The 57,671-nt window shown below is 71.5% G+C and carries 44 protein-coding genes and 2 pseudogenes (2 of these 46 only partly in view); 25 read left to right on the top strand and 21 right to left on the bottom strand.

Annotation, left to right across the window (positions count from 1 at the left end):
- From OG519_RS08670 to OG519_RS08650, 5 genes are all read right to left on the bottom strand, one after another.
- Positions 1-636: the beginning of a glycoside hydrolase family 13 protein gene (locus OG519_RS08670; RefSeq protein WP_405580828.1), read on the bottom strand. The gene continues 1,068 nt to the left of window position 1, outside the view; the window shows 636 of its 1,704 coding nt (coding positions 1-636); it begins with the start codon at positions 634-636; its stop codon lies beyond the left edge, outside the window.
- Positions 637-716: 80 nt separating this feature from the next.
- Positions 717-1,610 carry a carbohydrate ABC transporter permease gene (locus OG519_RS08665; protein WP_405580825.1) on the bottom strand — a complete coding sequence of 298 codons (894 nt, stop codon included), beginning with the start codon at positions 1,608-1,610 and terminating at the stop codon, positions 717-719.
- Between the two features lie 24 nt (positions 1,611-1,634).
- A complete protein-coding gene (locus OG519_RS08660; protein ID WP_405580822.1) occupies positions 1,635-2,594 on the bottom strand; it encodes a carbohydrate ABC transporter permease in 960 nt (319 codons plus the stop codon).
- 87 nt (positions 2,595-2,681) lie between these two features.
- On the bottom strand, positions 2,682-4,094 hold the full coding sequence (locus tag OG519_RS08655) for an ABC transporter substrate-binding protein (protein WP_405580819.1): 1,413 nt from the start codon (positions 4,092-4,094) through the stop codon (positions 2,682-2,684).
- A gap of 587 nt (positions 4,095-4,681) precedes the next feature.
- A complete protein-coding gene (locus tag OG519_RS08650) occupies positions 4,682-5,710 on the bottom strand; it encodes a LacI family DNA-binding transcriptional regulator (protein ID WP_405580816.1) in 1,029 nt (342 codons plus the stop codon).
- Positions 5,711-5,881: 171 nt separating this feature from the next.
- On the opposite strand from OG519_RS08650, the pseudogene OG519_RS08645 reads away from it, so the two are divergent.
- Positions 5,882-8,149, top strand: a pseudogene (locus tag OG519_RS08645) (discoidin domain-containing protein); the annotation flags it as partial.
- Between the two features lie 120 nt (positions 8,150-8,269).
- Positions 8,270-8,635, top strand: a pseudogene (locus OG519_RS08640) (discoidin domain-containing protein); the annotation flags it as partial.
- Positions 8,636-8,661: 26 nt separating this feature from the next.
- On the opposite strand, the gene OG519_RS08635 reads toward OG519_RS08640, so the two are convergent.
- Entirely contained in the window at positions 8,662-10,053 is a 1,392-nt protein-coding gene (locus tag OG519_RS08635) for a helix-turn-helix domain-containing protein (RefSeq protein WP_405580813.1), read from the bottom strand.
- Between the two features lie 559 nt (positions 10,054-10,612).
- On the opposite strand from OG519_RS08635, the gene OG519_RS08630 reads away from it, so the two are divergent.
- The 16 genes from OG519_RS08630 to glnA all read left to right on the top strand — a co-directional run bounded on the left by OG519_RS08630 (position 10,613) and on the right by glnA (position 27,634).
- The gene (locus tag OG519_RS08630; RefSeq protein WP_405580811.1) at positions 10,613-11,239 is read left to right on the top strand and encodes a hypothetical protein; all 627 of its coding nucleotides are present in this window, start codon (positions 10,613-10,615) and stop codon (positions 11,237-11,239) included.
- 297 nt (positions 11,240-11,536) lie between these two features.
- Positions 11,537-13,303 (top strand): DUF6801 domain-containing protein, encoded by a 1,767-nt coding sequence (locus OG519_RS08625; protein WP_405580808.1) that lies wholly within the window; start codon positions 11,537-11,539, stop codon positions 13,301-13,303.
- 17 nt (positions 13,304-13,320) lie between these two features.
- A complete protein-coding gene (locus OG519_RS08620) occupies positions 13,321-14,319 on the top strand; it encodes an ABC transporter ATP-binding protein (protein ID WP_405580805.1) in 999 nt (332 codons plus the stop codon).
- Complete coding sequence (locus OG519_RS08615; RefSeq protein ID WP_405580802.1) at positions 14,316-15,122, top strand: MlaE family ABC transporter permease; 807 nt, start codon at positions 14,316-14,318, stop codon at positions 15,120-15,122. Before OG519_RS08620 ends, OG519_RS08615 begins: the two co-directional genes overlap by 4 nt.
- Before the next feature lie 3 nt (positions 15,123-15,125).
- A complete protein-coding gene (locus tag OG519_RS08610) occupies positions 15,126-16,013 on the top strand; it encodes an MlaE family ABC transporter permease (RefSeq protein WP_405580799.1) in 888 nt (295 codons plus the stop codon).
- Complete coding sequence (locus OG519_RS08605) at positions 16,010-17,275, top strand: MCE family protein (RefSeq protein WP_405580796.1); 1,266 nt, start codon at positions 16,010-16,012, stop codon at positions 17,273-17,275. The genes OG519_RS08610 and OG519_RS08605 overlap by 4 nt, the downstream gene beginning before the upstream one ends.
- Positions 17,272-18,303, top strand: a complete 1,032-nt coding sequence (locus tag OG519_RS08600; protein WP_405580793.1) for an MCE family protein — start codon at positions 17,272-17,274, stop codon at positions 18,301-18,303. The genes OG519_RS08605 and OG519_RS08600 overlap by 4 nt, the downstream gene beginning before the upstream one ends.
- Positions 18,300-19,400, top strand: coding sequence for an MCE family protein (locus OG519_RS08595; RefSeq protein WP_405580791.1), 1,101 nt, complete (start codon positions 18,300-18,302; stop codon positions 19,398-19,400). The genes OG519_RS08600 and OG519_RS08595 overlap by 4 nt, the downstream gene beginning before the upstream one ends.
- The gene (locus OG519_RS08590) at positions 19,397-20,554 is read left to right on the top strand and encodes an MCE family protein (RefSeq protein WP_405580789.1); all 1,158 of its coding nucleotides are present in this window, start codon (positions 19,397-19,399) and stop codon (positions 20,552-20,554) included. The genes OG519_RS08595 and OG519_RS08590 overlap by 4 nt, the downstream gene beginning before the upstream one ends.
- The gene (locus OG519_RS08585) at positions 20,551-21,756 is read left to right on the top strand and encodes an MCE family protein (protein WP_405580787.1); all 1,206 of its coding nucleotides are present in this window, start codon (positions 20,551-20,553) and stop codon (positions 21,754-21,756) included. The genes OG519_RS08590 and OG519_RS08585 overlap by 4 nt, the downstream gene beginning before the upstream one ends.
- Positions 21,756-23,141 (top strand): MCE family protein, encoded by a 1,386-nt coding sequence (locus OG519_RS08580; protein WP_405580784.1) that lies wholly within the window; start codon positions 21,756-21,758, stop codon positions 23,139-23,141. Before OG519_RS08585 ends, OG519_RS08580 begins: the two co-directional genes overlap by 1 nt.
- Positions 23,142-23,167: 26 nt before the next feature.
- The gene (locus tag OG519_RS08575; RefSeq protein WP_405592577.1) at positions 23,168-23,722 is read left to right on the top strand and encodes a hypothetical protein; all 555 of its coding nucleotides are present in this window, start codon (positions 23,168-23,170) and stop codon (positions 23,720-23,722) included.
- A gap of 14 nt (positions 23,723-23,736) precedes the next feature.
- Positions 23,737-24,522 carry a hypothetical protein gene (locus OG519_RS08570; protein WP_405580782.1) on the top strand — a complete coding sequence of 262 codons (786 nt, stop codon included), beginning with the start codon at positions 23,737-23,739 and terminating at the stop codon, positions 24,520-24,522.
- Between the two features lie 257 nt (positions 24,523-24,779).
- On the top strand, positions 24,780-25,346 hold the full coding sequence (locus OG519_RS08565) for a nuclear transport factor 2 family protein (protein WP_405592575.1): 567 nt from the start codon (positions 24,780-24,782) through the stop codon (positions 25,344-25,346).
- Positions 25,347-25,374: 28 nt separating this feature from the next.
- Positions 25,375-26,142 (top strand): hypothetical protein, encoded by a 768-nt coding sequence (locus OG519_RS08560; protein ID WP_405580779.1) that lies wholly within the window; start codon positions 25,375-25,377, stop codon positions 26,140-26,142.
- A gap of 130 nt (positions 26,143-26,272) precedes the next feature.
- Positions 26,273-27,634: a type I glutamate--ammonia ligase gene (glnA, locus tag OG519_RS08555; protein WP_405580777.1), complete on the top strand. Its 1,362-nt coding sequence runs from the start codon at positions 26,273-26,275 to the stop codon at positions 27,632-27,634.
- A 32-nt stretch (positions 27,635-27,666) separates the two neighbouring features.
- On the opposite strand, the gene OG519_RS08550 is transcribed toward glnA, so the two are convergent.
- From OG519_RS08550 to OG519_RS08535, 4 genes are all read right to left on the bottom strand, one after another.
- Positions 27,667-29,145 carry a PIN-like domain-containing protein gene (locus OG519_RS08550; RefSeq protein ID WP_405580774.1) on the bottom strand — a complete coding sequence of 493 codons (1,479 nt, stop codon included), beginning with the start codon at positions 29,143-29,145 and terminating at the stop codon, positions 27,667-27,669.
- Positions 29,146-29,308: 163 nt separating this feature from the next.
- Positions 29,309-30,394, bottom strand: a complete 1,086-nt coding sequence (locus tag OG519_RS08545) for a TolB family protein (protein ID WP_405592573.1) — start codon at positions 30,392-30,394, stop codon at positions 29,309-29,311.
- A gap of 23 nt (positions 30,395-30,417) precedes the next feature.
- Positions 30,418-31,698 carry an MFS transporter gene (locus OG519_RS08540; protein WP_405580772.1) on the bottom strand — a complete coding sequence of 427 codons (1,281 nt, stop codon included), beginning with the start codon at positions 31,696-31,698 and terminating at the stop codon, positions 30,418-30,420.
- A 3-nt stretch (positions 31,699-31,701) separates the two neighbouring features.
- The gene (locus OG519_RS08535; protein ID WP_405580770.1) at positions 31,702-32,583 is read right to left on the bottom strand and encodes an alkaline phosphatase family protein; all 882 of its coding nucleotides are present in this window, start codon (positions 32,581-32,583) and stop codon (positions 31,702-31,704) included.
- A gap of 368 nt (positions 32,584-32,951) precedes the next feature.
- Here OG519_RS08535 and OG519_RS08530 point away from each other — a divergent pair, with 368 nt between their 5' ends.
- Positions 32,952-36,083, top strand: coding sequence for a bifunctional [glutamine synthetase] adenylyltransferase/[glutamine synthetase]-adenylyl-L-tyrosine phosphorylase (locus tag OG519_RS08530; RefSeq protein WP_405580767.1), 3,132 nt, complete (start codon positions 32,952-32,954; stop codon positions 36,081-36,083).
- A gap of 53 nt (positions 36,084-36,136) precedes the next feature.
- Here the strand turns inward: OG519_RS08530 and OG519_RS08525 are convergent, their stop codons facing one another.
- The 6 genes from OG519_RS08525 to OG519_RS08500 all read right to left on the bottom strand — a co-directional run bounded on the left by OG519_RS08525 (position 36,137) and on the right by OG519_RS08500 (position 43,496).
- Positions 36,137-37,018, bottom strand: coding sequence for a phosphatase PAP2 family protein (locus tag OG519_RS08525; RefSeq protein WP_405580764.1), 882 nt, complete (start codon positions 37,016-37,018; stop codon positions 36,137-36,139).
- Between the two features lie 83 nt (positions 37,019-37,101).
- Positions 37,102-38,145, bottom strand: a complete 1,044-nt coding sequence (locus tag OG519_RS08520) for a LacI family DNA-binding transcriptional regulator (protein WP_405580762.1) — start codon at positions 38,143-38,145, stop codon at positions 37,102-37,104.
- A gap of 34 nt (positions 38,146-38,179) precedes the next feature.
- Entirely contained in the window at positions 38,180-40,048 is a 1,869-nt protein-coding gene (locus tag OG519_RS08515) for a glycoside hydrolase family 13 protein (protein ID WP_405580761.1), read from the bottom strand.
- 107 nt (positions 40,049-40,155) lie between these two features.
- Positions 40,156-41,067 (bottom strand): sugar ABC transporter permease, encoded by a 912-nt coding sequence (locus OG519_RS08510; RefSeq protein WP_405580759.1) that lies wholly within the window; start codon positions 41,065-41,067, stop codon positions 40,156-40,158.
- An 8-nt stretch (positions 41,068-41,075) separates the two neighbouring features.
- Positions 41,076-42,068 carry a carbohydrate ABC transporter permease gene (locus OG519_RS08505; RefSeq protein WP_405580756.1) on the bottom strand — a complete coding sequence of 331 codons (993 nt, stop codon included), beginning with the start codon at positions 42,066-42,068 and terminating at the stop codon, positions 41,076-41,078.
- Between the two features lie 126 nt (positions 42,069-42,194).
- Positions 42,195-43,496: an extracellular solute-binding protein gene (locus OG519_RS08500; RefSeq protein ID WP_405580754.1), complete on the bottom strand. Its 1,302-nt coding sequence runs from the start codon at positions 43,494-43,496 to the stop codon at positions 42,195-42,197.
- Positions 43,497-44,017: 521 nt separating this feature from the next.
- Between OG519_RS08500 and pulA the strand changes: the two genes are divergently transcribed.
- On the top strand, positions 44,018-49,510 hold the full coding sequence (gene pulA / locus OG519_RS08495) for a pullulanase-type alpha-1,6-glucosidase (protein ID WP_405580752.1): 5,493 nt from the start codon (positions 44,018-44,020) through the stop codon (positions 49,508-49,510).
- A 178-nt stretch (positions 49,511-49,688) separates the two neighbouring features.
- Positions 49,689-50,177 carry a GNAT family N-acetyltransferase gene (locus OG519_RS08490; RefSeq protein ID WP_405580750.1) on the top strand — a complete coding sequence of 163 codons (489 nt, stop codon included), beginning with the start codon at positions 49,689-49,691 and terminating at the stop codon, positions 50,175-50,177.
- A gap of 121 nt (positions 50,178-50,298) precedes the next feature.
- Here the strand turns inward: OG519_RS08490 and OG519_RS08485 are convergent, their stop codons facing one another.
- Positions 50,299-52,377 (bottom strand): hypothetical protein, encoded by a 2,079-nt coding sequence (locus OG519_RS08485; RefSeq protein WP_405580747.1) that lies wholly within the window; start codon positions 52,375-52,377, stop codon positions 50,299-50,301.
- A gap of 150 nt (positions 52,378-52,527) precedes the next feature.
- Positions 52,528-53,547 carry a glutamine synthetase gene (gene glnII / locus OG519_RS08480; protein ID WP_405580744.1) on the bottom strand — a complete coding sequence of 340 codons (1,020 nt, stop codon included), beginning with the start codon at positions 53,545-53,547 and terminating at the stop codon, positions 52,528-52,530.
- A gap of 294 nt (positions 53,548-53,841) precedes the next feature.
- Between glnII and OG519_RS08475 the strand changes: the two genes are divergently transcribed.
- The 4 genes from OG519_RS08475 to OG519_RS08460 all read left to right on the top strand — a co-directional run bounded on the left by OG519_RS08475 (position 53,842) and on the right by OG519_RS08460 (position 56,768).
- Positions 53,842-54,216: a 5-carboxymethyl-2-hydroxymuconate Delta-isomerase gene (locus OG519_RS08475; RefSeq protein ID WP_405580741.1), complete on the top strand. Its 375-nt coding sequence runs from the start codon at positions 53,842-53,844 to the stop codon at positions 54,214-54,216.
- 2 nt (positions 54,217-54,218) lie between these two features.
- On the top strand, positions 54,219-55,112 hold the full coding sequence (locus OG519_RS08470) for a Gfo/Idh/MocA family protein (RefSeq protein ID WP_405592571.1): 894 nt from the start codon (positions 54,219-54,221) through the stop codon (positions 55,110-55,112).
- A 199-nt stretch (positions 55,113-55,311) separates the two neighbouring features.
- Positions 55,312-55,722, top strand: a complete 411-nt coding sequence (locus OG519_RS08465) for a hypothetical protein (RefSeq protein WP_405580739.1) — start codon at positions 55,312-55,314, stop codon at positions 55,720-55,722.
- 38 nt (positions 55,723-55,760) lie between these two features.
- Positions 55,761-56,768: an NADPH:quinone reductase gene (locus OG519_RS08460; RefSeq protein WP_405580736.1), complete on the top strand. Its 1,008-nt coding sequence runs from the start codon at positions 55,761-55,763 to the stop codon at positions 56,766-56,768.
- Between the two features lie 81 nt (positions 56,769-56,849).
- On the opposite strand, the gene OG519_RS08455 is transcribed toward OG519_RS08460, so the two are convergent.
- The 3 genes from OG519_RS08455 to OG519_RS08445 form a co-directional block, all read right to left on the bottom strand.
- On the bottom strand, positions 56,850-57,335 hold the full coding sequence (locus OG519_RS08455) for a Clp protease N-terminal domain-containing protein (RefSeq protein WP_405580734.1): 486 nt from the start codon (positions 57,333-57,335) through the stop codon (positions 56,850-56,852).
- A 7-nt stretch (positions 57,336-57,342) separates the two neighbouring features.
- Positions 57,343-57,537: a helix-turn-helix domain-containing protein gene (locus OG519_RS08450; RefSeq protein ID WP_405580732.1), complete on the bottom strand. Its 195-nt coding sequence runs from the start codon at positions 57,535-57,537 to the stop codon at positions 57,343-57,345.
- Between the two features lie 105 nt (positions 57,538-57,642).
- Positions 57,643-57,671: the final stretch of a serine hydrolase gene (locus OG519_RS08445; RefSeq protein WP_405580730.1), read on the bottom strand. The gene runs 1,210 nt beyond the window's last position; only the last 29 of its 1,239 coding nucleotides appear in the window; its start codon lies beyond the right edge, outside the window; the stop codon is at positions 57,643-57,645.

The following is a 57,671-nucleotide window of genomic DNA, read 5'->3' as shown; positions in this document are numbered from 1 at the left end:
CGGGTGGTTCCAGTTGAGGTCCGGCTGCTCGGAGTCGAAGAGGTTGAGGAACCAGTCGCCGGGGCTGCCGTCCGGGTCGGTGGTCCGGGTCCAGGCCGGCCCGCCGAACTGCGACGGCCAGTTGTTGGGCGGCAGTTCACCGTTCTCGCCGCGGCCCGGCCGGAACCAGAACCGCTCCCTCGCCGGGCTGCCGGGCCCGGCCGCCAGCGCGTCGCGGAACCAGGGGTGCGCCGCCGAGATGTGGTTCGGGACGATGTCGATGATCGTCCTGATGCCCAGGGCCAGTGCCTCGGAGACGAGCTTCTCGGCTTCCGCCAGCGTGCCGAAGACCGGGTCGATGTCCCGGTAGTCCGCCACGTCGTAGCCGCCGTCGGCCATCGGCGAGGGGTACCAGGGGTTGAACCACAGCGCGTTGACGCCCAGCTCGGCCAGGTACGGCAGCCGGGAGCGTACGCCGGCGAGATCACCGGTCCCGTCGCCGTTGCTGTCGGCGAAGCTCCGCGGGTAGACCTGGTAGATGACCGCGCCGCGCCACCAGTTCTCGTCGGCCTCGGGCTGAGGGGTGTCTGCCACGTCAACGTCCTTTCGGGCAGGTGGGACCCCGCCGCCGGCCCCGGTTGGCGGGGATGTGGGCATGAGGGCCGGCGGCGGAGTGCTGATGGGTGGTGCGTAGGTCAGGCTTGGCGAGCGGGGTGCTCGGGTGCCGGCGGCACCGGTCAGCCCTTGAGGCTGCCGGTGGTCAGGCCGGCCATGATGTTGCGCTGGAAGAGCAGGAAGATCACCAGGGTCGGCAGGGCCGAGATGGCGAGCGCGGCGATGAGCACGTTCTCCGGCACCCCCTGTGAGAGCGAGTTGATGCCGAGGTTGATCGGCTGCTTGTTCGGGTCGGGCTCCACCAGCATCGGCCAGAGGAAGTCCTTCCAGACGTTCACCACGGCGAAGATCGACACCACGCCGAGGATCGGCCGGGACATCGGCAGCACGATCGACCACAGGGTCCGCAGCGGGCCCGCGCCGTCGATCGCGGCCGCGTGCATCAGGTCCTGCGGGATCGAGTCGAAGAACCGCTTCAGCAGGAAGATGTTGAAGCCGTTGGCGACCGTCGGCAGCCAGATCGCCCACGGGCTGCCCACCAGGTTGAAGTGCAGCACCGGCAGGTCGAGCACGGTGGCGTACTGCGGCACGATCAGCACCGTGGAGGGGATCATCAGCGTGGCGAGCATGCCGCCGAGGATCGCCTTGCCCAGCACCGGCCGGAGCTTGGAGACCGCGTACGCCGCCGCCACGTCGAAGACGAGCTGGAAGGCGAGCGCGCCGAACGCGTAGTACATGGTGTTGAAGAGCAGCCGGGCGATCTTCAACTGGGTCCACGCGGTGTGGAAGTTGCCCGGCTCCGGGTGCTTGGGGAAGAAGGTGGGCGGATTGGCCACCACTTCCTGGGCCGATTTGAAGCCGCCGGTGGCCATCCAGTAGAGCGGGCCGAGGAAGACCAGCGTGAATACCACCAGGACCACGGAGAGCACGGTCCAGTAGACGATTTTCCCCTTGCGGCGGCTGAGCGCGGCCGAGGAGATGAGGGTACGGTTCTGCGAAGCGAACGACGCTGCCATGGTCCTTTTCTTCCTCAGTCGTTGTCAGTCGCTGTCGGCGTTGCGGCTCACCCGGGTGTAGATCCCCGAGAAGATGGCCAGGACGACGAGCAGGAAGAGGCCGAGCGCAGCCGCGCTGCCCAGGTTGTTGTAGCGGAATCCGTACTGGTAGACCATGTAGACGACCGTCATCGTCGAGTTCTCCGGCCCATTGCCGCCGGTGAGCAGGAAGACGTTGGTGAATTCCTGCATGGTGGCCACGATCTGGAGCAGCAGCATGAGGGACAGGACCATGCGCGTCTGCGGGATGGTGACATGCCAGATCTTGCTGAACAGTCCGGCGCCGTCCAGGTCGGCGGCCTCGTAGAGCTCGCCGGGTATGTTCTGGAGCGAGGCCAGGTAGATCAGGGTCGCGCTGCCCATGTTCAGCCAGGTCGCCGCGACCACCACCGAGATCATCGCCGTTCTCGACGAGTCGAGGAACTGTGATGTCGGTAGGTGCAGATACTTCAGAATGTGGTTGAACAGCCCGTAGTCCGGGTTGTAGAAGTACTTGAAGAGCAGGACGCCGGCCACCGGCGGGAGCATCACCGGCAGATACACCAGAATGCGCAGATACGCCTGTGCGTGCTTGAGCTCATTGAGGACGATCGCCACCACGAACGGCACCGCGAAGCCGATCACCAGCGCCATGCCGGTGAACTCCGCGGTGTTCTTCCATGCGGTCCAGAAGAAGGGGTCGTGGTAGACCCGGTCGATGTTCTTCCAGCCGACCCAGTGGGTCTCGCCGCGCTTCTTCTCCTGGAAGCTCATGATGAATTCGCGGACCATCGGGTACCACGAGAACATCAGGAAGCAGAGCACCGCGCCGATGAGGAACCCATGGGCCTGTAGGTTCTGGCGGAATTTGCGGCTCAGGCCGCCGGGGGCCGCACCGCCGGCCGGACCGGAAGGGCGCCCGGCGTGGCGCTTGGTCAGATTCTCGGGGACGGTCGTCGCCGCCATGGGTGCTCCTCGACTGATTTCGGTACCGGAAGCCGATGCCGCCTGAGCGGGGGCCGGTCGCCGACCGGCCCCCGCTGGGCTGTGCTGTTACTGGCTCGCGGCCAGCAGCGAGTTGACCTGCGTCTCCGCGGTGGAGAGCAGTTTGTCGATGTCGGCGTTCTTGTTGGTCAGCACACCGGACATCACACCGTCGAGCACGGTGTAGATCTTCTGCGCGTTGGGCGGCTCGGGCAGCACCGGCACCTGCGCGTCCACGTAGGTCTTGAAGTTGTCGACCGGGATGGTGGCGCTGGCGGCCTTGTTGGCGTTGTCCTTGTCCTTGGACGCGCCGGTGAAGAAGAACGGCTCCGGCAGGCCGACGGGCAGGCCGTCCGTCTTGTTGCGGGGGTAGTTGAACTGGCCCTTGCCGACGGTCAGGTACTTGAAGTTGATCCAGGCGATACCGGCCTTGATCTGGTCCGGCGAGGACCCCTTCTTGAACATGTAGTCGTTGCCGCCGAAGAGCGCGGTCTGGCCGCCGGGGATCGGCGCCATGCCGAGGTCCTTGTAGTCGGCCTTGTACTGCTGCACGACCAGCGGGACGTCGTCGGGCGCGCCCACGTACATGCCGATCTTGCCGGTGCCCATCGCCTTTTGGACATCACCCCACTGGAGACCGGGGGTGGCGGGCAGGCTCTTGTCGGTCCAGCGCATCTGCTGGAGCGTGCTGAGGATCGACTTGGTCTGGTCGTTGTTGAACGCGGCCTTGCTGCCGTCGTCCGTCACGGCCTTGCTGCCGACGCCGAACATCTCGGAGACGAGGTGCCAACCGCCCTGGTTGCCACCGGCGTTCTCCATGAAGCCGTTGATGCCCTTGCCGCCCAGCTTGTCCTGGATGACCTTGGCGTCCTGGCGGACCTCGTCCCAGGTGGTCGGCGGCTTGTTGGGGTCGAGACCGGCCTCGGTGAAGATCTTCCGGTTGTAGATCAGACCCATCTGGTAGTTCGAGGTGGGCAGACCGTAGAGCTTGCCGCCGTCCTTGAGGACACCGAGCACACCCTTGTCGATGTCGTCGAGGGCCGGGACCGTCTTGGTGTTGACGTAGTCCGTGATGTCAGCGGCCTGACCGGCGTCCAGCACCTGCTGAAGGTCGGTCATGTACGAGTAGAAGGTGTCGGTCTCGCTGCTCGCCTGGAGCTGGGCGGTGAACTTGGCCGGGTCCTCGCACGGGAACGCGTCCTTGCTCTTGACCGTGACGTTCGGGTACGTCTTGTTGAACTCCGCGACGTCATCGATCCACTGCTTGCGCTCGGCCGGCTTGGTGGTCGGCGGCTCGCAGTCGACGCTGATGGAGACCTTGGTCTTCGGGTCCAAGGGGGTGCCGGGGCTCGATCCCGCGGCGCTCGACTTGTCTCCCGAGCCGCCCTTGCTGTCGCTGCTGCTGGAACAAGCGGCGCCGGTCAAGCCGATACCCGCGACCAGTGCGACTGCCACCAGTCTGCGGTAGCCCTTTTTAGTCATCCTCTTCTTACCCTTCCCCTGAACCACTGCGCGTCGTTGGACTGCGATCTGGGACCCCCGCGGCACATGATGCACATGTCGTCCGGCGCTGGATTGCGCCGCCGTCCGGGTTGGCTCAACGTACTTAACCCGATAGATGTCCGCAAGATGTCGCGCGAATTTCGCAAAGACACGACTTGGTCACGAGGCTGAGCGGCGTACGGCTGTCAGCGCGCCTCGGTCCGGCGCCCGGCCCCCACCGGTCCCACCGGGCGCTCCAGCGCCTCCAGTGGGCCGCTGACAGCCGCCCGCGGGTGCTCGCGGCGCCACAACAGGACCGCCCGGCGGGGGACATGGCGGCGCCGGGGCAGGAAGTGATCCCTGCCCCGGCGCGTGTGCTGTTCTTGCCGGGGGGTTTGCCGGTCCGTACCGGGCTGTGCTGGTCGGTGTTGGTGGGTGTTGGGCTGTGCTGGGCTGTGTTGGTCGGGTGCTGGTCGGTGCTGGTCGGTGCTGGTCGGTGTTGGTGGGGGTGCCCGGTTCGGGTGCTCGGTCGGCGTTGGTGGGTGTTGGTGGATGGCAGTTGGTGGGTGTTTGGTGGATGGCACCGGCTACGCGGTCGCGGTACGGGCCTCCGGGCGCGGGACGCGGCCGGCGTGCGGGGCCGGTCCGGTGGAGCCGCGGACCACCAGCTCCGGCTCGAAGAACAGCTCGTCGTGGTCGACCGAGGCGCCGCTGATCTCACCGGCCAGCAGATCGACCGCGGCCCGGCCCATCGCCTCGATCGGCTGCCGGACCGTGGTCAGCGGCGGCTCGGTGCAGTTCATCAGCGACGAGTCGTCGTAACCGATGACCGACACGTCCTCGGGCACCGAGAGCCGGCGCCGCCGGGCGGCCCGGATGCAGCCCAGCGCGAGCAGGTCGGAGGCGCAGATGAAGGCGGTGATGCCGCGGGTCAGCAGCCGGCTGGCGGCGGCCTGTCCGCCCTCCAGGGTGAAGAGCGCGTGCTCGACGGTGACCGACGGGTCGATCCGGCGGGCGGCGGCCAGCTTGCGGCGTGAGGGAACGTGGTCGGGTGGGCCGAGCACCAGCGCGATCCGCTGGTGGCCGAGCGAGATCAGATGGTTCATCGCCTGCTCCACCGCCACGGCGTCGTCGCAGGAGACCCGGGGGAAGTCCAGGTGGTCGATGGCGGCGTTCATCAGGACGGTGGGCAGATTGCGTTCGGCCAGGCGCGCGTAGTGGTCGTGCGGCGATTCGGCCTGGGCATAGAGACCGCCGAAGAAGACCACCCCGGACACGTGTTGCTGGAGCAGCAGCTCCACGTAGTCGGCCTCCGAGACGCCGCCGGCGGTCTGGGTGCACAGCACGGGGGTGAACCCCTGCTGGGCCAGCGCGCCGCCGACGACTTCTGCGAAAGCGGGGAAAATCGGATTCTGCAGCTCGGGCATGACCATGCCGACCAGCCGGGCGCGTTCCCCGCGTAGCTGGGTGGGCCGTTCGTATCCGAGCACGTCAAGGGCGGTAAGGACGGCGGCCCGTGTCGCGTCGGAGACTCCAGGCTTCCCGTTCAGCACTCGGCTGACGGTGGCCTCGCTCACCCCGACCTTCTTTGCCACCTCGGCAAGTCGTCGTGTCATGGCGTCGATTCTAGTACAGGAGACGCAAGTTTCTTGCGGTCATCTTGCGAGATCTCTGCAAGTCATCCAATATTTGCGAAATCCGATCGAGATATTGCTGTGCCATGTTCGTCATCCGTATGGTGGCCGACACCTCAAGCGTCATGCGTCAGAAGGGACACCCCCCACCCCATGGACACCAGACGTCGCGCATCGGCCTGGCTGGCCACGGCCACCACGGCAGCGCTGGCGGCCGGCGGCCTCGCGCTGGCCGTGACGGCCCAGACCGCCCATGCCGCCGCCACCGTATCGACCGTCTCACCGTTCGATGTCAGCGGTGGCGCCACCGTGCCGTTCACCGAGTACGAGGCCGAGGCCGCCGCCACCAACGGGTCCGTCATCGGCCCCGATTACACCCAGTCCACGGTCGCCTCGGAGGCCTCGGGGCGGCGCGCGGTGACCCTCGGCGGTCAGGGCAAGTACGTCGAATTCACCCTCACCAAGGCGGCCAACGCCGTCGATGTCGCCTACAACCTGCCGCGCGGCGCCGCCGGCACGGTCTCGGTCTATGTCAACGGCACCAAGATCAGCCAGAAACTCGCCGTCACCGCCCAGTACTCCTACGTGGACACCGGCTGGATAGCGGGCGCGAAGACGCACCACTTCTTCGACGATTCCCGTATACAACTCGGCCAGAACCTCGCGGCCGGCGCCAAGGTCAGGCTGCAACTGGATTCCGGGGACACCGGTTCCGCCACCATCGACCTCGCCGACTTCGAGCAGGTCGCGGCGGCCGCCGCCCAGCCGGCCAACTCGATCTCGGTGGTCACCGACGGCGCCGACCCGGCGGGAAGCGGCGACTCGACCCAGGCCTTCCGGCAGGCCATCTCCGACGCCAGGGCACAGGGCAAGGAGGTCTGGATCCCGACCGGCAACTTCAAGATCACCTCCAACCTCCCGGTCGACAACGTCACTCTGCGCGGCGCCGGCAACTGGTACTCGGTGGTGCACAGCTCGCACTTCATCGACCAGACCAGCGCCACCGGCAACACCAAGCTCTACGACTTCGCGGTCATCGGCGAGGTCAGCGTCCGCAACGACAACTCGCCGGACAGCTTCGTCACCGGCTCGCTCGGCCCCAACTCCGTGGTCCAGGGCATGTGGATCCAGCGGGAGAAGTGCGGTCTGTGGCTGACCGGCAACAACACCAACCTGCTGGTGCAGAACAACCGCATCATCGGCACCACGGCCGACGGCCTCAACCTCGACGGCAGCGCCAGCGGCGTCCAGGTGAAGAACAACTTCCTGCGCAACCAGGGTGACGACTCGCTCGCCATGTGGTCGCTCGGCTCGCCCGACACCGGCAACACCTTCAGCAACAACACCATCGTGCAGCCGAACCTGGCCAACGGCATCGCGATCTACGGCGGCAGCAACAACACCGTCAGCAACAACGTGATCGCCGACACCAACGCGCTCGGCGGCGGTATCGCCATCTCCAACCAGGCGTTCCTCCAGCCGTTCAACCCGCTGTCCGGCACCGTCACGGTCTCCGGCAACACCCTGATCCGCACCGGCGCGCTCAACCCCAACTGGGGGCACCCGATGGGTGCGCTGCGGGTGGACAGCTACGACTACGCGATCAGCAACAACATCCAGATCAGCAACACCAAGTTCATCGACAGCCCGTACAGCGACTTCGAGTTCGTCTCAGGCGGCGGCCACGGCTACACGATCACCGGCGTCACCGTGAGCGGCGCGACCGCGTCCGGCACCGGCACCGTGGTGGTCCAGGCCGAGACGCCGGGCTCCGCGTCCTTCAGCAACGTGACGGCCACCGGCACCGGCGCGACCGGCGTCTACAACTGCTCCTACCCGGCCAGCCTGCCCGCCTTCACCATCAGCCGCGGCTCCGGCAACAGCGGCTGGGACGGCACCTGGGGTGACTGCAACTCCTGGCCGCAGCCCGGCGCGGGCGGTGGCACCACCGGCGGCGGCACCACCGGAGGGTCCACCGGCGGCACCACGCCGCCGCCCACCACCCCGGCCAGCGGCAACCTGGCGCAGGGCCGTTCGGCCACCGCGTCGTCCACGGTGCAGACGTACACCGCGGCCAACGCGGTCGACGGCAACGCGGCTACGTACTGGGAGTCCGCCAGCAACGCCTTCCCGCAGACCCTGACCGTCGACCTCGGCGCCACCAAGTCCATCGGCAAGGTCACCCTCAAGCTCCCGCCGTCCAGCGACTGGGCCACCCGCACCGAGACCCTCTCCGTGCTCGGCTCGACCGACAACAACACCTGGACCACGCTGAGGAGTTCCGGCGGCGTCACCCTCAACCCCGCCTCCGGCAACACCGCGACCCTGACCTTCACCGCCGCCAGCGCCCGCTACGTCCGGCTGAACGTCACCGCCAACACCGGCTGGACCGCCGCCCAGCTCGCCGAGTTCGAGGTCTACGCCGCCGACGGCTCCACCACGCCCCCGACCACCACCCCGCCGACCACCACCCCGCCCACCACGCCGGCCGGCAACCCCAACCTCGCCCAGGGCCACACCGCCACCGACACCGGCCACTCCGACGTCTACACCGCATCCAACGCGGTCGACGGCAACCCCGCCACCTACTGGGAATCCACCAACAACGCCTTCCCCCAGTCCCTCACCGTCGACCTCGGCGCCACCAAGACCGTCGGCAAGGTGGACCTCAAACTGCCCGCCGGCTGGGGCAGCCGGACCGAGACCCTCAGCGTGCTCGGCTCAACCGACAACAGCGGCTACACCACGCTGAAGGGCTCGGCCGGCTACACCTTCGACCCCAACAGCGGCAATGACGTGGCGATCTCGTTCACCTCGTCGTCACAGCGGTACGTCCGGCTCACCATCACCGGCAATACCGGCTGGCCGGCCGCCCAGCTCTCCGAGTTCGGCGTCTACGCCTCGTAGCGCCCCAGGCTCCTGACGCAGAAGATTCAGCCCCGACGGCGGTTCGGGTTTCTGATCGGACGGCGGTTCCCCGTGCGGGGGCCGCCGTCCGGCATGTCGCCGTGTTCCCGCAGGTGCAGCGCGCGCAGCGCGATCTCGGTGGCGAACCGCTCGTCGGGGTCGGTCAGTTGGCCGCCGAAGGCGCGGTCCAGGATGCGCAGCCGGTAGCGGACGGTCTGCGGGTGCACACCGAGCACTTCGGCGACCTGGACGGCGGTGCCCCGGGTGGTCAGCCAGATCCGCAGCGTGTCGATCAGCCGGGTCCGCTGGGTGGCGGTCAGCCCGACCAGGGGAGCGAGGTATCGCTCGGCGATCTGGTCGGTGAGCGCCGGATCGCTCAGCAGCCATAACGGCAGCAGATGGTTCTCGCTCATCGCCACCAGGTCATGGTCGAGCCCGCCGGCCGGGCCCGCGCCTGGACCCCCGCCGCCGTCGGCCTCGCCGCCCGGCCCGGCCGCCTGGTCCGCCCGGCCGGCCCCGCCCGACCCGCCGGCATCGCCGCGGACCGGGTTCTCGATCAGCCCCGCGTCGGCGAGGGCCAGCGTGTGCCGGGCCCAGCGCAGCGAGTCGGCGGCCTCGTCGAGCGGGGTGGTCAGACCCACCGCCGCCCGGCACCCCTTGAGCGCGACGGCCAGCGAGGCGCGCCGCTCCGCGCTGAACGGGCCGGGCACCAGCAGGTGCGGCTCCGGGTCGGCGAAGTCCAGCAGGATGTCCTTGTCCAGCTCCGCCCTGGCCGGCCGGGTGTCCGGGGCGACCGCGACCAGCGTCACCTCCTCGGGCAGCGGCCACGCGGAGTGCTCGGCGAGTTCGGCGAGCGCGCTGCGGGCGACCGCGGTGCCGCCGAGGATCCGGCGCAGCAGCCGGCGCCGCCGGTTGTCCGGCTCCTCGCCCAGCTCCGCCAGCGCCTGCACATAGCCCTCGCGGGAGAGTTCGGCCAGATCCCCCATGTACGCGAAGAGCGCGTCGGCGAAGGTGAGCATGAAGGAGGCGGAGAGGTTGTAGCGCCGGCCGACCGACCGCACCCGGCGCAGCGCCACCTGACAGCCGATCCGGTACGCGGCCTGGAGGCTGTCCAGACTGCGGCCCTCGTAGGCCTCGAAGCGGCCGAACTGCCGGCAGAGATCGTCGCGCAGCGCGGTGGTGGCGGTGGGCGCGGCGACCCGGTCCACGAAAGTGGCGATATTCTGCTCGATGCCGATTTTGATCACCCGGGCGTTGGGGCCCGCCAGCAGATGGCCGTATTCGGGGATCGCGGTGACGATTTCCGCGGCCATCTCTTTTAATAAGCTGGGCAGTTCCGGGCGCATGACGGCGGCGAACTCGCGCGGAATCGGACCCAGTGGTTCCGCCTGTTCCGGTGTCTGCCGCACGACGGGCATGCCCGTGCCCCTTCCCGGCCGCTGCGTTGCGTGGTTCCCGCAAGATAGACCAAACGTGCACTGAGCGCAGCCCCCCGGTCACGGAAACGTTCACCTGCCGGTGGGAGGCGGACCGCGGGCGGGGCAGGGGCGGCGGCGCCGGGCGGTGGCCGTCGCGCGGGAGCGGCGGCCGGCGGCGTGGCGGCCCCGGCCGGGGGCCGTGCGGCCGGCCGGGGACGGGGCGACCGATGGGCGGCGCCGTGCAATTGCCGCTCACTTTCTTATAAGGCGAGCGACCGCCGTGTTGCCCCCGTGACAGAAAAATACCCGGCAGTAGGGTCGCCCGGAGATTCTTGGCCGTGATTGTTGCGCCCCCGGTTACCCGTGCGTAACGTCCTGCTCCGCAAGGGCAACCGAGGGAATCGGTGCCCCACGTTCCAGGTAGTGAGCCGCAACCGAATTCCGCGCCTGAGCAGCACTGACTTCGGTTTATCAGGTGCGCTTTCCCCGTTTCCCCCTCGTGCCGATCGATCTCGATCTCCCTTCAGCACCCCCGATCCACCTCAGGAAGGATCAGCCCATGCGCAAGTTCTCCAAGGCGGCCGCGGGCACCGCGGTCACCGGCGCCGCGTTCGCCGCCGTGCTCGGTCTCGCCGCCGCCCCGGCGTTCGCCCTCACCTCGGTGGTCACCGGCAGCAGCTCGACCGGCGCCATCACGGCGACCGCCAGCACCCCCACCCTCACCGACACCACCACGGGCACCAAGCTGACCTGTACCTCGTCCAACGCGACCGGCACCGTGAAGAACGGCACCAACACGCCGCTCGGCACCATCAACACGGTCACCTTCGCCACCTGCAAGGGCCCGGCGGGCATCACCTTCACCGTCACGGCCGCCGGCACCCCGTGGACCCTCAACGCCACCGGCGTCACCTCCGGCGGTGTCACCCCCGGCTCGCTGACCGGCGTCCGCGCCACCCTCAGCGGTCTGTGCAACGCCACCTTCGCCGGCACCGCGAGCTCCACCTCGGGCGCCACCCTCACCGGCAGCTACAAGAACTCCACCCACACGCTGACGATCAACGCCGGCTCCCTGAAGGCGTACAGCGTCTCCGGGCTCTGCCTCGGCCTGATCAACAACGGCGACCTCGCCACCTTCAACGCCGCCTACGTGGTGTCGCCCGCGCTCCAGCTCAACGTCACCTGAGCGGGCACCGACCGGCGAAGCTCATCCGGGTGTTGTCACGCCCGTGACAAGGGGCCCCGGCCGCGGGACGCGGCCGGGGCCCCGACCCGATCACCGGACACGCACCGGAGGACAAAATTCCGGATGGTTCTTGTCACCGGATGACAAGAAAACGGACCGCCAGGCCGCCCGGCGAGTTTCCTCCGCTCGATCACTTGTCCGCTCTTATTACCCATCCGTAATGTCCTGCGTCGCCGACGCGTGTCCCGGCCATCGGGCGGGTCCGGGCGCCGGCGCCGTCCGTGGAGGAGAGCCGTCATGAGGGGTGCCGTGAACCGGCGTCGCGCGGTGCGCTTCGCCGCCGCCGCGGCCGTCACCCTGCTGGCGGGCGTGCTGCCCGGCACCGATTCGGCGGCCAGCGGCCCGGACGGGGCCGTGACGGTGGAGTACGGCTGCCGGTTCCCGGCCGGCGACCAGCCGATCACCGCGGTGCTGGTCCAGGAGTACCCCGGCGGCGGCGCGGTCGGCGCCACCATCCAGCCGGGCAAGCTCACCGCGACCGTGACCGTACCGAAGGCCGCAGTCGCCGCGCTGCTGCCGGCCGGCGCGGCCACCGCCTCCGCCACCGCCGTCCTCACCACCCGGGTCACCCAGGGGGCGTCCACCGCGGACGCCGCATGGCCGGACCTGACCGCGCCGCAGACGCCGGTCGGCGGCGACCTGGTGCTCACCCTCTCCGGCGCGGTCCCGCCGCTGAGTGTCACCGCGCCCGGCGAGGTGCGGTTCGCCGCCGGGCGGTTGGACCTCACCCTGCACCCGCGGGCGGCGACCGGTACGACCGCGCCCCCGGCCGAGCCGCCGACCGTGCCCCCGAGCGGCACGCCCACCGACAGCGCCGCACCGCCGGCCTCGACCGGCGCCCCGGCACCGGACGCGGGGCAGGCACCGGCCGGGCCGCGAGCCCCGGCCACGCCCGAGGCGGACAAGGACGGCGCCGCCGCCCCGGCCACCGCCCACCTCACCATCGGCCCCGGCGCCGCGCTCGCCGACGTCACCGGAAGCTGCGCCCCCGCCGACGGTCAGCGGACCGTGCTGGGCGTGGTGCCGGTGACCGGTGCCCCGGCCGGCTCGCCCACCCCCGCCGGCCCCGGAACCCCCGGCGGGGGAGCGGCCTCGCCCACCACGGGCCCGCCCACCGCGGGCACCGGCACGCCGAGCGCCCGCGGCGGCAGGCACGGCACCATCACCCTGGCCGCGCCCCCGCACTCCGGAGTGCACGACTGCCCCGCCCCGCCGGTGGGCGAACCCGACCCGGTGATCGTCAAGAGCGTGCCCAGGCCGCCGACCGCCGTGCCCTACCCGGGACCCGGCGACCCGCCCTTCCCGCCGTACTCCCAGTGCGGGTTCATCACCGGCTACGCCAACATCGGCAAACTCGGCGGCGCCTCCGTCGTCAACGACCTGCGCCAGCACCCGCGACTGGCCACGATCGTGCAGAAGACGACCTGGAGCGACTTCACCTCCGACGATCCGCTCAAGTGGTACTTCGAGATCGACTCGATCGCCGCCCTGACGCTGCCGCCCGCCGACGCGACCTTCCTCACCTACGGCTTCATGCCGACCAGCGCCAAGATGTCCCTGGTACCGCGCGGTCTGATGACGGTCGTGACGGTCGGCACCGGCACCCAGGGCACCATCTCCACCTCGGCCATCTACGGGAAGCAGGACCTGCGGCTGTACGACGTCGAGGTCAACGGCACCCCGCTCGACGTCGGCCCCGACTGCCACACCACCAGGCCGCTGGAGATCGAACTGAGAGGCTACGACCGCAGTTCGCTCACCGGCGTGCCCACCCGGCCGCAGGACTACAGCGTGCAGACCGGCGGCCCGCTGGCCCAGGACGACCTCGCCATACCGCCGTTCACCGGCTGCGGCACGCACGGCGACGATCTGGACGCCCTGTTCACCTCGTCGATCTCCGGTCACGGCAACTCGCTCAACCTCATACAGGGGCCGCTGTGCGTTCCCATCGCGGCCTCGGGTTGCGATCCCGAGATCGCCTTCCCCGATCCGCCCCACCACTGATCGCCCCGGGAGACGCGATGGGAATCGAAGTGGTCGTCGAGGGGCTGACCAAGTCCTTCGGCGCACAGACCGTGTGGCAGGACGTGACCCTCACCCTGCCGCCCGGCGAGGTCAGCGTGATGCTGGGCCCGTCCGGCACCGGCAAGACGGTCTTCCTCAAGTCCGTGATCGGCCTGCTCAAACCCGAACGCGGCCGGGTGCTGGTCGGCGGCGTCGACATGGTCAACAGCCCGGAGCGGGACGTCTACGAGGCCCGGAAGATGTTCGGCCTGATGTTCCAGGACGGCGCGCTCTTCGGCTCGATGAACCTCTTCGACAACATCGCCTTCCCGCTGCGGGAACACACCCGCAAGAAGGAGGCGGAGATCCGCCGCGTCGTGATGGAACGCATCGACATGGTGGGCCTGCTCGGCTCGGAGGGGAAACTCCCCGGCGAGATCTCCGGCGGTATGCGCAAACGCGCGGGCCTGGCCCGGGCCCTGGTGCTCGACCCGCAGATCATCCTCTGCGACGAGCCCGACTCCGGTCTCGACCCGGTCCGCACGTCGTATCTCTCGCAACTGCTCATCGACCTCAACGCGCAGATCGACGCGACGATGCTGATCGTCACCCACAACCTGGACATCGCGGCGACCGTCCCGGACAACATGGGCATGCTCTTCCGCCGCGAACTGGTCGCCTTCGGTCCGCGCGAACTCCTGCTCACCAGCGAGGAACCGGTGGTCAGACAGTTCCTCAGCGGGCGCAGGGCCGGCCCGATCGGCATGTCGGAGGAGAAGGACGAGGCGACCATGGCCCGCGAGCAGCTCGCGGCCGGGGACGCCCCCCTCGCCGCGCCGCGGATCGTGCCGCAGCTGGAGCCGAGCGCGGGACTTCCGCCGCGCCGGGCCGTACAGCGCCGCCGGGCCCGGGTGCTGGAGATGTGGGACCAACTGCCGCTGCCGGTAAGGGAAGCGATCACCTCCGGGCTGGCCCCGGTGGGCCCCGGCGTGCCCACCAGGGGGGAGCCGGCATGACCGCGCCCGTACGGACCGGCGCGCCCCGCCGGCCCGTTCCCGGCAGCGGCGCGTTGCGCCAGACCGGGCAGTTGATGTCGCTGGCCGCCACCACCGTCCGTGACACCTTTCGGCGGCCGTTCCAAGTGCGGGAGCTGATCGAGCAGTTCTGGTTCGTGGCGAGCGTGACGATTCTGCCGGCCGCGCTGGTGTCGATTCCGTTCGGCGCCGTGATTGCCCTGCAAGTCGGCTCGCTCGCCCAGCAGTTGGGTGCCCAGTCGTTCACCGGCGGCGCCAGTGTGCTGGCCGTCATCCAGCAGGCCAGCCCGCTGATCGTCGCGCTGCTCATCGCCGGCGCCGGCGGCAGCGCCATCTGCGCCGACCTCGGCTCACGCACGATCCGCGAGGAACTCGACGCCATGGAGGTGATGGGCGTCTCCCCGGTGCAGCGGCTGATCGTGCCCCGGGTGCTGGCCACCATGCTCGTCGCGGTCTTCCTCAACGGCCTGGTCTCGGTGGTCGGCACCGCCGGCGGCTACTTCTTCAACGTCATCATCCAGCACGGCACCCCCGGCGCCTATCTCTCCAGCTTCTCCGCGCTCGCCCAGCTCCCCGACCTCTACATCAGCGAGATCAAGGCGCTGATCTTCGGATTCATCGCCGGCATCGTCGCCGCCTACCGCGGACTGCACCCCAAAGGCGGCCCCAAGGGCGTCGGCGACGCCGTCAACCAGTCCGTCGTCATCACCTTCCTGCTGCTGTTCCTGGTGAACGTGGTGCTCACCGCCGTCTACCTCCAGCTCGTCCCGCAGAAGGGAGCCTGAACGATGGCCCTCCTCGACAAGGACGCGCCCCCCGAAGGGCCGCGGGAACCGGCGCGGCCCGCCCGCGCCCGCCGCCGCCCCGGCGCGGGCCGCTGGCTGCGCTGGCTCGACGAGACCGGCGACCACTTCATCTTCCACCTCACCGCCGTGCTGTGGATCCCGCGCACCCTGCGCCGCTACCTCAGGGAGGTGCAACGGCTGCTCGCCGAGGTGGTGTTCGGCAGCGGCGGCCTCGGGGTGATTGGCGGCACCGTCGGCGTGATGATCGGTATGACGCTGGCCACCGGCACCGTCGTCGGCCTCCAGGGCTACGCGGCGATGAACCAGCTCGGCACCGCCGCCTTCACCGGCTTCATCTCCGCCTACTTCAACACCCGGGAGATCGCCCCGCTGGTGGCGGGCCTCGCGCTCTCCGCCACCGTCGGCGCCGGCTTCACCGCCCAACTCGGCGCGATGCGCATCAACGAGGAGATCGACGCGCTGGAGGGCATGGGCGTGCGCGGTATGCCGTACCTCGTCACCACCCGGATCATCGCCGGGGTGGTGGCGATCATCCCGCTCTACGGCATCGGCCTGCTCAGCAGCTACGTCGCCTCCCGGCTGGTCACCGTCTGGCTCAACGGCCAGTCGGCCGGCACCTACGACCACTACTTCAATCTCTTCCTCTCACCGGCCGACGTGCTGCTGTCCGCCCTGAAGGTGCTGATCTTCAGCGTCATCGTGATCCTCGCGCACTGCTACTACGGCTACACCGCCAAGGGCGGCCCGGCCGGCGTCGGCATCGCGGTCGGCCGCTCGGTGCGCAACGCCATCGTGATCATCTCGATCACCGACTTCTTCCTCAGCCTGGCGATCTGGGGCGCCACCACCACGGTGCGGGTGGCCGGATGAGCCGCTTCGACATCAGCCCCGGCGCCCCCCGTCCCCCGGCCCGCCGCGACCGGCTCGGCGCCACCACCCGCCGCCGCGGCGCCGGGATCGTCTTCCTGCTGGTGCCCTGTCTGCTGGCGTGGCTCGCGGTGGCCGTCTACGACAAGGCGTTCACCGACTCCGCGACCGTCACCGTGGAGACCGGCAGCGTCGGCAACGAGATGCACCAGGGCGCCGATGTGAAGGTCCGCGGTGTCGTCGTCGGCCGGGTGCGGTCCATCCACGCCGACGGCGCCGGCGCCCGCCTCGAGCTGGCCATCGACCCCGGCAAGCTGCGCCGGATCCCGGCCGGTGTCACCGCCCAGATGCTGCCCACCACCCTCTTCGGCGAACGCTTCGTCGCGCTCGTCCCACCGGCCGACGCCACCGGCGGCGGCCCCTCGCTCGCCGCCGACGCCACCATCACGCAGGACCGCTCCGGCAACGCGGTCGAACTCCAGCAGGTGCTCGACAACCTGATGCCGCTGCTGACCGCCGTCCAGCCGCAGAAACTCGCCGCGACCCTCGACGCCGTCGCCACCGCCCTCGACGGCCGGGGCACCCAGCTCGGCACCACCCTCATCCAGCTCGACCACTACCTCACCGGGCTCAACCCCCAACTGCCCGCGCTCAACGACGACATCAAGCAGCTCGTCACCGTCAGCCGGGTCTACGCCGACGCCGCGCCCGACATCGTGCGGGCGCTCACCGACTTCACCAGGACCAGCGGCACCATCGCCGCGGAGCGCGCCAACCTCAGCACCCTGTACGGCTCGACGACCACCACCGCGCAGGACCTGACCACCTATCTGCGGCAGAACAAGGACAACATCATCCGGCTGTCCGCCGACAGCCGCGGCACCCTCGGCCTGCTGGCGACGTACGCCCCGTCCTTCCCCTGCACCCTGCGCACCCTCGCCGACTTCGTCCCCGTCATGGACAAGGCCCTCGGCAAGGGCACCGACCGGCCCGGCCTGCACGTCGACGTGACCACGGTCCCCTCCCGCGGCAAATACCTGCCGGGCAAGGACACCCCGGCCTACTCGGCGAGCGGCGGCCCGCAGTGCTACCCGGTCCCGTACACCGGCCGCGGCACCACCCCGATCGCCAACTCCCCGCAGGAGAACGAACTGCTCGACGAACTCCTGGCGCCGGGCGCGAAGACGGCTCCCCGTTCCCTGCCGGACTGGAGCAGCCTGCTCACCGGACCGGTCTTCCGCGGCGCGGAGGTGACGGTCGGATGAAACGCCGCAGCCTGGTCGGACCGATCGTCAAATCGCTGATCTTCATCCTGGTCACCTCGCTGGCCACCGCCGTGCTGGCGATCAGCATCGCCGGCGCCGACGTGGGCGACACCACCGGCTACAACGCCCGGTTCACCGACACCACCGGGCTCGCCTCCGGCGACAGCGTACGGATCGCCGGGGTCAAGGTCGGCCAGGTCGACTCCATCAAGGTCGTCGACCGCCGGCTCGCCCAGGTGCGGTTCTCGGTGGAGCGCGGGCGGACCCTGCCCGCCTCGGTGACCGCCACCATCAAATACCTCAACCTGGTCGGACAGCGCTATGTGGACCTGGCCCAGGGCGCCGGACCGGTCGGCGGAGTGCTGCCCCCGGGAGGCACCATCGCGCTCGACCACACCACCCCGGCGCTCGACCTCACCCGGCTCTTCGACGGCTTCCAGCCGCTCTTCGAAGGACTCTCGCCGAAGGATGTCAACCAGCTCGCCGGGGAGATCATCCAGGTCCTCCAGGGCGAGGGCGGCACCGTCGACAGCCTGATCCGCAACGTCGGCTCGCTCACCACCACACTCGCCGCCAAGGACCAGGTGATCGGCCAGGTCATCGACAACCTCAACTCGGTGCTCACCACCGTCAACACCCGCGAGACGAGCTTCAACGACCTGATCGCCACCCTCCAGCAGCTCGTCACCGGATTCTCCGCCGACCGCCGCCCGATCGGCGACTCCATCACCGCGATCTCCCAACTCACCACCAGCACCGCCGGATTACTGCAAGACGGCCGGCAGCCGCTGAAGGACTCCATCAACCAGCTTGGCCGGCTCTCCACCGACCTCGCCGACAGCACACCGGAGTTGTCGAAGTTCCTCACCACCACCCCGCGGAAGTTCCAGGCCGTCGGCCGGCTCGCCTCCTACGGCTCCTGGCTCAACCTCTACCTCTGCCAGGCCACCGTCTCGGGAGTCACCATGGCCGACGGCAGCCGGCCGCCCACCGGCCTGGCGATCAGCGAAGCGAGGTGCCGGTCATGAAACGCCCCCGGATCACCGACATCCGGCCCCGGCTGCCCCGGCTGCCGCGGCGCGACCAGACCCGCCGCGGCCGGCCGTTGTTCCGTCCGCTGCGCGACCGCAACCCGGTGCTGGTCGGCGCGGTCGGCCTGCTGGTGCTCGCGCTGATCAGCCTGGCCACCTACCACGCCGACGCACTGCCGCTGATCGGCGGCGGCCGGACGTACACCGCGGACTTCACCGAGGCGGCCGGGCTGCGCTCGGGCAACGAGGTGCGGGTGGCCGGCGTCAAGGTCGGCAAGGTCACCGGGGTCGCGCTCGACGGCGACCGGGTGAAGGTCACCTTCGCCGTCGACCACGTCTGGATCGGTGACGCCAGCACCGCGGCCATCGGCATCAAGACACTGCTCGGCGAGAAATATGTGGCCGTCGACCCACTGGGCAGCCGCGCGCAGGACCCCGCGAGGCCCATCCCCAGCAGCCGCACCACCTCGCCCTATGACGTCACCCAGGCCTTCGACGGCCTCGGCCACACCCTCGGCGCCATCGACACCCGGCAGCTCGCGGCGAGCTTCCAGGCGATCTCCGACACCTTCAAGGACACCCCGGCCTCGGTGCGCAGCGCCGCCACCGGCCTGTCCTCGCTGTCCAGGACCATCTCCAGCCGGGACGCCCAACTCGCCGACCTGCTCAGCGGCAGCAGGCAGCTCACCAAGACCCTCGCCCAGCAGGACGGCCGCTTCCAGCAGCTCATCTCCGACGGCGACCTGCTGCTCGGCGAGATCCAGAGCCGCCGGGACGCCGTCCACGCGCTGCTCACCGGCACCCAGAACCTCGGCGTCCAACTGGGCGGCCTCGTCGCCGACAACGACCGGCAGCTCGCGCCGACCCTGGACGCCCTGGACCGGGTGACCGACGTGCTGCTCGCCAACCAGTCCAGCCTCGACCGGGCGCTCGCCCTGGCCGGCCCCTACTACCGGCTCGTCGGCAACACCCTCGGCAACGGGCGCTGGTTCGACAGTTATCTGTGCCAGCTCGTCCCCAAGAACTATCTGCCCCCCGGCACCCCGCCGGCCACCGGCTGCCAACCGCCCAAGACGACAGGAGGGGCGTCATGAGAGGGCTTCCCCTCGCCGCTGTCCGACGGCCGATCGCGCTGCTCACCGCGCTGGCCGTGGTGGCCGCCGCGGCCGTCACCGCCGGACTGCTCGCCTTCGGCGGCCCGGACGGCCGGCGGGTGACCGCCTACTTCGACCGCGCCGTCGGCGTCTACGCCGGCTCCGATCTGCGGATCCTCGGGGTGAAGGTCGGCCGGGTCGACGCGGTGACACCGCGGGGCAAGCAGGTCAAGGTGACGCTCACCCTCGACCACGGCGTCAGGGTGCCCGCCGACGCGGGCGCCGTGGTGGTCGCCCCCAGCGTCGTCGCCGACCGCTATGTGCAGCTCACCCCGGCGTACACCGGCGGCCCGCAACTCCAGGACCACGCCGTCATCCCGGCGAACCGCACCGCCACCCCGGTCGAGATCGACCAGCTCTACGCCAGCATCACCCAGCTCAGCGACGCCCTCGGTCCTGACGGCGCCAACGCCACCGGGGCGCTCTCCCGGCTGCTCGACACCGGGGCGGACAACCTCGCGGGCAACGGCAAGGCCATCGGCGACAGCATCGACCAGCTCGGCCAGGCGGGCAAAACCCTCGACAGCCACAGCGGCGACCTCTTCGCCACCCTCACCTATCTCCGGTCCTTCACCGCCATGCTGAAGACCAACGACGGCAAGGTGCGGACCGCCGCCGAGCAACTCTCCACCGTCACCGGCTTCCTGGCCGACGACCGGGAAGACCTCGGCGGCGCGCTGCGGCAACTGTCCACCTCGCTCGGCCAGGTGAAGACCTTCATCCAGGACAACCGGGCCCGGCTCAGGACCAGCATCGCCAAACTCGCGCCCATCACCCAGACCCTGGTGGACCAGCGCGCCTCACTCGCCGAACTCCTCGACACCGCCCCGCTCGCCGCCGACAACCTGCTCAACGCCTACGACCCGCGGCACGGCACCCTCGACGGCCGGGCCGACATCAACGAGCTGAGCATGGGCGGCGACATCACCCCGCCGGACACCCGGCCGGACACCCCGCCGACCACGCCATCCGTCGAGCCGGGGGCCGCCCCGGCCGGTCCCGCCGCCCGGTCGCTGCCGCTGCCGCTGCCGCCGGTCGGCCCGGTGTACGGGACCGCGCCGGGCGCCACCACCGGCCGGGGAGGCGCCCGATGAAGCCGCCCCGCGCCCCCCGCCCCGCTCCCCGCCTGGCACCCCGCCTCGCCGTCGCCGGCCTGCTCTCCGCCCTCACCCTCAGCGGCTGCTCGCTGGACGTCCAGCACATGCCGCTGCCCGGGGGCGCCGACCTCGGCGGCCACCCCTACACCGTCACGGCGCGGTTCGCCGATGTCCTCGATCTCGTCCCGCAGGCGTCGGTCCGGGTCAACGACGTCGCCGTCGGCCGGGTCACCGGCATCGCTCTCGCCCCCGACGGCTGGTCGGCGATGGTCACGATGAAGGTCAACGGCTCGGTGGCACTGCCCGCCAACGCCTATGCCCACCTCGAACAGTCCAGTCTGCTGGGCGAGAAGTACATCCAGCTCGCCCCGCCGCCGGCCGGCCGGCCCGCCACCGGGCACCTCCGGTCCGGCAGCGTCATCCCGGTCGCGCGCACCAACCGCAACCCCGAGGTCGAAGAGGTCTTCGGCGCCCTGTCCATGCTGCTCAACGGCGGCGGGATCCAGCAGCTCAAGACCATCAGCGGGGAGCTGGACAAGGCGCTCACCGGCAACGAACCGCAGATCCGCGACATGCTCGGCCAGGTCGACACGCTCGTCTCCGACCTCGACGCCCACAAGCGGGACATCACCGACGCGCTCGACGGCGTCAACGCGCTCTCCGCCACCCTCGCCGCCCGGGACCAGAAGATCGGCACGGTGCTCACCGGGCTCAGCCCCGGCCTCAAAGTGCTGGAGCGGCAACGGGGTTCGCTCGTCACCATGCTCCGCTCGCTCGACACCCTCTCCGGCGTCGCGGTCGACACCGTCAACAGGAGCAAGGACGACATGGTCGCCGACCTCCAGGCCCTCGCGCCGACCCTGCGACGGCTCGCCGACGCGGGCAAGGACCTGCCCGACTCCCTCCAGGTGCTGTTCACCTACCCGTTCACCGACGAGGTGCTCAGCGGCGTCAAGGGCGACTACCTCAATGTCTACCTGGACCTCACCGCCACGCCTGGCACCCAGTTGATCCCGCCGATGCTCGCCAAGGACAACGTCTACGCGACCCCGGAGCCCACCGCCGACCCGCTGCCCGGCGAGGATCCGGCGGTCACCGGGAGGAAGCCGGCCCGCGACGCCGTCCGCGACACGATCCGCCGGGCCGGCCTCCCGCTGCCGCTGCCGCTGCCCGCCGTCACCCCCGCCGGGAGCCGCTGATGCTCACCCGGGCCGCCATCGTCAAGAACATCGCCTTCGTGGTCATCGCCGTGCTCGTGCTGGGCTTCCTCGGCGTCCGCTACGCCGACCTCGGCCACTACGTGGGCCTGCGCGGCTACTACACGGTGAGCGTCGAGCTCCCGGAGACCGGCGGCCTCTACGAGCACGCCGACGTCACCTACCGCGGTGTGCCGGTCGGCCGGGTCGGCCCGATCCGGCTCACCGGCGACGGCGTCCGGGCCGACCTGCGGATCAACGACTCCGCGCCCCGGATCCCCGACCACCTCCAGGCGGTCGTCGCCAGCCTTTCCGCCGTCGGCGAGCAGTACATCGACCTGCGGCCGAACACCGACGCGGGCCCCTACCTGCACAACGGCTCCACCATCACCCAGGCCGACACCCACACCCCGGCGCCCGTCACCGACCTGCTCACCAGTGTCAACGACCTCACCGCCTCCGTACCCCTCGCCTCGCTGCGGACGGTGGTGGACGAGTTCGGGCAGGCGTTCACCGGGCAGGCCGACAACCTCCAGGCGCTGCTGGACGCGAGCGGCCGGTTCATCTCGGCCGCCGACGCCAATCTGCCGGCCGACCTCCAGCTCATGACGGACGCCAGGACCGTACTGCGGACCCAGGCCGACGAGGGCGACGCCATCACCTCCTTCGCCCACAGCGCCCAGCAGCTCGCCGCCCAACTCGACGCCTCCGACACCGATCTGCGTCGGCTGATCACCGCGGCGCCCGACGCGGCCGGCCAGGTCAGCGCGCTGCTCCGCGACGTGGGGCCGCAGTTGAGCGTGGTGCTGGCCAATCTGCTGACCACCTCGGACGTGGCGGTCACCCGGCAGCGCGGAATCCAGGAGTTCCTGGTGAAGGTGCCGGCGGTGGTGGCGGCCGGGTCCACGGCGGTGACCCGCGACGGGGTGCGCTTCGGGATGGCCGTCACCTTCTTCTCGCCGCTGCCCTGCACCTCGGGATACGGCGGCACGGCGTATCGCAACGGGCTCGACACCGGCGCGCCGGCCACCGCGCTGAACACGGCGGCGCGTTGTACGGCGCCGGCCTCGTCCGGCGTCGACGTCCGTGGGTCGGCGAACGCGCCGTACGGGGGCGGGGTGCCGGTGCCGGCCCAGCCGGGGTCGGTGCTGCCGACTTCGCAGGGGGCGGCCGGGTCCGGCGGGTCGAACGGGTCGGCCGGGTCCAGCGGGTCGTCCGGCGGGTCGAACGGGTCGGCGGCGCCGGCCGCCACGCCGTACGCGCTGCCCGGCGCGCTCGGGCTGCCGTCGCTGCCGTCAGTGTCGTCGCGGGGGTCAGGTCCCGGTTCGGCCGCGGGACCCGGTGCCACCACCATGGCTCGCCTGCTCGGACTGGAGAACACCCCGTGACCGCCACGCCTCTCGGCCGCTTCCGGCTGCCGCGCCCCGGCTTCCTCCCGGCCGCGCGGCCGGGACCGAACCGGCGCCGTACGGTCCGGGGCGCGGCCTGGGCCACCGCCTGGGCCGTCGCCGTCGTCCTCTGCGCGCTCTCCGCCTGGTCCTACGCCGACACCCGGGGCGACGCCGCCCTCGGCCAGGCCAAGGCCCGCGATGCCGTGCTGACCGCGGGGCAGCGCGGCATCGCCCGGCTCAACACCGTCGACCCGGCCCATCTCGACCGGGACCTCGCGGCCTGGCTGGCCACCACGACCGGTCCGCTCCACGACCAGATGGTCCGTACGCACGCCGCCGACGCGGCCTCCCTGCGGGCTTCCGGCACCACCACCCGGGGCGTTGTCACGGACGCGGCGGTCACCGAACTGGACACCCGGGCGGGTACGGCGAAGGTCATCGCCACCGTCCAGGTCACCGTCACCCCCGGGTCGGGCACGGCCGGCCCGGACCGCAAACGCTTCGAGGCGGACCTGGCCCGCGACGGCGGCGACTGGAAACTCACGGCGCTCACCGCGGTGCCGCTGGGCGCGAGCTGAGAGGGGCGGACGCTGTGCGTACGACGGAGGAAGAGGCGGGGACGAGGGCCGACGAGCCGCCGACCGCAGCAGGGACGGCGGCCGGGTCGGCGGACTCGGTGCCGACCGATGCAGGGCCGGATGGGGCGGGGCTGGCCGCGGCGGGGGCGGCTGGGTCGGCGGACTCGGTGCCGACCGAGGCCGGGCTGGATGGGACCGGGTCCGTGCCGACCGAGTCCGGGCCGGCCAAGTCCGGGCTGGATGGGACCGGGCTGACCGAGTCCGGGGCGGCCGGGGCCCGGCGGCGCCTCCGCGGCGGATGGCGCCCGCGGCGGCGGACCCTCGCCGTCGCCGTACTCGTCCTGCTGCTGCTCGCCTCCGGCGGATTCCTGTGGGCCGGGCAGGCGTTGCGCGACCCGGACGCGACCCGCAACCACGCGCTGACCGACACCGCCGGCACCGACCAGGTGATCGGCGACGTCAGCAACGCGCTCAGCCGCGTCTTCGCCTACGCCCCCGACGACACGGAGTCCACCGCCCAGGCCGCCCACGATCTGCTGGCCGGCGCCGCCGCGACCCAGTACCAGAAGCTCTTCGCCGAGGTCCGCTCGGAGGTCGCCGCGCAGCAACTCACCCTGACCACAAGGGTGGTACGGGCCGGCGTGGTCACGCTCACCGCCGACCGCGCCCGGCTGCTGGTCTTCCTGGACCAGACCGCGCAACGGGCCGGCGCCGCCGCCACCAGCGCGGCGGCGGAACTGTCGGTGACCGCCCGGCTGGTGGACGGTCGTTGGCGTATCACCGATATGACATCCCGCTAGGAGGCAGGCAGGTGGCAGGTATGCCGTTCAGGTCGAAGGCCCGGCGGTCGGACGAGCCGGCGAGTGAGCCGCAGCCCGCGGCCGAGCGCGAGCCGGCGGCGGAAACGGTGGCGAAGCCGCCTGCCGAGGTGGCGGAACCGGCTAGCGAACCGGCTGCCGAACCGGCCGTGGTGACCGATCCGGTGATGGCGGACGTGCCTCCGTCTCAGGGGGCCGATCCGGCGGTGGAGGGGGCGGCCGAACCGGCGGCGGCGAAGGTGACCGAGCCCGCCCCCGCCCCGGCCGGGCCTCCGCGCCGCCCGCTGCTCGGCGCCGCGCTCGCCCTCGCGGCGGCGGCGGCCGTCGCGGCGGCCTGGACCGGCTGGTCCTGGTACGGCGCCGCGCACGACGGCGACACGGACTTCGCCCGTACGCGTGACACCGTGCTGGCCGCCGGCGAGCAGGCCGTCCAGAACATGAACACCCTCGACCACGACGACCTCGACCACGGCATGGACATCTGGGAGTCGAGCACCACCGGCGACCTGCACACCCAACTCGTCCAGGGCCGGGCCGACTTCGAGAAGCAGGTGGCGCAGGCGCAGACGGTCAGCACCGCGAAGGTGCTCTCCGGGGCGGTCACCGAGCTCGACGCCAGGACCGGGAAGGCGAGCGTGATGGTCGCGCTGCGGATCACCGTACAAGCTCCGAAGGAGCAGCCCTCGGTCAAGGAGAGCCGGCTGCTCGGCGAACTCACCCGCACCGCGGCCGGCTGGAAGCTCAGCGCCCTCGGCCAGGCACCGATGGGAGACAGCGCGCCCTCCTCGTCCCCCACCCAGCCCTAGCCTCGCCCCCGAGAGGACCGCCGCAGCCATGTCGTCGTCCACCACCCGCCACCTGATCAACCGGCAGCGCCGGCTGACCGCCGCCTCCGCCGCCTCTTCTCCCTCCGCCGCGCCGGCGCCCGCGGCCCGTACGGTCGCCGCGCCCGCCCGGGACCGCGGGCCCGCCGCCCCGCCGGACCCGGTCACCGCCGACCCGGCCGGCCCAGCCCACTCGGCCGCCGCCGCCCCGACCGGAACCCCCCACGCCCCCGTCGCCTCCCGCCCGCGCCGCCTGACGTCGGGTACCGCCCTGGTGGCCGGCCTCGCGCTGCTCACCGTGCTGCTCGGCGGCTTCGCGGCCTGGGCGGCGGGCAAGGCGTCGGCGCTGCACGACACCTCCGCCACCGGCAACACCGCGCTCACCGACACCGCCCGCACCAGCGAGGTCAAGGGCACCGTCGCCCAGGCGGTGAACGCCGTCTTCTCCTACGACTACGCCGCCCCCGCCCGCAGCGACGAGGCGGCCCGGCGGCTGCTGACCGGCAAGGCCGTACAGCAGTACGCGACGATGATCGCGCAGGTCAAGGCGGCCGCGCTGACCCAGAAGCTGGTGCTCACCACCACCGTCACCGACACCGGTGTGGAGACGATCGACGGTGACCGGGCCCGGCTGCTGATCTTCGCCGACCAGCGCAACACCAGCACCGCCGCGGCCGCGGAGAACGATGCCACCACCTACGCCGCGGCGATGTTCGCGGTGGACGCGCTGCGGCAGGACGGTACCTGGAAGATCGCCTCGATCGACACCTTCGACTGAGGCTTACCAACGTGCACTATGGGGAGTGAGTGGTAGCTGCAACGCACCGGAAAAATCGATGTGGTGCAATGCTCATGATCCCCGTTGCCACCCGCGCCGGGGGACCGCTGACCGGCAAGGATGGATGGTTATGGACAAGCAGCAGGAGTTCGTCCTCCGCACCCTGGAGGAGCGGGACATCCGCTTCGTACGGTTGTGGTTCACCGACGTCCTCGGCTACCTGAAGTCGGTCGCGGTGGCCCCCGCCGAGCTTGAGCAGGCATTCGACGAGGGCATCGGCTTCGACGGTTCCGCCATCGAGGGATTCGCCCGGGTGTACGAATCGGACATGATCGCCAAGCCGGACCCGGCCACCTTCCAGGTGCTGCCCTGGCGCGCGGAGGCGCCCGGCACCGCCCGGATGTTCTGCGACATCCTGATGCCCGACGGTTCCCCGTCCTACGCGGATCCCCGCTACGTCCTCAAGCGCGCGCTGGCCAAGACCTCCGATCTCGGCTTCACCTTCTACACGCACCCCGAGATCGAGTTCTATCTGCTGAAGGACAAGCCGCTGGACGGCGCCCGCCCGACCCCGGCCGACAACTCCGGCTATTTCGACCACACCCCGCAGAACGTCGGCATGGATTTCCGCCGGACCGCCATCACCATGCTGGAGTCGATGGGCATCTCGGTGGAGTTCTCCCACCACGAGGGCGCCCCCGGCCAGCAGGAGATCGACCTGCGGTACGCCGACGCGCTCTCCACCGCCGACAACATCATGACCTTCCGGCTGGTGATGAAGCAGGTGGCGCTGGAGCAGGGCGTGCACGCCACCTTCATGCCGAAGCCGTTCTCCGAGTATCCCGGCTCCGGGATGCACTCCCACCTCTCGCTCTTCGAGGGCGACCGCAACGCCTTCTACGAGTCCGGCTCGGAGTTCCAGCTCTCCAAGGTCGGCCGCTCCTTCATCGCCGGCCTGCTCAAGCACGCCGGCGAGGTCTCCGCGGTCACCAACCAGTGGGTCAACTCCTACAAGCGCATCTGGGGCGGTTCCCAGCGCATCGCGGGCGCCGGCGGCGAGGCGCCCTCCTACATCTGCTGGGGCCACAACAACCGCTCCGCCCTCATCCGGGTCCCGATGTACAAGCCGGGCAAGACCGGCTCCACCCGGGTCGAAGTCCGCTCCCTCGACTCCGGTGCCAACCCCTACCTCGCCTATGCCGTCCTCCTCGCCGCCGGCATGAAGGGCATCCAGGAGGGCTACGAACTCCCCCCCGGCGCCGACGACGACGTCTGGGCCCTCACCGACGCCGAACGCCGCGCCCTCGGCATCGCCCCCCTCCCCCAGAACCTCGGCGAGGCCATCGACCTCATGCAGCGCAGCGAACTCCTCGCCGAGACCCTGGGCGAGCACGTCTTCGACTTCTTCCTCCGCAACAAGAAGCAGGAGTGGGAGGAATACCGCAGCGAAGTCACCGCCTTCGAGCTGCGCAAGAACCTGCCGAACCTCTGAGGTCCGGCGGGGGCCGGGCGGGGGCGTTCGTCTCAGGGGATGGGGGAGGTGGGGGCGGCGGGGGTGCGCATGCGGTCCAGGAGGGTGGCGATCTCGGTTTCGACCAGGGTGATCGAGGCGGCGAGGGTGGCGGTGGGGGTGCCGGTCTCGCCGGGGGAGAGGAGATGGGTGTTCTCCAGGGGATGGCCGTCGCCCGTCGGCTCCTCGTCGGTCAGCGAGAGAAGGCGGGCGTAGTCCCGCTGGTAGGAGGTCAGCCGCGCCTCCAGTTCGCTCAGTGCCTGCCAGTCGGCGGAGAAGGGCGGCCGGTCGCCGCCGGGGAGTTCCTGCTCCTGCTCGGAGCGGCCCCGCCGGTCCTGCTGCCACAACGCGTAGGCGTAGGTCCAGTCGCCCCGGCCCAGCCGGACCTCCACGTCGTCACCTGACTGCCGGGCGGAGTCGAGCAACTGGTCCCTGACCCGCTTCGCCTCCACCGCCCGGCGTTTGATCCGGCCGGCCGGCGCCGCGCTCGGCCGGTTTCTGGACGGCCGGGACATCGCGTTGGCCTCCGCGTCCAGCACCGCGACGATCTCGCCGAAGTGCGAGGACGGCAGGACGAGCCGCTCCCCGTCCTGCTGCGGCAGCCGGGTGCGCGGAATTCCGGCCTGGGCCACCGTCGATTCGCTGACCGGGGCGTCCAATTCCTCTTTGGCCAGTTGCAGGAACCTGCCGAGCTGGGTGATCAGGAAGTCGGCGTCGCAGCGTTCCGAGAACTCCGCGAAGAGTTCCGGGCGGGCGCCGACGATCAGCCCCGCCTCCACCCGCACCCAGTCCTCCTTGGCGTCATTGGTGACAAAGAGAAAGGGGGACGAGTCCTGTTCCGACTCGCGCAGCAACTGCTCCCAGACGAAGAAGTCCCCGTGCGCGTTCTCGGATTTCCCGGCGTCCTTGTAGCCGGGCGGCACCTTGTCGTCGAAGCGCCGCCGGCACTCCAGGATGAGCGCGGCCGACTCCTCCTCGCTGAACGGATCGCCGACCCGGTCGTCCAGGATCTCGCCCAGCGCGGTCAGCACGGGGTCCTCGTTGATCACCCCTTCGAGGCTGAGGTCGAAGTCCTCCCGGTGCCTGGTGATCTCCAGGTCCACCGCCGCGAAGGCCCGCTCGATCGGCTCGATGAGTCTGGCCCGGTCCGCCTCGCTCATCGAGCAGCGCTTGGCGAACCGCTGGAGTTCCTGCAACGCCTTCTGCTTGTGCTCGTTGACCGCGTCCGGCACCGATGTGTAGAGCGTCAGATGCTCCTTGACGGCGCTCACCCGCCGGTCGTAGTACTCGGCCGCGACCTGATGGGGTATCCACAGCCGGTGTCTGACCTGGCGGAGCACATTCAGCAGCTCGTTACGGGCCTTCGGTGTGAAACGGTAGAGTTCGAGCAGCACATTGGTGTCGACCGCGATGCGATAACCCGCGACCGCCTTTTTGTAGTCGGCCGCCGGCCGTCTCCAGTGGCCTTCGAACGCGCTGAGAAATGTGGACATCCGGCCCCTCCGCTTGGCCCCGTCCGAGAGCGTAGCGAAGCGGTGTCGGCGCCGCGCTCCTTTTCCGGCCGGTCCATCCCTTTCGGGTGCGGGTGCGGCAACGGGTGAGGGTGCGGCAACGGGTGCGGGTGCCGGTGGGGGCGCGGGCGCACCCGTTCGCCGTTCAGCCGAGATACGCCGGGGCCAGCGCGGACCGCATCAGCAGCCGGGCGCTCCCGGCGCCGGACGCGGGGACGGTGTAGAGGTCGGAGCCGTAGTCACCCGGAAGGGAGTAGACGAGGGTGTCGTCGTCCGACCAGACCGCCTGGTCGTCGACGTTCCGGGTCTCGGCCGTCGGGTGGTCCTTCAAGGTCGCCAGATCGAGGACGTACAGCCGCCAGGGGGCGTCCGGACTCAGCCCGGGGACCCGCTTCTTGAAGGCGATACGGGTGCCGTCGGGGGACAGGGACGGGCACTCGACGTTGGTGCGCAGAGTGGTGGCCGTCCTGGTGGCGACGTCGCCCCGGATGAGATACGTGTGCCCGGCGGTGCCGAGGGTGGCGTAGAAGTGCTCGTCGTCGGCGAAGGTGACGCCCCAGAAGTTGAAGTCCGCGGCCCGGATCCGCTTGCCGTCCCTGATGACGGTGTAGTCCTCCAGGGTCGGCTGGAGCACGCCGGTACGGGTGTCCAGGATGGAGGCGCGGGTGGAGAAGTTGGTGCCCGCGTACGAGTCGCCGCCGACGAAGACGGTCCAGGCGACCATCCGGCCGCTGGGCGAGACCCTGGCCCTGGTGGGGATGCCGGCCAGGCCGACGTGCCGGGTCTCGTGCAGCCGGGAGTCGAGCACGAGGGCCTGGTACGTGTCGGTGACCGGGCCGCGCTCGGCCTGGAGACAGATTCCGGTGCCGCCGGCCGCGTAGAACCGCAGGCACTTGACGCCGGAGGCGGTGCGCGGTCCCTCGGGGTCGGCGGCGGCCACGCTCGCCAACTCGTCGCGGTGCGGGCCCCAGGCCAGCGAGCGGAAGACGATCCGCCGCCCGGACGCCGAAGGCGCCGCCCCGGCCGCCCCGTTCCCGCCGGTCACCCCCGTCGGCGCGCTCGTCCCCTTCGGCCCGAGCGTGACCGGGCCGGCGTGGATCGCGGGCCCGCCCGCCTGGACCTGGTTCCTGCGGTCCGCCCGGTCCGTGGCCCGCCAGACCGCCGCCCCGGCGACACACGCCAGCACCGTCACACAGGCGACCAGCACCAGCAGTTTGTTCCGGACGGTCATCGGCGCAGCCGGCGTCTCGGTGGTCATTCGGCCGCTTCCTTCCCGGGCCGCAGCCCGATCGACAGGGTGACGCTCGCCAGCAGGGCGACCGTGGCGCCGGCCAGCGCCGAGCGGTCCCCCCACGCCGTCCAGGCCGCGCCGAAGGACAGCGAGCAGACGAACCGGGCGGCGGCCTGCCCGGTCTGGACGAGGGCCAGCCCGCTGGAGCGCAGGGGCGCCGGTACGGATCCGGCGGCCGCCGCCATCAGCACCCCGTCGGTGGCCGCGTAGAACGCGCCGTGCAGCGCGAGCACCGCGTACGGCAGCACGCCGGACCGCAGATGCGCGAGCAGCAGCCCGTACGCGCACAGCAGCGCCACATGCCCGCCGATGAAGACCTGCCAGCGGCCGACCCGGTCCGCCCACCGGCCGAGCGGCACCGCGAGCAGCAGGAAGGCGGCGGCGGTGCCCAGCGGCAGCAGCGCGAACCAGCGGTCGGGCACCCCGAGCCGCCGCTGGAGCATCAGATAGACGAAGGAGTCGCTCACCGTGGCCAGGCCGAGCACCACCGCGCACAGCGAAAGGCCGCGCAGCCGGCGCCGGCCGAGCAGCGCGATCGCGGCCCGCAGCGAGGGACGTTCCGCCGCGTCGGTCACCGCCGGGCCCAACTCCGGTGCCCGGGACGGCACGAAGAGCAGCAGCACCACCACGCCGACCGCCGCCACACAGAAGCTGACGGTGAACACCGCGTCGTATCCCTCGGCGGCCTGCCGCAGGATCAGGAAGGCGGCCAGCGGCCCCAGCAGCGCGCCCGTGGTGTCCATCGCCCGGTGCACCCCGAAGGCCCGGCCGCGGGTCTCGGGCGAGGAGGAGAGCGAGATCAGCGCGTCCCGCGGCGCGGTCCGCAGCCCCTTGCCGGTGCGGTCGGCGGCGAGCACCGCGCCGATCAGCGGCAGCGTGTGCGCCATCAGCAGCAGCGGCTTGCAGAGCGCGGACAGGCCGTAACCGAAGGCGGCCACCGGCTTGTGCCGGCCGCCGCGGTCGGCGAGGTGGCCGCCGACCAGCCGAACCAGCGCGCTGAAGCCGTTGTAGACGCCGTCGAGCAGACCGAAGCCGAGCGGGGACAGACCCAGCCCGGTGACCAGATAGAGGGGCAGCACGGCGGTCACCATCTCCGACGAGATGTCGGTGATCAGGCTGACCGCGCCCAGGGCGAAGACGGTGCCGGAGATCGTGGCGGTGACGGCCGAACGCCCGGGGAGCGTGCCCCGGGCGTCCGTAGCGGTCACCGCGGGCTTGCTGCCGCGGCTCTCGCTGACGTACATGCGTCAGTTCCAGATACCGGTGATGTCGCCGGCGGACGCGGCCTGGCCCGCGTGCGTCGAGGTGCCCGCCAGGTCCTCCAGGGTGCGCAGCAGGTTGTAGTGGTTGTAGTTGGTGGAGTTGGCGGCGCCCGCCTTGACCGGCTGGCCGTAGAAGACGGTCGGGATCCGGTTGCCGCTCTGCGAGTTGTCCTCGTCGAAGGTGACCACCAGCAGGCTGTTGTGGGTCTTCGCCCAAGTGGCGTAGGCGCCCAGGTTGTTCTTCACCCAGGTGTCGCCGCTGGAGACCGAGCAGTCGTGCATGTCACTGCACAGGTTCGGCGTCACGAAGGACATCTTCGGCAGCGTCGAGTAGTCCGAGGGGAACTGCGCGAAGGTCTTCGCCGAGGAGGTCGGCACGTTGCTGAAGCCGAACCAGGGGTTGTGCTTCTGGGCGTACTTGCCGCTGCTGCACACCGTCGAGCCCTGGCTGGGCAGCGTCTCGTTGTAGCTGCCCCAGGTGCCGCCGGCGGAGACCACCTCGGAGCCGAGGTTGGCGGCGGAGCTGAAGCCGATCTTGACGCAGGAGTCGGAGGTGACGCCCTGCGTCGAACCCGAGAAGAGGGCGTAGTAGTTGGGCTGGCTCGGGTGCGTGATGGCGTGGCTCTGCGCCAGGTTGGCACCCCCGGACGCGAGCGAGTTGATGTACGGCGCGCCGGAGCTGCCGATGACCTGGCTGTAGGCGTGGTTCTCCAGCACGACCACGAGCGTGTGGGCGGGCGTCGGGACGGAGCCCGCCGCCTGGGCGTTGCCGCCGAGGCCGGCCCACAGGCCGGCGGAGGCGGCGGCGAGGCCGACGGTGGTCAGCAGAGCGGTACGGCTGCGGCGGGGCAGGGTCCAGCCGGGCACGGGATACCTCCGGTACGGGGAGAGCGGGCTGCAAGGGCGAGAACGGCGATGGAACGGCAACAACGGCAACAGCGGCCCCACCGGCGGCAACGGCAAGAACGGCGCCAACGGCGACGAACGGGTACTGCGGGAGAGCTCTCGAACAGCGCGGCGCGGTGGGCATGCCAAAGCTAGAACCCTCGTCACCTGGGCAGGAGCACGTCGACGGTGAACGCTGAACGAACGTTCGGGCACCGGGAGGGACGCGGCGGCGCGAGCGGGGACCGACCTGGACGTGACCGGGACGCGGCCCGGTGGGGGACGGACGGGCAGCCCCCGCGTTACGCTCGGGCAGGTTTTGATCACGTCGGGAAACGCCGGGAGGGCTGATGCAGGGACGCCGCAGCAGTACGTTCAGCCGACTGCTGCGACACGGCTTCACCGATGCCGGGGCCGCCGAACTCCTGCTCCAGACCGATGTGCTGAGCGGCGTCCGGGCCGATCCCGTCCTGCTGGAGGCGCTCGGCGCCACCGCGGACCCGGATCAGGCGCTGCGCGGGCTCGTCAGGCTGACCGAGGCGCTGCCGCCGGGGGAGCGGCGGGCCCTGCTCGACACTCTCGTCACGGGCAAGCCGCTGCGCGACCGGCTGCTCGGCGTCCTCGGCGCCTCGGAGGGCCTGGCCGACCACCTGGCCCGGCACCCGGCGCACTGGCACGCCCTCGTCACCTACGAGTCCGCCGATCTGCACCCGGGCGTCGCGGAGTTCGAGCGGGCGATGGCGGACACCCGCACCCCGGACAAGCTGCGGGTCGTCTACCGCCGCTGCCTGCTCGGGATCGCGGCCCGTGACGTGTGCGGGACGAGCGACCTGGTGCGTACCGCCGCCGAGTTGGCCGACCTCGCCACCGCCACGCTGCGCGCCGCGCTGGCCATCGCCGCCGCGGAACAGCCCGAGGACGCCGCCGCGTGCCGGCTCGCGGTGATCGCGATGGGCAAGGCCGGCGGCCATGAGCTGAACTACGTCTCCGACGTGGACGTCATCTTCGTCGCCGAACCGCCCGAGGTGCCCGAGCCGGCGGAGCTGCCTGAGCCGCCTGAGCCGTCCGGTTCGTCCGGTTCGTCTGGGTCGGCTGGGCCGACGGAATCCCCCGACGGCCCCCGCGACGACGGCCGAGCCGTCCAGGCCGCGACCCGGCTCGCCTCCCGGATGATGCGGATCTGCTCCGACACCACCGCCGAGGGCACCATCTGGCCGGTCGACGCCAACCTCCGCCCCGAGGGCAAGAACGGCCCGCTGGTCCGTACCCTCGCCAGCCACCTCGCCTACTACCGGCGCTGGGCGAAGACCTGGGAGTTCCAGGCGCTGCTCAAGGCCCGCCCGGTGGCCGGCGACCCGGAACTCGGCGCCGCGTACGTCGACGCCATCCGACCGATGGTCTGGCAGGCCGCCGAGCGGGAGAACTTCGTCGGCGACGTCCAGCAGATGCGCCGCCGCGTCATCGACAACATCCCACTGGCCCAGGTCGACCGGGAGCTGAAGCTGGGTCCCGGTGGTTTGCGGGACGTGGAGTTCGCCGTGCAGCTCCTGCAACTCGTGCACGGGCGCACCGATCCCTCGCTGCGCAGCGGCACCACCCTGACCGCCCTCGCCCAACTGGCGGCCGGCGGCTATGTGGGCCGCGCCGACGCCGCCGCGCTGGACGCCGCCTACCGCTTTCTGCGGCTGATGGAGCACCGCATCCAGGTGCACAAGCTGCGCCGCACCCACCTCGTCCCCGACCAGGAGGCGGATCTGCGCCGCCTCGGCCGCTCGCTCGGCCTGCGCTCGGATCCGGTGGCCGAGCTGAACCGGGAGTGGAAGCGGCACGCCCTGGAGGTGCGGCGGCTGCACGAGAAGCTCTTCTACCGGCCGCTGCTGGACGCCGTCGCCCAGCTCGGCAGCGACTCGGCCGCCCCCTGGGGGCGCCGCGGCGACCCCCAGCTCAGCACCGACGCGGCCCGGCAGCGGCTCCAGGCCCTCGGGTACGCCGACCCGACCGACGCCATGCGCCATCTGGAGGCGCTGGCCAGCGGGGTCAGCCGCAAGGCCGCCATCCAGCGGACCCTGCTGCCGGTGCTGCTCGGCTGGTTCGCCGACTCCGCCGACCCCGACGCGGGCCTGCTCGGCTTCCGCAAGGTCTCCGACGCGCTCGGCACAACGCCCTGGTACCTGCGGCTGCTGCGGGACGAGGGCGCCGTCGCCCAGCGGCTGGCCCGGGTGCTCTCGTCGGGAAAGCTCGCGCCCGACCTGCTGCTCCGCGCCCCCGAGGCGGTGGCGCTGCTCGGCTCGCGGGAGGGCCTCAACCCGCGCGACCCCGCCGCGCTGGAACAGGAGGTGCTCGCCGCGGTCGGCCGGGCCGGCACCCCTGAGCAGGCCATCACCGCGGTCCGCGGGGTGCGGCGGCGCGAGCTCTTCCGTACCGCGGCGGGCGATCTCATCGACACCTACGGCGACGAGGTGTCCACGACCGGCGTGGCGGAACCGGCGAGCCCGCTGGACGAGGCCGCCCTCGTCGACCGGGTGGGCGCCGCCGTCTACGGCCTCACCCGCGCGACGGTCTCCGGCGCGCTGCGCGCGGCCGTGGCCGCGGTGACCGACGGCGACGCCCACCCGCTGCCCACCCGCTTCGCGGTCATCGCCATGGGCCGCTTCGGCGGCCGCGAGCTGGGCTACGGCTCCGACGCCGACGTGCTCTTCGTCCATGAACCGCTGGACGGCGCCGACCCCGGCGAGGCGACCCGGGCCGCGCTCGCCGTCGCCGACGAGCTGCGGCGGCTGCTCCAGATCCCCACCGCCGACCCGCCGCTGCTGATCGACGCCGGGCTGCGGCCCGAGGGCAAGAGCGGCCCGATGGTGCGCAGCCTGGCCTCGTACGCCGCCTACTACAAGCGCTGGTCGCTGGTGTGGGAGAGCCAGGCGCTGCTGCGGGCCACCCCGGTGGCGGGCGACCCGGATCTCGGCGCCCGCTTCATCGCGCTGATCGACCCGCTGCGCTACCCCGAGGGCGGCCTGGAGGAGGACGCGGTACGGGAGATCCGGCGGCTCAAGGCGCGGATGGAGGCCGAGCGCATCCCGCGCGGCGCCGACCGTACGACCAACGCCAAGCTGGGCCGCGGCGGTCTGTCCGACGTCGAGTGGACCGTCCAGCTGCTCCAGCTCCGGCACGCGGCCCGGCTGCCGTCGCTGCGTACCACCGGCACCCGGCAGGCGCTGGCCGCGGCCCGCGCCGAGGGGCTGATCGACGCGGCGGACGCCGCCGTGCTCGACGAGGCGTGGGTGCTGGCCACCCGGGTGCGCAACGCGGTGATGCTGGTACGGGGCAGGCCCGGTGACGCGTTCCCCACCGCGGGGCGGGAGCCGGCCGCGGTCGCCCGCTATCTCGGCCACCAGGGCGGCCATGTGGGTGACATGCTCGACCTCTACCGGCGCCGGACCCGGCGGGCGCGCGCGGTGGTGGAGCGGCTCTTCTACGGGGAGTGAGGCGGCGGCACGGTGCGGCGAGCTTGGCGTCTCGGGGTACGGGACCCCGCGCCTCAGCCGGCTCGCAGCCGGCTCTGGGCCGGTTCCGGATAGCGCGGCAGCCGGTAGACCAGGCGCCCGTAGACGTAGTAGACGACCGTGTATCCGACGGTGAGGCAGACCGCCCCGCCGGCCGCGTCCATCCAGAAGTGGTTGCCGGTGGAGGTGATCACCACCAGGGTCGCCACCGGGTACAGCGCCCCCAGGATCCGGAGCCACAGATGTCTGGCCAGCATCACGATCGTGACGCCGCACCACAGCGACCAGCCGATGTGCAGCGACGGCATGGCGGCGAACTGGTTGGAGACCTGGGAGAGGTTGCCCTGCTCGATCGAGCCCCACGTGTGGTGGAGCCGCACGGTGTCGAGGAACCCGGCCCCCGGCAGCAGCCGCGGCGGGGCCAGCGGGAAGAGCCAGAAGCCGACGAGGGCCAGCCAGGTGGTGATGAAGAGCACCGATCTGGCCGGGCCGTAGCGTCCGGGATGGCTGACGAAGAGCCAGACGAGCACCACCACGGTGATCAGGAAGTGCAGCGTCGAGTAGAAGTAGTTCATCGCGACGATCAGCGGCGTCACCGGGTTCACCGCGTGGTTGATGGCGTGCTCGAAGCCGAGGCCGATCTGGCGTTCGAAGTCCCAGATGTCACGCGCGTGCCGTACGGCCACCGCCCGCTCCTGCGGGACCGCGTTCCTGATCTGTGAGTACAGCCAGTAACTGACGCCGATGATCAGCAGCTCGAACCACACCCGGGGACGGCGCGGCCGGCGCAACCGGGTGATGACGGACCGGCGGGAGCGGATGTCCACGCTGGTGGCGCCGTCGGTGGTGATGAATCTGGTGGCGCCGGCAGGTGCCGTGGAGCGGCCGCTCATCGTCTTCGCAATCGGGTCCGCCATGGTTCACCAGTGTGCCAGATATGTCCGGATTCATAGGATCTTCCGAGGCAACTGGGCGCAGCGTACTCCGGTCGGACCTGGCGTCAGCCCTGTCCGGCGGGGGTCCGGCCGGCCGGCGGCACCGCGGCGGTCGAGCCGCGCACCACCAGCTCCGGCAGGAAGACGAACTCGCTGTGCGGTGTGGGAGTGCCGCCGATCTCCTCCAGCAGCGCGTTCACCGCGGCCTGGCTCATCGCCGCCACCGGCTGCCGGATGGTGGTCAGCGGCGGATCGGTGAACGCGATCAGCGGCGAGTCGTCGAAGCCGACCACCGAGACGTCCCGCGGCACCGAGAAGCCCAGGGCCCTGGCCGCCCGGACCGCGCCGAGCGCCATCATGTCCGAGGCGCAGACGATGGCGGTGCAGCCGGCCGCGATCAGCGCGCCGGCCGCGGCCTGGCCGCCTTCCAGAGTGAAGAGCGAGTGCTGGATCAGCCGCTGCGCCTCCTCCTCCGGCACGCCCAGCACCTCCCTCATGGACGTCACGAAGCCCTCGATCTTGCGCTGCACCGGGACGAAACGCTTCTGCCCGGTGGCCAGGCCGATCCTGCGGTGGCCGAGCGCCGCGAGATGGGTGACGGCGAGCCGGACCGCGCCCCGGTCGTCCGGTGACACGAACGGCGCGTCGATCTTCTCCGAGAAGCCGTTGATCAGCACGAACGGGACGCCCTGGCCGTGCAGCCTGGCGTAGCGCCCGGTGTCCGCGGTGGAGTCGGCGTGCAGTCCGGAGGCGAAGATGATCCCGGCCACCCCCCGCTCCACCAGCATCTCCACCAGCTCGTCCTCGGTGGAGCCGCCGGGCGTCTGGGTGGCGAGCACCGGGGTGTAGCCCTGCCGGGTGAGGGCCTGCCCGATGATCTGGGCGAAGGCGGGGAAGATCGGGTTCTCCAGCTCCGGCGTGATCAGCCCGACCAGTCCGGCGCTGCGCTGCCGCAGCCGGACCGGCCGTTCGTAGCCGAGCAGATCGAGAGCGGCCAGTACGGATTCGCGGGTGGCCGGGGAGACTCCGGGTTTGCCGTTGAGCACCCGGCTGACCGTTGCTTCACTGACCCCCGCCTGGGCTGCGATGTCGGCGAGCCGTGCGGTCACAGCACCGGATGCTAGGGGACGGAAGGCCACCACGTCAGATCGCCCACCAAATTGCCGTGTCTGCCGCGATAGCGACATGGTGGGCCGAATCGGACGCCCCGGTCGGTCCGGCCGGTGCCGGGGCGACCGGCACGGCGGTGGCCGGCACACCGCTGGAGAGCAGCTCACGGCCGGTCGCCGGGAGGATGACCGGAGCGCCGGTGAGGTTGACCGTGCAGACCAGGCTCTGGCCGTCGGGGCTGTCGCGCCGGAAGGCCAGCACCCCCGCCGGGGTGTCCAGCCAGGTGACCCCGGTGCCGGCGCCGAGCGCCGGGTGCTCGCGGCGCAGGGCGATCGCCGCCCGGTAGAGCTCCAGCGTGGACTCCGGATCGCCGGTCTGCGCGTCCACGCTCAGCTCCGCCCAGCTCGCCGGCTGCGGCAGCCAGCTCGGGCCGCCGGGTTCGGGGCCGAAGCCGTACGGCGGCTCGGTGCCGGACCACGGGATCGGCACCCGGCAGCCGTCGCGGAAGCCGTCCTGCCCGGCGGCGCGGAAGAACGACGGGTCCTGCCGTACGTCGTCGGGCAGGTCGGTGACATCCGGCAGACCCAGCTCCTCGCCCTGGTAGAGATAGGCGGAGCCGGGCAGCGCCAGCATCAGCAGGGTGGCCGCGCGGGCCCGCCGCAGCCCCAGCTCGCGGTCGCCCGCCTCCCGGAGCTGGGTCGGCGCGACCGCGACGGGCACCCCGTCGGCGACCGGCACCGGATTGCCGAAGCGGGTGGTGTGCCGGGTGACGTCATGGTTGGACAGCACCCAGGTGGCGGGGGCGCCCACCGCGCTCATCGCGGTCAGCGACTTGTCGATCACCCGGCGCAGCGCCGCCGCGTCCCAAGGGGTGGTCAGATACTCGAAGTTGAACGCCTGGTGCAGCTCGTCCGGGCGCAGGTAGCGGGCGGCCCGCTCGATGGTGGGCGTCCACGCCTCGGCGACCGCGATCCGGGCGCCCGCGGCCCCGGACATCCGTCGACCGTGTCGATCCGGCGGCCCCTGGTGACCCTGGTGGCCCTGGTAGGTCTGGCGACCCGGCCGACCCGGCCCGGGGGAGTACTCGTCGAGGACGCGCCGCCAGCCGCGGTAGATCTCGTGCACCCCGTCCTGGTCGAAGTAGGGCATCGCGGACGTGCTCAGCAGCGCGAGCTGTTCGGCCCGGCCGATGTCCGGCAGCCCCGCCGCCTTGACCAGCCCGTGCGCCACGTCGATCCGGAAGCCGTCGACCCCCAGGTCCAGCCAGAAGCGCAGCACCGAGCGGAACTCGTCGTGCACCGCCGGGTGTTCCCAGTTGAAGTCCGGCTGCTCGGGGGCGAACAGGTGCAGATACCACTCGCCGGGGGTGCCGTCAGGGCCCGCCGTACGGGTCCAGGCCGGGCCGCCGAAGATGGACTCCCAGTCGTTGGGCGGCAGTTCGCCGTGTTCGCCGCGGCCGGCCCGGAAGTGGAACCGCTCGCGCAGCGGTGATCCCGGCCCCTCGCGCAGCGCCTGCTTGAACCACTCGTGCTGGTCCGAGCAGTGGTTGGGCACCAGGTCCACGATCACCCGCAGACCCAGCGCGTGCGCCTCCCGCACCAGGTCGTCGGCGTCGGTCAGGGTGCCGAACATCGGATCGACCGCCCGGTAGTCGGCCACGTCGTACCCCGCGTCGGCCTGCGGCGAGGCGTAGAAGGGCGAGAGCCACACCGCGTCCACCCCGAGGCCGCGCAGGTAGGGCAGCCGGGCGGTGACGCCCGGCAGATCGCCCATGCCGTCGCCGTTGCCGTCGGCGAAACTGCGCGGATAGACCTGGTAGATCACCGCGTCGCGCCACCAGTCCGCCGGCCCGGCGACGTCGGTGGCGGCGGTGCTGGGCGCGTCGGTGAGGTGCTGGCTCATGACTTCCTTTGTACGGGCCCGTGAAAGCGGCGCCTTGAGGGGGGTCGGCGGGAAGCCGGGAAAGACCTGCGGGAAGCGGGGGAGGACCGGCGAAGGTCAGGAGCGGATCACCCCTTGGTGCCGCCGGCGGTCAGACCGGTCACCAGGTGGCGCTGGACGAGGAGGAAGACGAGGCCGGCCGGGATCGCGATGACCACCGAGGCGGCCGTCATCGAGCCCCAGTCGGCTCGCTGGTCGGCGGCGAAGGTACGGATACCGGCCGCGAGGGTGTAGTGGTCGCTGCTCATGAACTGGGTGGAGTAGGCCACCTCCCCCCAGGCGGTGAGGAAAGTGTAGAAGGCGGTGACCGCGAGTCCCGGGCGGGCCAGCGGCACGATCAGCCGCCAGAAGGTGCCGATCGGATTGAGTCCGTCCACCCGGCCCGCCTCGTCGATCTCCCGCGGGATGGTGTCGAAGTAGCCCTTGAGCATCCAGGCGCAGAACGGCACCGCGATGGTGCAGTAGACCAGGATCAGCCCGAGGAAGCTGTCCAGCAGGTCGAGTTGGGCGAGCAGGTTGTAGAGCGGCACGATCAGCACCGCCACCGGGAACATCTGGGTGAGCAGGAAGGTCCACATCAGCGAGCGGTGGCCGGGGAACCTCATCCGGGAGATCGCGTAGCCGGCGCTGGCCGCGATGAGGACCCCCAGCACGGTGGTGGCCGCGGCCACGATCACCGAGTTGAGCAGCCAGTGCGGGAAATCGCTGTGCAGCAGCACGAACCGGTAGTTGCCGAGGCTCAGATGGTGGACGACCTCACCCGGCTGCTGCCAGGCGCTGCCGGGACCCAGCGAGATGAAGACGATCCACAGCACCGGGAAGACCGCGATCGCGCTGGCCGCCAGCAGGGTGGTGTGCAGGGCGACCGACATGCCGAGCCCGCGTTCGCCGCGGCGGCGGTACCCGCGCCGGGTGCCGGGCCCGGCCGCGACGACCGCGGGGGCGGGAACGGCGGAGCCGCGTTCGGTGGTGGCACTCATGGCGGCTCCTAGTCCTGGGGCTTCAACTGGCGGCGGTAGAAGGTGGAGAAGGCGACCAGGATGAGCAGGATGACGATGCCGTACGTCGCGGCGCCCGAGTAGTCGGAGACCCCGGTGAACGCTTTCTTGACCGCGTACGTCACGAGGATGTCCGTATCGCCGGTGGTGTTGTTGCCGAGCAGCAGATAGATGATCGGAAACATGTTGAACGTCCAGACCGTGCTGAGCAGCACCACGGTGCTGGTCACCGGCCGCAGCCCCGGCACCGTGACATGGCCGAAGCGCTGGAGCGGCGAGGCGCCGTCCATCTCGGCGGCCTCGTACAACTCACCCGGGATCGCCTGGAGTCCGCCGAGCAGGGCCACCATCATGAACGGCACACCGCACCAGACGTTCACCGTGATCACGGCGATCTTCTGCGCGAACGGCGTGCCCAGCCAGTCCTGCGCGGGCAGTCCGACGCTGGTGATGATGTCGTTGAAGACGCCGTACTGCGAGTTGAACATCAGCCGCCAGGCGAAGACGCCGATGAAGGCGGGCACCGCCCACGGCAGGATCAGCGCCAGCCGGTAGAACAGCCGGAACCGCACCGGGCGGTTGAGCAGCATCGCCATGCCGAGCCCGATGGCGTAGGTGATCACCACGCAGGAGACGGTCCACACCACCGTCCACTCAAGGCGCGGATAGAAGTCGCCGTCCTGGCCCGAGACGATCCGCCAGTAGTTGTGCAGCCCCACGAAGTGGTAGCTGGCGCCCTGGTGGAAGGCGCCGATGTCCTTGGCGACGTTGGACTCGTCGGCGTTGGTGAACGTCAGATACAGGCCGTAGGCCAGCGGGTAGAGCACCAGCACCCCGATCACCACGACCACCGGGGCGACCATCGCGTACGCGTACCAGTACCTGTCCCACGACCGCCTGACCGACGTCAGGAGGCCCGGCCTGGGGGCGCGCGGCGGTCGGGCCGCGGGCCGGGCGGGTTCGTCCATGGTTGCGGTGGTCATCGCTCCTCGGCTCTTGTCGGCTCTCGTCGTTGCTGCGGGCTGGCCCGGACCGGCCGGCCGGGCGCGTGGGCCCCGCCCGGTCCGGGGCGGGACCCCGGCCGGCCGGTCCGGAGCTGGCGGGCGCCGCTACTGGGCGGCGAAGCCGGGCAGCAGCGTGCCGAACTGCTTGGCGGCGGCGTCGAGTCCGTCCTTGACCGAGGTCTGGCCCTGGAGGATCTTGATGTACTCCTGCTGCAACGGCGTGAAGAGGCTGCCGACCTGGGGGAGCGCCACCCGGGGCCGGGCGGTGTCCATGATCGGCTTGAAGCCGGCGATGGTCGGGTTCTTCAGCACCTCGGGGGTGTAGGCGGAGGTACGGGTCGGCAGGGTGCCGTTCTTCACCGCGATCTGCTGCTGCGCCGCCGAGGAGGTCATGAACTGGGTGAACAGATAGGACGCGGCGAGGTTCTTCGAGCCCTGGTACACCGCCAGGTCGTGACCGCCGGTGGGTGCCAGCGCCTTCCCCGAGGACCCGGCGGGCACCGGCGCGTACCCGAGGTTGGACCCCTTGCCCTGGAACGCCGAGCCGCTCATGTCGTCACCGACCGACCAGGGGCCCTGGATCAGCATCGCCACCTTGCCGGTCTTGAAGGACGTCTGCATGTTGTCGTAGGCGCTGGCGAAGTCGACCTTCAGCGAGGCGCTGTCGTAGATCTCCTTCGCCTTGGTGACCGCCTTCACCGCTTCCGGCGAGTTGATGGTGATCTTCTTCGCCGCCGGGTCCGCCAGGTCGGCGTTCTCGCCGAAGAGCAGCGGCAGCAGGAAGTACGCGTCCGGGTTGACGTACGTGCCGGTCACCCCCGGCACCTTCGCCTTGATGGTCTTGGCGTCGGCGATCAGCTCGTCCCAGGTGGCCGGCGGGGCGGTGATCCCGGCCCGGCTGAAGACGTCCTTGTTGTAGAGCAGTCCGAGCGTGTCGGTGACCGAGGGGACGCCGTACGTCTTCCCCTCGTACCTGGTGGTGTTCAGCGGCCCGGCCACGAAGTCCTGGGTGTCCTGCAAGGCCGGGGTGCCGTCCAGCGGCGCGATGTAGTGCAGCGAGGCGTACTCCGGGATCAGCCCCACATCGGCGCGGATCACGTCGGGCGCGCCCTTGCCGCTCTGCGCCGACGCCTTGAACTTCTGCTCCACCGTGGTGAAGTCCACGTTCTGGTACTTCACCGTGATCTTGGGGTACTTCGCCTCGAAGGCGCTCACCAGCGCCTTGTAGGCCGGCGCCTCGTTCTTGGCGTCGGAGGTGTCCCAGTAGGTGATGGTTCCCGTGACCGAACCGGGGTCCTTCGCCGAGGCGTTGCCGCCCCCGCTCCCGCTGCCCCCACCGCCGCCACAGGCGGCGGCCCCGAGAACGACGGCCGCGGCCAGCGCAACGGCGGATATGCCACGTCGCATACCAGTACTCCTTGATGAGGGATCGGCTCGGGCTGGGCAGGACCGTAACAGCGCTGCAATCGCTTGCGAAAGAGGCTGCAAGGAAGTTTCCGCAACACCCGCCCACCGGCAACCCTTTCTCCGCACCCGCTCCCGCACTCTCCACACAGCCCGTCACATCACCCCCCATTTCCCACTGTTGCCGTACATCGCGCCTCGCCGGCGGGCTGCCGGTCGGGGGGCAAACCAGTGCGGCAGCCGGGAGGTGACGGACCGGCAGCTCGGATGGAATCACTTACACCGTCTTGCTGAAAGCCCATGGCGGCGGATACCGTCCCGGTCAACTCCGGCACCGACGCCGGAGCGGCACCCGGTTTCAGGCGCGTGAGTCCGGGCGCGAGGCCGTCCCCTTTTTCCGTCGTTCCCGGTGCTGACCCGGTGCTGACCCGGTGCTGACGCGGCGCTCACCCAGCACCTTCCGGGTGCTCTCCCGCCGTTCTCCCGGAGGCCGGCGCGACGGATGGCCCTAAGGAGAACCGCCCGTGGCCCAGCACTTCAGGCTGCTCCCGGCGCACGCCGGGCGCCCGCGTCCCCGCTCGGCGCGGCGGATCGCCGCCGCCACCGCTTTCGCCGCGCTCGCCGCCCTGGCCCTGCCGAATCCGGCCGCGCGAGCCGCGACCCAGCCCCCGCCGCCACCCTCGGACCGCGCGCTCGCCGCGCAGCCCGCCCGGCACGGCGACACCCGCGAACAGTTCTACTTCGTGATGCCGGACCGGTTCGCCGACGGCGACCCCGGCAACAACGAGGGCGGACTCACCGGGAGCCGGCTCTCGACCGGGTACGACCCGACGGACAAGGGCTTCTACCAGGGCGGCGACCTCAAAGGGCTGACGCGGAAGCTCGACTACATCAAAGGGCTCGGCACCACCGCGATCTGGATGGCGCCGATCTTCAAGAACCAGCCGGTGCAGGGCACCGGCCAGGACGCCTCGGCCGGCTACCACGGCTACTGGATCACCGACTTCACCCAGGTCGACCCGCACTTCGGTACCAACGCCGACCTGAAGACGCTGATATCGGCGGCCCACGCCAAGGGCATGAAGATCTTCTTCGATGTGATCACCAACCACACCGCCGACGTCATCGGCAACACGGCGAACACCTACGGCTATCTGTCCAAGGGCGCCTTTCCGTATCTCGCCCAGGACGGCACGCCGTTCGACGACGACGACTACGCCGACGGCGGCACGCCGTTCCCGAAGGTGACGGCGGACTCCTTCCCGCGCGTCCCGACGGTGGCCGCGGACAAGAAGGACGCCAAGGTCCCGGCCTGGCTCAACGACCCGACGATGTACCACAACCGGGGCGACTCGACCTTCGCCGGCGAGAGCGCCGACCAGGGCGACTTCAGCGGACTCGACGACCTGTGGACGCAGCGGCCCGAGGTCGTGCACGGCATGGAGAAGATCTACCAGAAGTGGGTCGCCGACTACGCCATCGACGGCTTCCGGATCGACACCGTGAAGAACGTCGACATGCCCTTCTGGACCCAGTGGGCCACCGCGCTCGACACCTACGCGGCGGCGCACGGCCGCAAGGACTTCTTCATGTTCGGCGAGACCTACGACGCCGACCCGGCCGTCACCTCGCCCTACGTCACCCAGGGCCGGCTCGACGCCACTCTCGACTTCCCGTTCCAGGACGCGGCCCGCGCCTACGCCTCACAGGGCGCCCCGCCCGGCAAACTCGCCGCCGTCTACGCGCAGGACTACCGCTACACCACCGACCGGGCCAACGCGTACGAGCAGGTCACCTTCCTCGGCAACCACGACATGGGCCGGATCGGCGCCTTCCTCCGGCAGGACAACCCGGGCGCGAGCGACGCGGAACTCCTGCGACGCGACAGGCTCGCCAACGCGGTGATGTTCCTCGGCCGGGGCAATCCGGTGGTCTACTACGGCGACGAACAGGGCTTCACCGGCTCCGGCGGCGACAAGGACGCCCGGCAGACGATGTTCGCCTCCAAGGTGCCCGACTACCTGGGCGACGACGAGATCGGCACCGACCGCACCGCGGCCAGCGACGCCTACGACCCCACCCACCCGCTCTACCGGACCATCGCCGCGCTCTCCCGCCTCACCAAGGACCATCCGACGCTGCGGGACGGCGTCCAGACCGAGCGGTACGCCGAACCCGGCACGGGGGCCGGCGTCTACGCCTACTCGCGCACCGACCCCCGCGGCCGCGACGACTACCTGGTGGCCGTCAACAACGCCACCACCGCCAGGACGGTCACCGTGCCGACCGATAACAAGAGCCTCTACCACGGCATCTACGGCGCCACCGGCACCATCGCGACGACCGGCGCCACCGATGCCACCGCCGCGGTGACCTTCACCGTGCCCGCGCTGAGCGCCACCGTCTACCGCGCCGCCCGGCCGCCCGCCGCGGCGTCCGCCAAGCCCGCGATCACCCTGACCGCGCCCGCCCCCGGCGCCACCGGCACCGTCGCCGTCAGCGCTGACGTCACCGGCGGCGGCCTGAACCGGGTGGTGTTCGCCGCCCAGACCGGCAACGCCCCCTGGCAGGTGCTGGGTTCGGCCGACCACGCGCCCTACGAAGTCACCCAGGTCGTTTCAGGCGCGCCCGGAACACCGGTCCGGTACAAGGCCGTTGTGGTCGACTCGGCCGGCCGTACCGTGTCCGCCACCGCCGCCACCACGCTCGGCGCCCCACCGGTCGTCCCGCCGCCGATGGCGATCAGCCGTGACGACGCGATCGTCCACTACCAGCGGACCGACGGGGACTACGCCGACTGGAACCTCTACGCCTGGGGCGACCTCGCCGACGGCGAGGCCACCACCTTCCCGGCCGGCCACCCTTTCACCGGGCGGGACGCCTACGGCGCCTTCGCCTATGTGAAGCTGAGGCCCGGCGCCGGTACCGTCGGATTCCTGGTCGTCAGCAAGGACGGCGTGAAGGACACCGACGGCGACCGGGCGATCGACCTGACCGCCACCGGCGAGGTGTGGATCAAGCAGGGGAGCCCCGAAGTGGCCGACAGCCCGCCGGACGGCGCCTATCCGCCGCAGGACAGCGGCAAGGCCGTCCTCCACTACCACCGGGCCGACGGCGACTACACCGGCTGGGGCCTGCACGTCTGGACCGGCGCCGCCACCCCCACCGACTGGACCGCGCCGCTGCGGCCCACGACCGTCGACTCCTACGGCGCGGTGTTCGAGGTACCGCTCGCCGCCGGGGCCACCTCGCTCAGCTACATCATCCACAGCGGCGACACCAAGGACCTGCCGAGCGACCAGTCGCTCGACCTCACCGCCACCGGGCACGAGGTCTGGCTGCTGGCCGGCACCGAGGACTACCTGCTGCCCCAGCCCAAAGGATCGGGAGCCGATCTGGACCTCACCACGTCGCAGGCGCAGTGGATCGACCGGGACACCGTCGCCTGGCGGACCTCCCTCGCCGCCGCCTCCCAGCAACTCGTCTACGCCGCTGACGGCGGCATCACCATCAAGGACGGCGCGCTCTCCGACGAAGGCCGCTGGCTGCGGCTGACCAGGACCGACGGCGGCCTCACCGCGGCGCAGCTCGCCAAATTCCCGCAGCTCAAGGGATATACGGCCTTCACCGTCGACCCCCGCGACCGCGACCGGGTGCCGGAGGCGCTGCGCGGCCAGCTCATCGCCACCGAGCGGACCTCCGACGGCGCGCTGCTGGCCGCGACCGGGGTCCAGACCCAAGGAGTGCTCGACGACCTCTACGCCGGCAAAGCCCAACACGCCACGCTGGGACCGGTCTTCCGGCACGGTGCCCCCAGCCTCGCGCTGTGGGCCCCGACCGCCCACACCGTGTCCGTGGAGATCGCCGGCCACACCGTACCCATGCGACGCGACCCGGCGAGCGGCGTCTGGTCGGTGACCGGCCCGCCGTCCTGGGCCGGGAAGCCGTACCTGTACGTCGTGACGGTGTGGGCGCCCAGCGTGCGGCGGCTCGTCGTCAACAAGGTCACCGATCCGTACTCGCTGGCGCTGACCGCCGATTCGCGCCAGAGCCTGCTGGTGGACCTGGATGATCGCAGGCTCGCGCCGAAGGGCTGGGCGGACCAGCGCAAACCCGCCGCCGTGCCGATGAGCCAGGCGCAGATCCAGGAACTCCACATCCGCGACTTCTCGATCGCCGACACCACCGTGCCGGCCGCGGACCGCGGCAAGTACACCGCCTTCACCGACGCCGGCTCGGCCGGGATGACCCATCTGAAGGCCCTCGCCCGGGCCGGCGTCAGCTACGTGCACCTGCTGCCCGCCTTCGACTTCGCCAGTGTCCCCGAGCGCGCCGCCGACCAGGCCGAGCCCGACTGCGACCTGGCCGGATACGCCCCGGACAGCGACCAGCAGCAGGCGTGCGTGCTGAAGACCGCGGCCGACGACGCCTACAACTGGGGCTACGACCCCTACCACTACACCGTCCCCGAGGGCTCCTACGCCAAGGACCCCGACGGCACCGGCCGGACGGTGGAGTTCCGGCGGATGGTGCAGGGCCTCAACAACGCGGGCCTGCGGGTGGTGATGGACGTGGTCTACAACCACACCGACGCCAGCGGGCAGGCCGACACCTCGGTCCTCGACAGAATCGTGCCCGGCTACTACCAGCGGCTGCTGCCCGACGGTTCGGTCGCCAACTCCACCTGCTGCGCCAACACCGCGCCGGAGAACGCGATGATGGGCAAGCTGGTGGTCGACTCCATCGTCACCTGGGCCAAGGAGTACAAGGTCGACGGCTTCCGCTTCGACCTGATGGGCTTCCATCCCAAGGCGAACATCCTCGCCGTCCGCGCGGCACTCGACACGCTGACGCCCGCGAAGGACGGGGTGGACGGCAAGAAGATCATTCTCTACGGCGAGGGCTGGAACTTCGGCGAGGTCGCCGACGACGCCCGCTTCGTCCAGGCCACTCAGGCCAACATGGCCGGTACCGGGATCGCCACCTTCTCCGACCGGGCCCGCGACGCGGTCCGCGGCGGCAGCCCCTTCGACGCCGACCCCGGTGTCCAGGGCTTCGCCTCCGGTCTGTTCACCGACCCCAACTCCTCGGCCGCCAACGGAACACCGGACGAGCAGCGGGCCCGGCTGCTGCACTACCAGGACCTGATCAAGGTCGGACTCACCGGAAACCTCAAGGACTTCGCCTTCACCGACTCGGCCGGCCGGCCGGTCACCGGCGCCGGGATCGACTACAACGGGTCCCCGGCAGGCTACGCCGACGCCCCCGGCGACGCGCTCGCCTACGTCGACGCCCACGACAACGAGACCCTCTACGACGCCCTCACCTACAAACTCCCGGCCGGCACTCCGGCCGCCGACCGGGCCAGGGCGCAGGTCGTCGCCGAGGCCACCGCGGTGCTCTCCCAGGGCCCCGCGCTCTACCAGGCCGGATCCGACCTGCTGCGCTCCAAGTCCCTCGACCGCAACTCCTTCGACTCGGGCGACTGGTTCAACGCGATCCACTGGAGCTGCGGTACCGGCGGCTCTGGGGGTAACGGCGGATCCGGCAGCTCGGTCGGCGTGTTCGGCCGCGGACTGCCCCCGGCGCCGGACAACGAGGACAAGTGGCCGTACGCCAAGCCCCTGTTGACGAACCCGACGGTCACCCAGAGTTGCGCGGGCATCGCCACCGCCTCGGCCGCGTACCAGGACCTGCTGCGGATCCGCACCACGGAACCCGCCTTCCGTCTCGGCACCGCGGCCCAGGTCCAGCAGCGGCTCTCCTTCCCGCTGTCCGGCACGGACGAGACGCCCGGCGTGATCACCATGAAGGTCGACGACCTCGTGGTCGTCATCAACGCCACCCCGAGCCGGCAGGACCAGCGGGTCGCCGCGCTCGCCGGCATCCGCTACACCCTGCACCCGGTGCAGGCGCACGGGCACGACCCGGTGGTCAAGACCGCCGGATACGCCCCCACCACCGGCACCTTCACCGTGCCCGCCCGCACGGTGGCGGTGTTCACAGCGGCCGGATGACCTCCGGCTGACCACGCGGCGGGCCGGTCGGGACCTGACCCCTCGCCCGCCCGCCGCGTGCCGTCACCCCTCCCGTTCCCGGCTCGGGGCGTGGCGAGGCGTGGCGAGGCGTGGCGAGGGAGGTCACCCACCGCCACGCGGAGGGAACCGTTCCGCCGGCCCAGGCGTCCATGGATCCATGAGCACTTCGTACGTCACCGTCCGGCCCGCCGTCATCGAGGACCTGGACGCCATCTGCGACGTCCACGCCCGGGCCAGGGCGACGTACTACGAGGGGCACCTCCCCGCCGAGGCGTATCGCGGGCCCGAGGAGCTGGAACGGCAGCGGGTCGGCACCCGGGACGCGATCATCTCCCGGGAGCACACCGTGCTCTGCGCGGTCCGCGGCGACCACCTGGTGGGCTTCGCGGTGCTCGGCGCGCGTTTCGACGGCGACAAGCTCTTCCACTTCCACATCGACCCCCAGGTCTGGCGGACCGGCACCGGCACCAAGCTCCACCAGAGCTGTGTGGCCGTCTGGCAGGCGGCCAAGGTCACCACCGCCCGCCTGGAGGTCTTCGCCCCCAACGCCAGGGCCCGTGCCTTCTACACCAGCCAGGGCTGGGTGGAGGACTCCCGCGACGCCGACCATGTGACGATGCTGCTCCGGGTGCCGCCGACTGATTAGTGCCGCCCCGAAGGGGCGCGGGGAACTGCGCGGCCAACCGGCCACCGGCCGGTGGTCCGGAGACGGCAGCAACCGCCCCTTCGGTCCGGTGACGCCCCGCGGCCCCGCGGTCAACCGTCACTCAGCCGTCGGAGAGCGGAGCCAGGGTGCCGCCGGTCGTCAGGGTGCCGGTGAGGGTCGGGCGGTCGCCGCGCGCCGCCCGCACCGCCAGATGGGGACCGTTCGCGGTCGCGTCGACACCGTGCGCGGCGGTGATCCGGGCGACCCGGCGGCTCCCCGCGGCGAGCAGATACCAGTGGCCGGCGTGCGACTTCCACAGCACGCCCGCCAGCACGTCCGGCCCGAAGCGGCTGCACGCGTGGCCGTCGGTCTGCTGTCCGGCGAGCACCCCGGGAGCCGTCGCGCCGACGGTGGGCGGCACGAACCGTACGGTCGCCTGCCCCGGACCGCGCCAGGTGTCCACCCGGTCACAGGTCCACGCGGCCCGGCCGTCGCCCTCGGGCAGCGCGGTCCTGGCGAACTGCCAGTCGTTGACCGACCGCACACCCTGCCCGCGCAGGGCGCCGAGGCCGCACGCGTCATGCGCCCAACTGGTCAGCGCTTGCCGGCCGGTGGCCTCCCGCGGCGAGCCGTCCTGCGGATCGGCGCCCGGCGGCGGGACGAAGGTCAGATGCACGGGGGTGAGGTCGCCGAGGTCGGTCAGCAGAAAGCTGTGCTTCTCGGCCACCTCGGAGGACGCCCTGAGCTGGAGTACCGGCCAGGTCGTACCGCAGCCGGCCGCCGGGGAGGCCGGCCGTGAGCCGGGGGAGGTGCTCGGGCCGCCGCCGTGGGGGACCGGCACGGGTACCGGATCGGTCACCCCGTCGGCGGTCCGGCGCACCTCGGTGCCGGCCCGGTCGGGCCGCATCAGGTCCCGGGTCCGCGCGCCGGTGACCCAAGGCGCCAGGAGATAGCGGGTGCGGCCGGCTCCCCGGTCGAGGACCACCGCGGCGGCGGTGGCGATGTCGGCGTTCTGCACCTGGGCGAAGTCCAGCGCGGCCCGGCCGCCGCCCGCCCGCGGCTGCGCGTAGCGGACCAGCCGCAGTCCGTCGTAGAAGAGCACGACCGTGGCGCCCGCGGTGGCGACCGAGCCGGCTGAGCCCGCGGCGCCGGCCGGGCCGCCGGGCTGCCCCGTAGCACCGGCGGAGCCCGTGTCCCCGGCGAAGAGGAGTTGCGGCGGCTGGGCGGGGCCGGTCCGCGGCGTGCCCGGCGTCGAGGTGATGTCCACCGCGGGGCCCGGGGCTGCCCACACCGACAACGCCCTGCGGAGCAGCGCCTTGTCGCCGGTTCTGCCGCCGCGCGGGGGCCACGCGGTGAAGTCCAGCCGGGTGGTCGCCGTCCAGCCGCCGGGGGCCGTCCTGACCAGCGCCGCCGGGTCGAGATCGAGCGGCGCGCCGGCCGCCGGCGGACCGCCGCCCGCGGTGTACGCCGTGGTCGGCGGCGTGTCGCTGTCCACCGCCACCAGCGCCGCGCAGACCGTCAGCACGATGGTGGCGGCGAGCCCGACCCGCGTCCGCCGCCGCCGGCGCAGCAGATCGGTGGGCCGCGCCTGGACCGTGGCGGGGTCGAACTCGGGCGCTTCCATGAACCGTCGCAGCTCCGGCAGCGAATGTCCGGCCGCCGCCGAGGCGGCCTTGCGGAGCGCGGCGGCCGGATCGTCGACGCCCGCCTCCTCCAGCAGGGTCTGGGTCTGCGTGGCGTTCACCTGCTCGGCGATCCGGAGCGCGAAGGCGGCCCGCGCCTGCGGGGGGAGAGCGGACAGCGCGCGGTCCAGGGCGAGTTCCGCGTCGTCCCCCATCCGGGGGTGGACCCGCAGCCCCAGGACATGCGGTCCGCGGGCACCGTCGAGGGCGGTCCGCAGCCGGCCGCGCCCGCCGAACTCCAGCGCGCCGCGCAGCACCTCCCGGCGCAGCAGCCCGTAGGCGCCGCCGGGCGCCGCCGCGGCACGGCCGGAGCGCGGCAGGGCCCGCTGCGCGAGCCGGTGCGCCACCACCACCCTGCGGTGCTTGCCGAGCGCGGCCGGCAGGGTCAGATACGCCAGCCGCACCAGCCGCGGATAGTGCTCGACCAGCGCGGCCTCCGCCTCCTCCACCGCGACGGGGCGTGAACCGCGCGCGGTGGTCTTGGCGGTGGAAGTGGCGTGGCGCGGTCGGGAGTTCACGCTGGGTAAAACGAGTGGTTCATCGGATGGTCACCCGGCCATCGGCCGGTGGCCGTACCCAGTGCCGCGAAGAGGGCGCCCACCGGTCGGTGGGCGCCCTCTGGTGTCAACGGCCGGCGTACGGCGACGCCGCTCGCCGGGATCGGCGGGTCAGACGAGTCCGGCCTTCTCCAGGGCGGAGCCGCAGGTGTCGACGATCAGCCGGGTGACGACGTAGGGGTCGACGTTGGCGTTGGGGCGGCGGTCCTCGATGTAGCCCTTCTGGTCGACCTCGACCTGCCAGGGGATACGGACCGAGGCGCCGCGGTTGGAGACGCCGTAGCTGTACTCGTTCCACGGGGCGGTCTCGTGGGCGCCGGTGAGGCGGGCCTCGACGCCGGAGCCGTAGTACTTGATGTGGTCGGCGGGCTTGGTGTCGCGGCCCAGGGACTCGGCGGCCTCGATGATCGCGGCGTAGTTCTCGCGCATGGCCTTGGTGGAGAAGTTGGTGTGGGCGCCGGCCCCGTTCCAGTCGCCCTTGGCGGGCTTGGGGTCCAGGGTGGCGGAGACGCCGAAGTCCTCGGCGGTGCGGTAAAGCAGCCAGCGGGCCACCCAGAGCTGGTCGGAGACGTCCAGCGGGGACAGCGGGCCGACCTGGAACTCCCACTGGCCGGGCATGACCTCGGCGTTGATGCCGGAGATGCCCAGACCCGCGGTCAGGCAGTTGTCCAGGTGCTTCTCGACGATCTCGCGGCCGAAGATCTCGTCGGCGCCGACACCGCAGTAGTAGCCGCCCTGCGGGGCGGGGAAGCCGCCCTCGGGGAAGCCGAGCGGGCGGGAGCCCTTGAAGAAGGTGTACTCCTGCTCGATGCCGAACAGCGACTCCTGCTCGGCGAAGCGCTCGGCGACGTCGCGCAGCGCGGCGCGGGTGTTCGACTCGTGCGGGGTGTCGTCGATGTTGAAGACCTCGCACATCACCAGCACGTCGTCCGCGCCGCGGAACGGGTCCTTGTAGGTGGCGACCGGCTTGAGTACGCGGTCCGAGGCGTGGCCCTCGGCCTGGTTGGTGCTGGAACCGTCGAAGCCCCAGATGGGAAGCTCAGCGCCGTCGGCGAGGATCCTCGTCTTGGAACGCAGCTTCGCGGTCGGCTCAGTGCCGTCTATCCAGATGTACTCAGCCTTGTAGGTCACGGTGACGCCATCCTTAACGAACTTGATCGCGGGTGCGGGCTGCCGAGCGGCACTGATCGGGCCTCTTGCAGCCTCGCAAGAGGGCTTTTCCCGGTTGTTGCCCGACTGTTAACCGCAGGTGAACGCGCACCCGGCGCGTAGCGGATGACCAGGGGCGACGGTCCAGCGGTCACCAGCGGCATCCCGCGCCCCCGTACTCACCTGGGCACCAGGCGGCGGCGTCCCCCGGGGCCGGCCCGGCGGCGGCCCCGGCCGGGGGGTTGTACACAGCGGGCGGGCGGCACAATGGGCCGCATGCCGCATATCACCGTTGAGTATTCGGACGCCGTCACGGACGCCTTCGACCGGCCGGCCTTCGCCAAGGACCTCCATGAGGCGCTGGTCACCATCGCCGGCGGGCGCGCCGCCGGCTGCAAGACCCGGTTCGTCCGGCTGGACGAGACGTATCTGGCCGACGGTTCACCCCACCACGCCATGATCCACGCCGAGCTGGCGCTGTTCGCCGGCCGGCCGCCGGAGGTGAAGCGCGAACTGACCGGTGCCGTACTGGCCCTGCTGCGGCGGCACACCGCGCCGACCCCGGCTCTGGAGCTCCAGTTCTCGGTGGACTTCCGGGACCTCGACCGCGACGCCTACGCCAAGCACGACGAGCCCCGGGTGACCGTATGACCATCCGGGTGGGGCTCTTCGGGACCGGCCCCTGGGCCCGGCGCGCGCACGGGCCCGGACTGGCCGGCCACGCCGGGGTGGAACTGGTCGGGGTGTGGGGACGCAGGCCCGGGGCGGCGGCCGAGGTGGCCGCCGAGTTCGGCGGGCGGGCCTACCCGGACCAGGAGGCGCTGATCGCGGACGTGGACGCGGTGGCGATCGCGCTGCCGCCCGCGCTCCAGGCGCCGCTGGCCGCCAAGGCCGCGACGGCGGGCCGCCATCTGCTGCTCGACAAGCCGCTCGCGGCGACCGTCGAGGACGCGCACGCGGTGGCCGACGCGGTCGACGCGGCCGGGGTGGCCTCCGTGGTCTTCTTCACCCTGCGCTTCGACGCCGGAAGCGCCGCGTGGATCGACCGGCAGGCCGCGACCGGCGACTGGTACACCGGGCGCGCCGACTGGTACGGCGCGGTGTTCGGCCGCCCTTCTCCTGCCGCCAGCCCGTACGCCGCCTCGCCCTGGCGGCAGGAGAAGGGCGGCCTGTGGGACGTCGGACCGCACGCCCTGTCCGTACTGCTGCCGGTGCTCGGTGACGTGACCGAGGTGCACGCGTCCCGCGGGGCGGGGGACACCACGCATCTGACACTGCGGCATGACAGCGGCGCCTCCAGTACGGCGGTGCTGACGCTCACCGCGCCCCCGGCCGGGGCCGGGGTGGCCATCGAGTTCCGGGGCACGCACGGGGTCGCCGCCTACCCGGAGAACCTCAGCGGGCCGGCCACCGACTCCTTCCACCGCGCGGTCGACGCCCTCATCGCGGCGATCGCCGCGCCCCCCGGCGCCGCGCACCCGTGCGACGCGCGCTTCGGCGCGCGGGTCACCGAGATCCTGGCGGCGGCCGAGGCGGCACTGGGGTAGCGGGGTGGTCCGGTGCCGCCACGCCCGAGGATCCGGAATCCGTTGTCTGGAATGAGCCGGATCGCACCCTAATAACCCCTTGCGTGCCGGGACATGAGTGACGGGTGTGGCTCCGGAAGAGTCGTCGCGCCCAAAAGATCAGGCCCTGGGGGTGTTCGCCCCCTTCCGACCCCGGTGCCCGGTGTCTATCGTCAAATGCATGAGAGCTGCGGACTGGTGGTCGATAGAGATCATGGACGCCGAGCACCCCGAGCACCCCGAGCACCCCGAGCACCCCGAGCACCCCGAGCACACCGCCGTCTCGGCCGCGGCGTGGCGTGACGCGTACGCGCAGACGCTCGCCGAGTCGCTGGTGACCAACGGCGCTGTGTCATGGGACTGGTCGGAGCACACGTGGGGCGTGGTGCTCGAAGTGGCGTTCGCCGAGGAAACGGCCTGGCTGGCCTGGCGGTCGCTGCCGGGCACCCGGGCCGCGCTGGACGCCGTGCCCGACCCGCTGTCGGGCCTGCTGGTCCACCGCGGCCACGGCGGCTCCAGCGGCGCGTACGTCCCCCGTCTGCCGCGTATCGATCCCGCGGTGGACCGGGTGGCGCTGCCCGAGCCGACGTAGCCGGGAAGAAAGCCGCGGCCGCGTACCTTGTACGGCTCATGAAGGCGATCGTTTACACCAGCAGCGGCAGTCCCGACGTGCTCACCCTCACCGAACGCCCGGTGCCCCAGCCGGGTCCCGGCGAGGTCCGGGTCAAGGTCCGCGTCTCCGGGGTCAATCCCACCGACTGGAAGTCGCGGCAGAACAACGACCCGGACGGCGAGCAGGTGCCGAACCAGGACGGCTCCGGTGTGATCGACGCGGCCGGTCCCGGGGTCCCGGAGAGCCGGGTGGGCGAGCGGGTCTGGCTGTGGGAGGCCGCGTACCGGCGTGCCGAAGGCACCGCCCAGGAGTATGTGACGCTGCCCTCCCGGCAGGCCGTCACCCTCCCCGAGGGTGCCTCCTTCGATCTGGGCGCGAGCATCGGCATCCCGGCCATCACCGCCCACCGCGCGCTGACCGTCGCCGACGGCGGCCCGCGACGGCTGGGCCCCGGCGCGCTCGCCGGCCGTACGGTGCTGGTGGCGGGCGGCGCGGGCGCGGTCGGCAACGCGGCGGTGCAGCTCGCCCGTTGGGCCGGCGCCACGGTGATCGGCACGGTCAGCGGCCCGGAGAAGGCGGCGCTCGCCAAGGCGGCCGGCGCCCACCACGTCGTCAACTACCGTGAGCGGGACGCCGCCGCCGAGATCCGCCGGATCGCCCCCGACGGTGTGCACATCGTGGTCGAGGTGGCGCCGGCCGCCAACGCCGAACTCGACCTCGCGGTGGCCGCCCCCGACGCGGTGGTGGCGTTCTACGCCAATGACGGTGAGACGGTGGCCGTCCCGGTCCGCCTCTCGATGGTCGACAACATCCGCTGGCAGGGCATCCTCGTCTACACCATGCCGGCCGGCGCCAAGGACGACGCGGTCGCCGCGGTCGAGGCGGCGCTGGTCGACGGGGCGATCCGGGTCGGCGACGAGGCGGGTCTGCCGCTGCACCGCTTCCCGCTGGCACGGACCGGGGCGGCGCACGCGGCGGTGGCGGGCGGCGCGGTGGGGAAGGTGCTCATCGACGTGACGGCGTAGCCGGACGCCGGCGAGCGCGCGGCCCGGACGGACCGCCCGGGCCGCGCGGGCGGACCAGGCGGCCGCTCGGCTCCTTGCGGGTCAGGCGCCGGCGAGCCGTTCGCGCACCTCGGGCCCGCGCAGGCCCAGCGCGGCCAGCAGATCGGCCGCCGGGTCGGGGTGGCGGGCGGTGAGCAGGGACAGCAGGAGGTGGCTCGCCTCGATGCGCCGCCCACGGCGCTCCCCCTGGGCGATCGTCTTCGCTCCGACGAGAGCCGTGCGGGCCGCCGAGTTGAGGGTCATCCGGCGGTGCTCGCGCGAGGATCCGTCCCGGGAGAGGGTGAGCGGCCCCTCGAAGTGGATGCCGAGTGCCGCCAGAGCCGCCCGGTCCATGTCGTCGAGGGCGGCCCGCCCGTCGTCCAGGGTCACACCGAGGGCGCGGGCGGGCGGCGCGGCCCGGTCGTGGAGGAGGGCGAGCAGGAGGTGGTCGGTGCCGATCCGGCGGTCCCCACGCCGGTCGGCTTCCTGGCGGGCGAGTTCGAGCACGGTCTTGAGCCGAGCGGCTACGGTCGCGGTGTTGTCCGGCATGGCGATCTCACTTTCCGTACTTGGCGTGCGCCGACTGGCGCGACACCCCGAGGGCGTCGCCGATCTGCTCCCACGACCACCCCTGCTGCCGGGCCAGCGCCACGTGCGCTGCCTCCACCTGCTCGGCGAGCCGGTGCAGTGCCCCGACGGCCCGCAGACCGACGGCGGGGTCGTCCGAATTCATGACCGCGGTAAGGTCCATGTCCGTCAGCCTAGACTGACAACCGGAACGGCGTCAATCCAAACTGACAGATGTGCGCTGGGGCCGGGTTGAGTGCGGGGGTGGGGGTGGGGGTGGGCGATCGGATCAGGCCAGTCCCTGGGCGAAGGTCTTCG

It is taken from the genome of Streptomyces sp. NBC_01190 (assembly GCF_045039895.1).
GTDB lineage: Bacteria > Actinomycetota > Actinomycetes > Streptomycetales > Streptomycetaceae > Actinacidiphila.
This window is presented reverse-complemented; position numbering and strand designations above follow the sequence as displayed.

Coding starts and splice junctions, on each gene's coding strand:
- OG519_RS08665 (WP_405580825.1), bottom strand. CDS start 1,610: ATGGCAGCGTCGTTCGCTTCGCAGAACCGTACCCTCATCTCCTCGGCC.
- OG519_RS08660 (WP_405580822.1), bottom strand. CDS start 2,594: ATGGCGGCGACGACCGTCCCCGAGAATCTGACCAAGCGCCACGCCGGG.
- OG519_RS08655 (WP_405580819.1), bottom strand. CDS start 4,094: ATGACTAAAAAGGGCTACCGCAGACTGGTGGCAGTCGCACTGGTCGCG.
- OG519_RS08650 (WP_405580816.1), bottom strand. CDS start 5,710: ATGACACGACGACTTGCCGAGGTGGCAAAGAAGGTCGGGGTGAGCGAG.
- OG519_RS08635 (WP_405580813.1), bottom strand. CDS start 10,053: ATGCCCGTCGTGCGGCAGACACCGGAACAGGCGGAACCACTGGGTCCG.
- OG519_RS08630 (WP_405580811.1), top strand. CDS start 10,613: ATGCGCAAGTTCTCCAAGGCGGCCGCGGGCACCGCGGTCACCGGCGCC.
- OG519_RS08625 (WP_405580808.1), top strand. CDS start 11,537: ATGAGGGGTGCCGTGAACCGGCGTCGCGCGGTGCGCTTCGCCGCCGCC.
- OG519_RS08620 (WP_405580805.1), top strand. CDS start 13,321: ATGGGAATCGAAGTGGTCGTCGAGGGGCTGACCAAGTCCTTCGGCGCA.
- OG519_RS08615 (WP_405580802.1), top strand. CDS start 14,316: ATGACCGCGCCCGTACGGACCGGCGCGCCCCGCCGGCCCGTTCCCGGC.
- OG519_RS08610 (WP_405580799.1), top strand. CDS start 15,126: ATGGCCCTCCTCGACAAGGACGCGCCCCCCGAAGGGCCGCGGGAACCG.
- OG519_RS08605 (WP_405580796.1), top strand. CDS start 16,010: ATGAGCCGCTTCGACATCAGCCCCGGCGCCCCCCGTCCCCCGGCCCGC.
- OG519_RS08600 (WP_405580793.1), top strand. CDS start 17,272: ATGAAACGCCGCAGCCTGGTCGGACCGATCGTCAAATCGCTGATCTTC.
- OG519_RS08595 (WP_405580791.1), top strand. CDS start 18,300: ATGAAACGCCCCCGGATCACCGACATCCGGCCCCGGCTGCCCCGGCTG.
- OG519_RS08590 (WP_405580789.1), top strand. CDS start 19,397: ATGAGAGGGCTTCCCCTCGCCGCTGTCCGACGGCCGATCGCGCTGCTC.
- OG519_RS08585 (WP_405580787.1), top strand. CDS start 20,551: ATGAAGCCGCCCCGCGCCCCCCGCCCCGCTCCCCGCCTGGCACCCCGC.
- OG519_RS08580 (WP_405580784.1), top strand. CDS start 21,756: ATGCTCACCCGGGCCGCCATCGTCAAGAACATCGCCTTCGTGGTCATC.
- OG519_RS08560 (WP_405580779.1), top strand. CDS start 25,375: ATGTCGTCGTCCACCACCCGCCACCTGATCAACCGGCAGCGCCGGCTG.
- glnA (WP_405580777.1), top strand. CDS start 26,273: ATGGACAAGCAGCAGGAGTTCGTCCTCCGCACCCTGGAGGAGCGGGAC.
- OG519_RS08550 (WP_405580774.1), bottom strand. CDS start 29,145: ATGTCCACATTTCTCAGCGCGTTCGAAGGCCACTGGAGACGGCCGGCG.
- OG519_RS08545 (WP_405592573.1), bottom strand. CDS start 30,394: ATGACCGTCCGGAACAAACTGCTGGTGCTGGTCGCCTGTGTGACGGTG.
- OG519_RS08540 (WP_405580772.1), bottom strand. CDS start 31,698: ATGTACGTCAGCGAGAGCCGCGGCAGCAAGCCCGCGGTGACCGCTACG.
- OG519_RS08530 (WP_405580767.1), top strand. CDS start 32,952: ATGCAGGGACGCCGCAGCAGTACGTTCAGCCGACTGCTGCGACACGGC.
- OG519_RS08525 (WP_405580764.1), bottom strand. CDS start 37,018: ATGGCGGACCCGATTGCGAAGACGATGAGCGGCCGCTCCACGGCACCT.
- OG519_RS08515 (WP_405580761.1), bottom strand. CDS start 40,048: ATGAGCCAGCACCTCACCGACGCGCCCAGCACCGCCGCCACCGACGTC.
- OG519_RS08510 (WP_405580759.1), bottom strand. CDS start 41,067: ATGAGTGCCACCACCGAACGCGGCTCCGCCGTTCCCGCCCCCGCGGTC.
- OG519_RS08505 (WP_405580756.1), bottom strand. CDS start 42,068: ATGACCACCGCAACCATGGACGAACCCGCCCGGCCCGCGGCCCGACCG.
- OG519_RS08500 (WP_405580754.1), bottom strand. CDS start 43,496: ATGCGACGTGGCATATCCGCCGTTGCGCTGGCCGCGGCCGTCGTTCTC.
- OG519_RS08490 (WP_405580750.1), top strand. CDS start 49,689: ATGAGCACTTCGTACGTCACCGTCCGGCCCGCCGTCATCGAGGACCTG.
- OG519_RS08475 (WP_405580741.1), top strand. CDS start 53,842: ATGCCGCATATCACCGTTGAGTATTCGGACGCCGTCACGGACGCCTTC.
- OG519_RS08465 (WP_405580739.1), top strand. CDS start 55,312: ATGAGAGCTGCGGACTGGTGGTCGATAGAGATCATGGACGCCGAGCAC.
- OG519_RS08460 (WP_405580736.1), top strand. CDS start 55,761: ATGAAGGCGATCGTTTACACCAGCAGCGGCAGTCCCGACGTGCTCACC.
- OG519_RS08455 (WP_405580734.1), bottom strand. CDS start 57,335: ATGCCGGACAACACCGCGACCGTAGCCGCTCGGCTCAAGACCGTGCTC.
- OG519_RS08450 (WP_405580732.1), bottom strand. CDS start 57,537: ATGGACCTTACCGCGGTCATGAATTCGGACGACCCCGCCGTCGGTCTG.